General features: G+C 59.9%; 53 protein-coding genes and 1 tRNA gene (2 of these 54 cut by a window edge). 19 read left to right on the top strand and 35 right to left on the bottom strand.

All coding sequences use genetic code 11. The features are described from left to right. From P3M64_RS04780 to ychF, 5 genes are all read left to right on the top strand, one after another. Positions 1 to 904: the 3' portion of a hypothetical protein gene (locus P3M64_RS04780; RefSeq protein ID WP_132939728.1), read on the top strand. Its footprint begins 74 nt before the window's first position; the window shows 904 of its 978 coding nt (coding positions 75–978); its start codon lies off the left edge, out of view; the stop codon is at positions 902 to 904. A gap of 342 nt (positions 905 to 1,246) precedes the next feature. Next, positions 1,247 to 2,179, top strand: a complete 933-nt coding sequence (locus P3M64_RS04775; RefSeq protein ID WP_132939729.1) for a ribose-phosphate pyrophosphokinase — start codon at positions 1,247 to 1,249, stop codon at positions 2,177 to 2,179. Positions 2,180 to 2,290: 111 nt separating this feature from the next. Continuing rightward, on the top strand, positions 2,291 to 2,923 hold the full coding sequence (locus P3M64_RS04770; RefSeq protein ID WP_132939730.1) for a 50S ribosomal protein L25/general stress protein Ctc: 633 nt from the start codon (positions 2,291 to 2,293) through the stop codon (positions 2,921 to 2,923). Positions 2,924 to 2,950: 27 nt separating this feature from the next. Next, positions 2,951 to 3,607, top strand: a complete 657-nt coding sequence (gene pth, locus P3M64_RS04765) for an aminoacyl-tRNA hydrolase (protein WP_243644813.1) — start codon at positions 2,951 to 2,953, stop codon at positions 3,605 to 3,607. Next, positions 3,597 to 4,697: a redox-regulated ATPase YchF gene (gene ychF, locus P3M64_RS04760; protein WP_132939831.1), complete on the top strand. Its 1,101-nt coding sequence runs from the start codon at positions 3,597 to 3,599 to the stop codon at positions 4,695 to 4,697. The genes pth and ychF overlap by 11 nt, the downstream gene beginning before the upstream one ends. 23 nt (positions 4,698 to 4,720) lie before the next feature. On the opposite strand, the gene P3M64_RS04755 is transcribed toward ychF, so the two are convergent. Beyond that, complete coding sequence (locus P3M64_RS04755; protein ID WP_132939731.1) at positions 4,721 to 5,860, bottom strand: M14 family metallopeptidase; 1,140 nt, start codon at positions 5,858 to 5,860, stop codon at positions 4,721 to 4,723. A 279-nt stretch (positions 5,861 to 6,139) separates the two neighbouring features. Between P3M64_RS04755 and P3M64_RS04750 the strand changes: the two genes are divergently transcribed. Further along, the gene (locus P3M64_RS04750; protein ID WP_132939732.1) at positions 6,140 to 7,291 is read left to right on the top strand and encodes a type III PLP-dependent enzyme; all 1,152 of its coding nucleotides are present in this window, start codon (positions 6,140 to 6,142) and stop codon (positions 7,289 to 7,291) included. Between the two features lie 142 nt (positions 7,292 to 7,433). On the opposite strand, the gene traT is transcribed toward P3M64_RS04750, so the two are convergent. Both traT and P3M64_RS04740 read right to left on the bottom strand, forming a co-directional pair. Next, positions 7,434 to 8,216 (bottom strand): complement resistance protein TraT, encoded by a 783-nt coding sequence (gene traT / locus P3M64_RS04745; RefSeq protein WP_132939733.1) that lies wholly within the window; start codon positions 8,214 to 8,216, stop codon positions 7,434 to 7,436. Positions 8,217 to 8,233: 17 nt separating this feature from the next. Then, the gene (locus P3M64_RS04740; RefSeq protein ID WP_132939734.1) at positions 8,234 to 10,510 is read right to left on the bottom strand and encodes a S1C family serine protease; all 2,277 of its coding nucleotides are present in this window, start codon (positions 10,508 to 10,510) and stop codon (positions 8,234 to 8,236) included. A 383-nt stretch (positions 10,511 to 10,893) separates the two neighbouring features. Between P3M64_RS04740 and P3M64_RS04735 the strand changes: the two genes are divergently transcribed. From P3M64_RS04735 to P3M64_RS04725, 3 genes are read left to right on the top strand one after another with little or no spacing between them, the layout of a single operon-like run. Then, positions 10,894 to 11,778, top strand: coding sequence for an S-methyl-5'-thioadenosine phosphorylase (locus P3M64_RS04735; RefSeq protein WP_132939735.1), 885 nt, complete (start codon positions 10,894 to 10,896; stop codon positions 11,776 to 11,778). 26 nt (positions 11,779 to 11,804) lie between these two features. Next, positions 11,805 to 12,917: an S-methyl-5-thioribose-1-phosphate isomerase gene (gene mtnA, locus P3M64_RS04730; protein WP_132939736.1), complete on the top strand. Its 1,113-nt coding sequence runs from the start codon at positions 11,805 to 11,807 to the stop codon at positions 12,915 to 12,917. Then, the gene (locus P3M64_RS04725) at positions 12,914 to 13,558 is read left to right on the top strand and encodes a class II aldolase/adducin family protein (protein WP_132939737.1); all 645 of its coding nucleotides are present in this window, start codon (positions 12,914 to 12,916) and stop codon (positions 13,556 to 13,558) included. Before mtnA ends, P3M64_RS04725 begins: the two co-directional genes overlap by 4 nt. A 181-nt stretch (positions 13,559 to 13,739) precedes the next feature. Here P3M64_RS04725 and P3M64_RS04720 read toward each other — a convergent pair whose 3' ends face one another. The 4 genes from P3M64_RS04720 to petA (P3M64_RS04705) all read right to left on the bottom strand — a co-directional run bounded on the left by P3M64_RS04720 (position 13,740) and on the right by petA (P3M64_RS04705) (position 17,356). Next, entirely contained in the window at positions 13,740 to 14,546 is an 807-nt protein-coding gene (locus tag P3M64_RS04720; protein WP_165886375.1) for a cytochrome c1, read from the bottom strand. Between the two features lie 3 nt (positions 14,547 to 14,549). Continuing rightward, the gene (locus P3M64_RS04715) at positions 14,550 to 15,800 is read right to left on the bottom strand and encodes a cytochrome b (RefSeq protein WP_165886376.1); all 1,251 of its coding nucleotides are present in this window, start codon (positions 15,798 to 15,800) and stop codon (positions 14,550 to 14,552) included. 12 nt (positions 15,801 to 15,812) lie between these two features. Next, entirely contained in the window at positions 15,813 to 16,370 is a 558-nt protein-coding gene (petA, locus tag P3M64_RS04710) for a ubiquinol-cytochrome c reductase iron-sulfur subunit (RefSeq protein ID WP_132939738.1), read from the bottom strand. Between the two features lie 428 nt (positions 16,371 to 16,798). After that, a complete protein-coding gene (petA, locus tag P3M64_RS04705; protein WP_132939739.1) occupies positions 16,799 to 17,356 on the bottom strand; it encodes a ubiquinol-cytochrome c reductase iron-sulfur subunit in 558 nt (185 codons plus the stop codon). Positions 17,357 to 17,672: 316 nt separating this feature from the next. Between petA (P3M64_RS04705) and P3M64_RS04700 the strand changes: the two genes are divergently transcribed. The 4 genes from P3M64_RS04700 (at position 17,673) to P3M64_RS04685 (ending at position 22,806) form a co-directional block, all read left to right on the top strand. Further along, on the top strand, positions 17,673 to 17,807 hold the full coding sequence (locus P3M64_RS04700) for a hypothetical protein (RefSeq protein WP_276157063.1): 135 nt from the start codon (positions 17,673 to 17,675) through the stop codon (positions 17,805 to 17,807). Between the two features lie 203 nt (positions 17,808 to 18,010). Continuing rightward, entirely contained in the window at positions 18,011 to 18,505 is a 495-nt protein-coding gene (locus P3M64_RS04695; protein WP_132939740.1) for a tRNA (cytidine(34)-2'-O)-methyltransferase, read from the top strand. 365 nt (positions 18,506 to 18,870) lie between these two features. After that, complete coding sequence (locus P3M64_RS04690) at positions 18,871 to 20,556, top strand: Hint domain-containing protein (RefSeq protein WP_132939741.1); 1,686 nt, start codon at positions 18,871 to 18,873, stop codon at positions 20,554 to 20,556. A gap of 333 nt (positions 20,557 to 20,889) precedes the next feature. Then, positions 20,890 to 22,806 (top strand): PI-PLC domain-containing protein, encoded by a 1,917-nt coding sequence (locus tag P3M64_RS04685; RefSeq protein ID WP_132939742.1) that lies wholly within the window; start codon positions 20,890 to 20,892, stop codon positions 22,804 to 22,806. A gap of 185 nt (positions 22,807 to 22,991) precedes the next feature. Here P3M64_RS04685 and P3M64_RS04680 read toward each other — a convergent pair whose 3' ends face one another. The 13 genes from P3M64_RS04680 to P3M64_RS04620 all read right to left on the bottom strand — a co-directional run bounded on the left by P3M64_RS04680 (position 22,992) and on the right by P3M64_RS04620 (position 35,557). Further along, the gene (locus tag P3M64_RS04680; protein ID WP_132939743.1) at positions 22,992 to 24,032 is read right to left on the bottom strand and encodes a hypothetical protein; all 1,041 of its coding nucleotides are present in this window, start codon (positions 24,030 to 24,032) and stop codon (positions 22,992 to 22,994) included. 71 nt (positions 24,033 to 24,103) lie between these two features. Then, complete coding sequence (locus P3M64_RS04675) at positions 24,104 to 24,703, bottom strand: c-type cytochrome (protein WP_132939744.1); 600 nt, start codon at positions 24,701 to 24,703, stop codon at positions 24,104 to 24,106. Beyond that, entirely contained in the window at positions 24,700 to 25,233 is a 534-nt protein-coding gene (locus P3M64_RS04670) for a quinol:electron acceptor oxidoreductase subunit ActD (RefSeq protein ID WP_165886377.1), read from the bottom strand. The genes P3M64_RS04675 and P3M64_RS04670 overlap by 4 nt, the downstream gene beginning before the upstream one ends. 2 nt (positions 25,234 to 25,235) lie before the next feature. Then, the gene (nrfD, locus tag P3M64_RS04665) at positions 25,236 to 26,675 is read right to left on the bottom strand and encodes an NrfD/PsrC family molybdoenzyme membrane anchor subunit (RefSeq protein ID WP_132939746.1); all 1,440 of its coding nucleotides are present in this window, start codon (positions 26,673 to 26,675) and stop codon (positions 25,236 to 25,238) included. Between the two features lie 26 nt (positions 26,676 to 26,701). After that, entirely contained in the window at positions 26,702 to 27,559 is an 858-nt protein-coding gene (locus P3M64_RS04660) for a 4Fe-4S dicluster domain-containing protein (RefSeq protein ID WP_207893197.1), read from the bottom strand. Positions 27,560 to 27,561: 2 nt separating this feature from the next. Next, positions 27,562 to 29,790, bottom strand: coding sequence for a molybdopterin dinucleotide binding domain-containing protein (locus P3M64_RS04655; protein WP_165886378.1), 2,229 nt, complete (start codon positions 29,788 to 29,790; stop codon positions 27,562 to 27,564). A gap of 40 nt (positions 29,791 to 29,830) precedes the next feature. Beyond that, entirely contained in the window at positions 29,831 to 30,472 is a 642-nt protein-coding gene (locus tag P3M64_RS04650) for a cytochrome c3 family protein (RefSeq protein WP_132939748.1), read from the bottom strand. 767 nt (positions 30,473 to 31,239) lie between these two features. Next, complete coding sequence (locus tag P3M64_RS04645; protein WP_132939749.1) at positions 31,240 to 31,635, bottom strand: hypothetical protein; 396 nt, start codon at positions 31,633 to 31,635, stop codon at positions 31,240 to 31,242. Between the two features lie 92 nt (positions 31,636 to 31,727). Then, positions 31,728 to 31,997 (bottom strand): flagellar motor switch protein FliN, encoded by a 270-nt coding sequence (gene fliN, locus P3M64_RS04640; RefSeq protein WP_132939750.1) that lies wholly within the window; start codon positions 31,995 to 31,997, stop codon positions 31,728 to 31,730. Between the two features lie 54 nt (positions 31,998 to 32,051). Beyond that, the gene (locus P3M64_RS04635) at positions 32,052 to 32,732 is read right to left on the bottom strand and encodes a class I SAM-dependent methyltransferase (protein ID WP_132939751.1); all 681 of its coding nucleotides are present in this window, start codon (positions 32,730 to 32,732) and stop codon (positions 32,052 to 32,054) included. Between the two features lie 235 nt (positions 32,733 to 32,967). Further along, positions 32,968 to 33,951, bottom strand: a complete 984-nt coding sequence (locus P3M64_RS04630; protein WP_132939752.1) for a lysozyme family protein — start codon at positions 33,949 to 33,951, stop codon at positions 32,968 to 32,970. 114 nt (positions 33,952 to 34,065) lie between these two features. After that, positions 34,066 to 34,599 carry a GNAT family N-acetyltransferase gene (locus P3M64_RS04625; RefSeq protein WP_132939753.1) on the bottom strand — a complete coding sequence of 178 codons (534 nt, stop codon included), beginning with the start codon at positions 34,597 to 34,599 and terminating at the stop codon, positions 34,066 to 34,068. Between the two features lie 43 nt (positions 34,600 to 34,642). Further along, positions 34,643 to 35,557 (bottom strand): N-formylglutamate amidohydrolase, encoded by a 915-nt coding sequence (locus P3M64_RS04620; protein WP_132939754.1) that lies wholly within the window; start codon positions 35,555 to 35,557, stop codon positions 34,643 to 34,645. Between the two features lie 234 nt (positions 35,558 to 35,791). Between P3M64_RS04620 and P3M64_RS04615 the strand changes: the two genes are divergently transcribed. Further along, positions 35,792 to 35,866 (top strand) — tRNA-Val (locus P3M64_RS04615). A 284-nt stretch (positions 35,867 to 36,150) separates the two neighbouring features. On the opposite strand, the gene P3M64_RS04610 is transcribed toward P3M64_RS04615, so the two are convergent. The 12 genes from P3M64_RS04610 to P3M64_RS04555 all read right to left on the bottom strand — a co-directional run bounded on the left by P3M64_RS04610 (position 36,151) and on the right by P3M64_RS04555 (position 48,100). Further along, positions 36,151 to 36,978 carry a phosphodiesterase gene (locus P3M64_RS04610; RefSeq protein WP_132939755.1) on the bottom strand — a complete coding sequence of 276 codons (828 nt, stop codon included), beginning with the start codon at positions 36,976 to 36,978 and terminating at the stop codon, positions 36,151 to 36,153. Continuing rightward, positions 36,975 to 38,075: an ABC transporter ATP-binding protein gene (locus P3M64_RS04605; protein WP_132939756.1), complete on the bottom strand. Its 1,101-nt coding sequence runs from the start codon at positions 38,073 to 38,075 to the stop codon at positions 36,975 to 36,977. The genes P3M64_RS04610 and P3M64_RS04605 overlap by 4 nt, the downstream gene beginning before the upstream one ends. Continuing rightward, the gene (locus P3M64_RS04600) at positions 38,072 to 38,899 is read right to left on the bottom strand and encodes an ABC transporter permease (RefSeq protein WP_132939757.1); all 828 of its coding nucleotides are present in this window, start codon (positions 38,897 to 38,899) and stop codon (positions 38,072 to 38,074) included. Before P3M64_RS04600 ends, P3M64_RS04605 begins: the two co-directional genes overlap by 4 nt. An 11-nt stretch (positions 38,900 to 38,910) precedes the next feature. Beyond that, complete coding sequence (locus tag P3M64_RS04595) at positions 38,911 to 39,732, bottom strand: ABC transporter permease (protein WP_132939758.1); 822 nt, start codon at positions 39,730 to 39,732, stop codon at positions 38,911 to 38,913. 70 nt (positions 39,733 to 39,802) lie between these two features. After that, positions 39,803 to 40,834, bottom strand: coding sequence for an ABC transporter substrate-binding protein (locus P3M64_RS04590; protein WP_132939759.1), 1,032 nt, complete (start codon positions 40,832 to 40,834; stop codon positions 39,803 to 39,805). Then, complete coding sequence (locus tag P3M64_RS04585; protein ID WP_132939760.1) at positions 40,831 to 41,895, bottom strand: LacI family DNA-binding transcriptional regulator; 1,065 nt, start codon at positions 41,893 to 41,895, stop codon at positions 40,831 to 40,833. Before P3M64_RS04585 ends, P3M64_RS04590 begins: the two co-directional genes overlap by 4 nt. A 171-nt stretch (positions 41,896 to 42,066) precedes the next feature. Beyond that, positions 42,067 to 42,960 (bottom strand): aldose 1-epimerase, encoded by an 894-nt coding sequence (locus tag P3M64_RS04580; protein ID WP_132939761.1) that lies wholly within the window; start codon positions 42,958 to 42,960, stop codon positions 42,067 to 42,069. A 10-nt stretch (positions 42,961 to 42,970) separates the two neighbouring features. Further along, positions 42,971 to 43,870: an SMP-30/gluconolactonase/LRE family protein gene (locus P3M64_RS04575; RefSeq protein ID WP_132939762.1), complete on the bottom strand. Its 900-nt coding sequence runs from the start codon at positions 43,868 to 43,870 to the stop codon at positions 42,971 to 42,973. Positions 43,871 to 43,883: 13 nt separating this feature from the next. Continuing rightward, positions 43,884 to 44,504 (bottom strand): bifunctional 4-hydroxy-2-oxoglutarate aldolase/2-dehydro-3-deoxy-phosphogluconate aldolase, encoded by a 621-nt coding sequence (gene eda / locus P3M64_RS04570; RefSeq protein WP_132939763.1) that lies wholly within the window; start codon positions 44,502 to 44,504, stop codon positions 43,884 to 43,886. 47 nt (positions 44,505 to 44,551) lie between these two features. After that, on the bottom strand, positions 44,552 to 45,481 hold the full coding sequence (locus P3M64_RS04565) for a sugar kinase (protein ID WP_132939764.1): 930 nt from the start codon (positions 45,479 to 45,481) through the stop codon (positions 44,552 to 44,554). Positions 45,482 to 45,510: 29 nt separating this feature from the next. Further along, positions 45,511 to 47,283, bottom strand: coding sequence for an IlvD/Edd family dehydratase (locus P3M64_RS04560; protein WP_132939765.1), 1,773 nt, complete (start codon positions 47,281 to 47,283; stop codon positions 45,511 to 45,513). Between the two features lie 16 nt (positions 47,284 to 47,299). Then, complete coding sequence (locus P3M64_RS04555; RefSeq protein WP_207893198.1) at positions 47,300 to 48,100, bottom strand: oxidoreductase; 801 nt, start codon at positions 48,098 to 48,100, stop codon at positions 47,300 to 47,302. A gap of 361 nt (positions 48,101 to 48,461) precedes the next feature. Here P3M64_RS04555 and P3M64_RS04550 point away from each other — a divergent pair, with 361 nt between their 5' ends. The 5 genes from P3M64_RS04550 (at position 48,462) to P3M64_RS04530 (ending at position 54,387) form a co-directional block, all read left to right on the top strand. Beyond that, positions 48,462 to 49,730, top strand: a complete 1,269-nt coding sequence (locus P3M64_RS04550; RefSeq protein WP_132939766.1) for an ABC transporter substrate-binding protein — start codon at positions 48,462 to 48,464, stop codon at positions 49,728 to 49,730. Positions 49,731 to 50,001: 271 nt separating this feature from the next. After that, positions 50,002 to 51,270 carry an ABC transporter substrate-binding protein gene (locus P3M64_RS04545; RefSeq protein WP_132939767.1) on the top strand — a complete coding sequence of 423 codons (1,269 nt, stop codon included), beginning with the start codon at positions 50,002 to 50,004 and terminating at the stop codon, positions 51,268 to 51,270. A 148-nt stretch (positions 51,271 to 51,418) separates the two neighbouring features. Then, on the top strand, positions 51,419 to 52,387 hold the full coding sequence (locus tag P3M64_RS04540) for a carbohydrate ABC transporter permease (RefSeq protein ID WP_165886380.1): 969 nt from the start codon (positions 51,419 to 51,421) through the stop codon (positions 52,385 to 52,387). Next, on the top strand, positions 52,380 to 53,267 hold the full coding sequence (locus P3M64_RS04535) for a carbohydrate ABC transporter permease (RefSeq protein WP_132939768.1): 888 nt from the start codon (positions 52,380 to 52,382) through the stop codon (positions 53,265 to 53,267). Before P3M64_RS04540 ends, P3M64_RS04535 begins: the two co-directional genes overlap by 8 nt. A 4-nt stretch (positions 53,268 to 53,271) precedes the next feature. Beyond that, complete coding sequence (locus P3M64_RS04530; protein WP_132939769.1) at positions 53,272 to 54,387, top strand: ABC transporter ATP-binding protein; 1,116 nt, start codon at positions 53,272 to 53,274, stop codon at positions 54,385 to 54,387. A 43-nt stretch (positions 54,388 to 54,430) separates the two neighbouring features. On the opposite strand, the gene P3M64_RS04525 is transcribed toward P3M64_RS04530, so the two are convergent. The 3 genes in view from P3M64_RS04525 to P3M64_RS04515 are tightly spaced (at most 34 nt apart) and all read right to left on the bottom strand, a layout consistent with a single transcriptional unit that may run on beyond the window. Then, the gene (locus P3M64_RS04525; protein WP_132939770.1) at positions 54,431 to 54,814 is read right to left on the bottom strand and encodes a VOC family protein; all 384 of its coding nucleotides are present in this window, start codon (positions 54,812 to 54,814) and stop codon (positions 54,431 to 54,433) included. Positions 54,815 to 54,848: 34 nt separating this feature from the next. Beyond that, positions 54,849 to 56,366 carry a sensor histidine kinase gene (locus P3M64_RS04520; protein ID WP_243644814.1) on the bottom strand — a complete coding sequence of 506 codons (1,518 nt, stop codon included), beginning with the start codon at positions 56,364 to 56,366 and terminating at the stop codon, positions 54,849 to 54,851. Further along, positions 56,363 to 57,065 carry the 3' portion of a response regulator gene (locus tag P3M64_RS04515; RefSeq protein ID WP_132939771.1) on the bottom strand. The gene runs 17 nt beyond the window's last position, so the window shows 703 of its 720 coding nt (coding positions 18–720); its start codon lies off the right edge, out of view; the stop codon is at positions 56,363 to 56,365. The genes P3M64_RS04520 and P3M64_RS04515 overlap by 4 nt, the downstream gene beginning before the upstream one ends.

Raw genomic sequence — 57,065 nt, 5'->3', positions numbered from 1 at the left:
TGGTCCCGGCGCCGTGAAATATCAGGGCGCCGGGTATGAAAGCCGCGTCGAACGGGGACGGAACGTCGCCGTCGCGGTGGCGCCGCCGGACGGCCCGGCGTTGCCGATGGCGCGGCTTCTGGCCGAGGCGGCGGCCCGTTCTTTAACGAAGCGCGGCATACCGGCCCATGCCCTGAAAAATGCCGAAAACCCGCCGGGCGATGCGGTGTATCTGTTGCATGGGCATGTCGTGCGCAATCTCGACGACGCGCGGGTGCGCTATACGGTGCTGATCCATTGGACTTTAAGCGACCGCAAGGGCGTCGTCGTCGGCCGCACCGTGCAGGGCGTGGCGACGCCATGGCGGCAATGGGAATACGGTGACCCAAGGGTGATCCGTTTCGTCGGACGCGGTATCGTTCAGCCCGTCGCGGCGATGATCGACGCGCGCCGCAAGGCAAGGTTGCCGAGCGAACCGCTCGGCGAAGGGTTCATTTTCTCCGGCGTCGATGGCGCCCCCGGCGATGGGAACAGGACCTTGTCGCAAGCCATGATCGCGGCGCTGCGCGCGCGTGATATTTTGATTACGTCGGACCCCCGCCAAGCCGTATTTTCCATCCATGGTCAGGTTCGCGTCGTGCGTCAAGGCGCGCGTGACCGTGTCACCATCGTGTGGCGGGTGCGCACCGTGTCGGGTCGAGGCGTCGGTCAGGCGGTGCAGGACAATACAATTGCGCCGGGCGCCCTGGATGGCGCTTGGAGGGGCAAGGCGGACATGATCGCCAAGGCGGGCGCACGCGGAATCGTTCGTATTTTCAATGCCGACAGTCCCACCATCGGCCCCACCATCGGCGACGATCGTGGCGCGCCACCGGCGATCCACTTATCTCCGGTGCCCGGTCGCGCCCCGCCACCACCCGAATAATGCGAGTTGTTTTTTGTAAAAACATCGTGGGGTTGTGCGTCTCTCCGAGGTCGAGGCAGGTATTGAACAAATGTGACATTAACGCGTTTACAGCGGCGGCTGAGGTTGATACATTCCGCCGCATCTTAAGGTGCGCGCATTGGAAATTTGGGCCGTTGGCCTTTCCGCGCTGGCTTGGCGGTCGGACTCGTGGGCCGCAAGGGACGTTTCGACAGGCGTCGCGCCGTGTATGTCGATGAGGGCGGTATCGGTTGGGGCGTGCCGATAGGCGTCTGGGCGGCGGTGTCCCCCGAGAGGCATCGCGAACGGTGGAGAAAAAAGCCCTCGACGGAGTTTAGGTGAATGAAAATCCTGTCGTGCAACAGTAACCGCCCTTTGGCGGAAGCGATTGCCGCATATCTGAATCAAAAGCTGACCAAGGCCAATATCCGCCGTTTTTCGGATATGGAGGTTTTTGTCGAAATTCAGGAAAATGTCCGCGGCGAGGACGTCTTCGTCATCCAATCGACATCCTATCCGGCCAACGATAACCTGATGGAATTGCTGGTGGTGATCGACGCCTTGCGCCGGGGATCGGCGCGGCGGATCACGGCGGTCTTGCCTTATTTCGGTTATGCCCGCCAGGACCGCAAATCGGGCCCGCGCACGCCGATTTCGGCGAAGCTGGTGGCCAACCTGATCACCACGGCGGGCGCCGACCGCGTTTTGACGATGGATTTGCACGCCGGTCAGATTCAGGGCTTTTTCGATATTCCGGTGGATAATCTCTATGCCGCGCCGGTCTTCACCAAGGATATCCAGGCGCGCATGAACGGCGACAACCTGACGGTGGTCTCGCCCGATGTCGGCGGCGTGGTTCGCGCCCGGGCGTTGGCGAAAAGGATCAATGCGGATCTTGCGATCATCGATAAACGTCGCGAGCGCGCCGGCGTTTCGGAGGTCATGCACATTATCGGCGATGTCGAAAACTGCCGTTGTATCTTGATCGACGACATCGTTGATTCCGCGGGCACGTTGTGCAACGCCGCCGTCGCCTTAATGGAACAGGGCGCGCAATCGGTGTCGGCCTATGTCACCCATGGCGTTTTGTCGGGCGGCGCGGTGGCGCGGGTCGCCGCCTCGCCGCTGGAAATGTTGGTGTCCACCGACAGCATCCTGGAGACCGAGGCGATGCGTACGGCGGAAAACATGGCGCAGTTAACGATTGCGCCGTTGATGGCCGAGGCCATTCGGCGTATTAGTGAGGAAACATCGGTTTCGACCCTGTTCGATTGATATCGCAGGGCCGTCCGTGTTGGATGCCGCACGGGACCGGTAGAGGTCCCGACGCGGTTTTGGCCGTGCCGACACCCCTGGAGGTCGGCACACTTTTTGAAGGAGTACTCTATGTCTGACGCCATCGTTTTTAACGCCGAGACGCGTGAGCGGGCCGGTAAGGGGGCAGCCCGCGCAACGCGTCGCTCGGGGCGTGTGCCCGCCGTCATTTACGGCGACAAGAAAGAACCCGTGCTGATTTCGTTGGAGCCGGTTCAGTTGAACAAAGAAATGAACCGCCGCGGCTTCTTTTCCCACCTATACGACGTCAAGGTAGGCAAGGATACGCATAAGGTCCTGGTGCGCGACCTGCAACTTGATCCGGTAACGGATATCCCCCTGCACGTGGATTTCATGCGTCCCAGCAAGGGCGAGAAGATTACGGTCGAAGTAACGATCAACTTCATCAATGAAGAAGATTCGCCGGGCCTCAAGTACGGCGGCGTTCTCAACGTCGTGCGTCACGCCGTGGAATTGAGCTGCGTGCCGACGGCGATTCCCGAAAGCATCGAGATCGATCTCGCCGGCTTGGAAGTGGGCGACAGCATCCACATCAGTTCCGTGAAACTGCCCGAAGGGGCCGAGCCGACGATTACCGATCGCGATTTCACCATCGCTACGATCGCGGCGCCGACCGTCTCCAAGGCGGCCGATACGGAAGAAGAGGTCACCGAAGGTGAGGAAGGCGAGGAAGAGGCGGATTAATTTTCCGGCGCTTCTCGAAGCACGTGCATGATACGTTTGGTGGTTGGCCTGGGCAATCCTGGCGCTAAGTACGAAAACAACCGCCACAACGTCGGCTTTATGGCGGTGGACGCGATCGTCCACCGCCATCGATTCGCCCCGTTTCGTTCGAAATTTCAAGGCGACCTCGCCGAAGGCGACGTCGGTGGATGTAAGGTGCTCGTGCTCAAGCCGCGCACCTATATGAACGAGTCGGGCCGCGCCGTCGGCGCGGCTGCGCGATTTTTCAAAATTCCACCCCAGGACGTTCTCGTCATCTACGATGAGTTGGATCTGGCCGCCGGAAAAATTAGAGTCAAACTGGGCGGCGGACTTGCCGGACATAACGGACTGCGTTCGATCGCCGCGGCGATCGGGCCGGAGTATCACCGCCTACGCATCGGCATCGGCCATCCCGGAGACAAGGCGCTGGTGACGTCCCATGTTCTGGGTGATTTTTCCAAGGCCGATAAAGCGTGGCGCGATCCTTTGCTCGAAGCGATCGCCGAACGGTTCGAGATGCTTCTTGAGGGCGACGGCAACCGCTTCATGACCTTCGTCGCCCGGGACACCGCGCCGCCCAAGGCGAAGACACAACCCACCCGCGACGATGGCGAGGCCTCGGCGGGAAATAATGAAAAAGGATCATCACGCCATGGGGTTTAAATGCGGCATCGTCGGCCTGCCCAACGTTGGAAAATCCACCTTGTTCAACGCCCTGACGGCGACCGCGTCGGCCGAGGCCGCCAACTTTCCCTTTTGCACGATCGAACCCAACACCGGGCGGGTCGGCGTGCCCGATCCGCGCCTGGAGACCATCGCCAAAATTGCGAAGTCGGCGAAAATCATCCCCACCCAGTTGGAATTTGTCGATATCGCGGGGCTGGTGCGCGGGGCGTCGAAGGGCGAGGGGCTGGGCAATCAATTTTTGGGTAATATCCGCGAGGTTGACGCCATCGTTCATGTGCTGCGCTGCTTCGAGGATGAAAACGTGACCCACGTCGAAGGCGGCATCGATCCTATCCGCGACGCCGAAACGGTCGAAACCGAATTGATGCTGGCCGACATGGAAAGCCTGGAAAAGCGCCAACAACCCCTGATCAAGAAGGCGCGCGGCAAGGATAAAGAGGCCGAACGGACACTGGCGCTGATCGAACGCGTCTTGCCGGTGCTGCGCGAGGGCCGCCCGGCGCGGACGATGGCGGTCGATCCCGACGATGCAAAAGCCTTCCGCCTATTGCAGTTGCTGACCGCCAAGCCGGTCCTGTATGTGTGCAATGTCGAGGAGGCAGCCGCCGCCGAAGGCAACGCTATCTCGGCGCGGGTCGAGGCGATGGCCGAGGCGGCGGGGGCGCGGACGGTGGTGATTTCGGCGAAGATCGAAGAAGAAGTCGCCCAACTGGACGACGAGGAAGAAAAGAAGGATTTCCTGGAAAGCCTGGGCCTTAAGGAAACCGGCCTGGCGCGGGTCATTCACGCCGGCTACCGATTGCTCGATCTGATCACCTATTTTACCGTCGGGCCGAAGGAAGCGCGGGCCTGGACCGTGCGCCGCGGCGCCAAGGGGCCGGAGGCGGCGGGCGTCATCCATAGCGATTTCGAACGCGGCTTCATTCGCGCCGAAACCATCGCCTGCGACGATTTTGTCGCCTGTGGCGGCGAGCAAGGTGCGAAAGATGCCGGGAAAATGCGCCAGGAAGGACGCGATTACACGGTCGCCGACGGCGACATCATGCACTTCAAGTTTAATGTCTGATATCGGCCTTTCGTAGGGGGCTGTCAGGCGCCCTCGTCGTGCAGCCGGTTGATCACCGCATACAGCGCGTCAAGGCAGGACGCGCCCAATTTTCGGCTACGTTCGGGAGACCAGCCTTCCTCGGGATTGGGCGTGATGGCGCTGTCCTTAAAGGGCATTTCCAGGGTCATCGCCAAGCACCGGAAGGTCTCGGCGACCCAATTGGTGCACAGCGTCATGTTGGCCTTTCCGGGGGCGTCGCGTTCATAGCCGATACGGGTTTGAAAATCCGGGTTGACCCGCCGCAGGGCGTCTTTGTAGCCCTGCAACAGAAGATCGCGGCGGTCGTCCCATGCCGGGGTGCCTTCGGGACCGGCGATGAAATTATAGGGCAAGGTTTCGTCGCCGTGCACGTCGAGACAAAAATCAACCCCGGTTTCCTGCATTTTTTGACGAACCAAAAGGACTTCCGGGCTGCGTTCGGCGGTCGGATCTTGCCATTCCCGGTTCAGGTTGGCGCCGCAGGCGTTGGTGCGCAGATGGCCGCGACGGGCGCCGTCCGGGTTCATGTTGGGCACGACATAAAAAACGGCCCGGTCCACGACGGCCCGTGCGATGGCGTCGTCCGCGTCCAACAGGCGCGAGAGGAAACCCTCCATCCACCATTCGGCCATGGTTTCGCCGGGGTGCTGGCGGGCGATGACCCAACAGACTTTTTTCCCCGGTCCCGCCGTTCCGATCTTTAAAAGATCGATATCCTGTCCGTCTAGGGTTTCCCCTAGAACGTAGTCCTGCGTCAGGGGAGACATTTGCGCATCGGCGATAAGATCCCCATGACGAGACATTGGATACGGTGCGAAATAGGCGTAATAAACGCTGTCGAAGGTCGGGGTGTGACGGAGCGTCAGCGTTTCGCCGTCGAAACGGGTCGGCACCCGAAACCAGTGCTCGCGATCGTACGAGGCCGCCGCCTGATAATTTTCCCAGCCCTTAGGGTACGCCGCCCCGCCCGCGTTGGCGATCTTCATCACGCACGTCGTGTTTTGTGCGCCGCTGAGCCGGAAGTAAAACCACTGATAAAAATCAGAACCGTTGTCGCGGTTGATTTCGAGTTGTATATCGGAAGGGTCCGTACAGTGAAGGCAATGGATGTTGCCCCCGTCGAAAGCGCTGGAAATGTGCATGGGGTAATTTCTCGTGCTGTTGATAAGCGGACGCTATCGTACCGCATGACAAAAGGCTAGGGTGAAAACAAGGCCAGGGTGAAAACGGGGCCAGAGTGAAAACAAAAAGAGGCGAAACCGTTCAGGAAAAAATCCCGCAGGGGAGATAAAATTGCGCGATCGCCACAAAAACGTCGCGCCCGGGCGGCATTCCTTTTGGGTGTCGTTACCGTAAACATATCCATCGCCGCGCCACCAAAAGAGGAAGGGGGTCGGCGAGTAGTGAGGAAAATTCCGACAATGCCCAAGGAAGCCCTGTTCCCCAGCGTGCGCGCGGTGGTCGAAACGCTGAAGCCGAGTTATCCGGTCTATTGCTTGCGTCCCAAGGAAATTCGGCGATGCGCCCGCCTGTTTTTGGATCAATTTCCGGGGCGCGTGCTATACGCCACAAAATGCAATCCCCACCCCATCGTTCTGAACGCCTTGTACAAGGAAGGCATTCGTCATTTTGACACCGCATCGCTGACCGAGGTCGCCCTCATCCGCGAATCTTTCCCCGACGTCGATGCCTATTTCATGCACCCGGTGAAGGTTCGCGCCTCGATCCAGGCCGCCCATGACATTTACCGGGTCGATCATTGGGTGATCGATCATGAAAACGAACTGCGCAAAATTGTTGAGGTTTGCGGCGGCGGCGACGGCCAGGTGATGTTGGTGCGTCTCGCCACCAAGGCCTTTGGCGCGGCGTTCGAATTGTCCAACAAGTTCGGGGCGAGCGCCGAGGCGGCGGTCGATTTGCTCCGCATGTCGGCGCGCGAGGGATTTCAATGTGGTCTGGCGTTTCACGTCGGCTCGCAGTGCCGCAACCCGGAGGCTTTTCGCGACGCCTTTCGCATCGTGAAAGGCGTGCTCGAAGCGTCGGGGGTTCATATTCACTACCTCGACGTCGGCGGTGGATTCCCGGTACCGTACGTCGATGACAATCCGCCCCCGCTCGAGGATTTCGTTGGCGCGATCAAGGAAGGTCTGGCGTTGCTGCGGGTGCGTGGAGATTGCGTGCTGATGTGCGAGCCGGGGCGTTCCCTGGTCGCCAGCGGCAGTTCGTTGTTAACGCAAATTCAATTACGCAAGGAGAACGCCCTTTATATTAATGACGGCATCTATCACAGCCTTTCGGAAACCGTCGCCGCGCATATTCGTCACCCCGCACGCCTGATTCGCGCCATCGGAACGCCGTCGGAGACTATGCGCCCCTACACCATTTTCGGGCCGACCTGCGACAGCATGGACGTCTTGCCTTACACCATCGACCTGCCGGAGGACGCCCGGGAAGGCGATTGGATCGAATTCGGTCAAGCGGGCGCCTACACCAACGCCACGCGAACCAACTTTAACGGGTTTTATCCCGAAACATTCGTCACCGTGGACGACGGCCCGTTGTTGCCGGCGTAATCTCCACCCCCGATTCCGCGCCTACCCCCGATTCCGCGCCGTCTGCGCCCCTCCGATTCCGCGCTAGGCCCGATTTCGCGCCGTCCGCGCCGGGACGGCAAGGCAAGGCAAGGCAAGGCAAGGCAAGGCAAGGCAAGGGCGGTCAGATGATATCGCGCGCAATGCGGATGATTCGCCGACGCACCTCGGCGGCGATTTGGCGCTGGCCGACGTTGGTTCCCCCGCCATAGACCGCGATCTCGATGGTTTTTGTTTCGCGCCATCGTCCGAATCCGGTTTCTTCGTCGCTCACGGTCTTGGGGCTGCGATCGAAGGTGATCACCTTCTTGTGCTTGGCGTGCGGTTCGCGCACGCCGACATGGACGGAGGCGACGACGATATAGGTATCCTGGGTGATGAACGAGCCGATAATCGCCCCCAGGGTGGCGCCGCCTACGGTGCCCATCGCCGCGCCGTACGAGGCCTGCGACCGCGCCCCTTGGATGCCTCCCGCGGCGGCGCCCAGGAAGGCGAATTGCTGTTGCATGTTTTCTTGAATGTGGCCGCTGTAGCGAACGTTGACGTCGATCTTCAGACCAAAATCGGAGGGGCCGGATTCGCTATAGCCTTTGGCGTCGTAAGCTTCGGTCAGGTCGTGGCGGAACCCGGCAAGATCGAAGGCCTGATCGCCCGAGGTGTTGCGGATGGTGATTTTCATCTTTTTATTGGGAAAGAACGCCGGATCGGTAAACAGGCTTCCACTGACGGTGGAGCCGTACAAATTGCCGTCGGCGGCGCGCACCATGTTCAGGCGGGACTGTTCCATGCCGGCGCATCCGGCCAATGACAAGATGAGAACAACGGCGGTGGCGCGCACGGGATGCACGGCCCACTGGCCGCGAGACGCGCACGATCGCCGAATAGAGGGGAGGAGGGGGTGTCTCATGGGTCGGTCGGCCCTTCTTAAAATTTCATGTTGGGGAAGGTGTCGCGCAGAAAGGTTTCAATTTCCGAATAGTGAATGGAAAAATTAAGCCCCTCGCTGATGTTTTTGCCGACGCCCCAGGTGTTGACGCCGATCACCCGATCTCCCAGGAACAAGGGGCCGCCAGAGTTTCCGTGGTTGATCGGGGCGTCGGTCTGGATATATAGGACGTCCTTGCCGCCACCGCCCGGCAGGTTGATGCTGGCGTGTTCGCGCAGCGAACTGATGATGCCCCGGGTGATGGAGAACGCGAGTCCCTCGGGGTGACCGATGACCTCTACCGGCGATCCCAGCTCTAACGTCTTGCCATGGAAGAAGCGCACCGGTTTACCCCGGTCCTGGACCCGGATCGCCGCCAGGTCGAGGCGGACGTCTTTGTTGACGACCTTGCCGAACGTTTCGCGCCCCTGATACGTTTTCATTTCGACGAACTTGTGATTTTCGACGACGTGCCAATTGGTCAATACGATATCGGGTGCGATGTAGAACCCGCTGCCCAAAGTGCCCGATCCGGTAAACACTTCGACCACGGAATCGAAGCGCGCGTCCGCGGTGACGTGGGATTTGACGTCGCCGCCCTTGGCCCGGGCGAGCGCCGTGTTGCGATCCTTGGTAATGGCGCGGCGTAGCGCGGTCTCCGACGGTAGGGGGCGGCTCTCGGCTTCGTGTTTGCGGTAATCGGCGATCAAATCGGAAAGGGCGACGGTGATCGGGCTGTCTTCCCAATCGGTGACGGTTTTCTCCACGTCGTTATTGCTAAGCACGCTTTTTTTCTGCGGATCGGCGTCGTTGACGTTGTAGGCGATGTGAAAGGTTCGGTTTTCGCTGACGTCGAAGGTCGATTTGAAATAGCGTTTGTCCAGCCGATCGATGATGTAATAGCGCACCGTCATGATTTTTTGCGCATCGACACGGGCGATTTCGTACTGGTACTTGGAATAGATCGGCGTGTCGATGAAGCGGGGGGTCTCCTTTAGGGTTTTCTGGGCGGTCTTGAGCGCCTTGTCCTGGACAACCGTCGAGACGAGTCCGGCAAGGCTGTTAAGAAAGATACTCGCCGAGGACTGATAGCCCGAACTGTAGGAATTCGCGGTCGTCTGATTGCGTGTGGCGTTAAGGTTGGACTGCGCCTCGATCACCTTGAAGCGCGCATCCTCCCACGCCGGGTTGGGGTCATGGGTCTTGCCGGACAGAAACGTCGAGGATCGTTTTTTTAGCCCGCGAACCTTGCGTCGCGCCTTGGCCTGGGCGACGTTGAAGATGATCAGAAGGTCGCTTTTGTCGCCCAGAGCCTTTTCGACATTGGTCTTGGCGGTGTTGAAGGGTAAGTCGATTTTGACCTCCGCCGAGAAATCGATCTGGCCGTTTTTCAATAGAGTGGGGCTGGTTACCTCCGCGAAATCGATTTTAACGTCGGGAACCGACGAAATGGTGAAACCCGCTTTCTTGGCGTTGTCCAACGCCGCGAGGAGATGGTCGAGCGTGGGTTTACCACGCCCAAGCTTTCCGTGCAGATAGGTCATTCCCAGCCAGGTCCATTGCGCCGGAGTAAAGTCGTCGCGCGCGAAGGCGTCGGCAACGCTTAGAACGTCTTCGGGAGAGGCTTTGGACAGCTTCGTTTTGAGCGCATCCGGGGCGCCTTCGAAAAAGTCCCGAGCGCTGGTTTTAAGGGGATAGTTCTGGAACAAGGACGCCAGACGGACGATCGGACGCGCGGCGAAGCGCGCGGCGAAATCCGCCTTCAAGGCCGCGCGCAGGGCGTCCGTGCGGGCCTGTAAGCGATCCGTCTGGGGATCGCGATAGGCGGCGCGCTTAAGCAGCGGATTGGCGTTATAGGTCTTCAGGAGGTCGGCGCTGTCGCGAAGCGCCTTGCCGAAGGCCGGCCACTGCGCTTCGGGGGCGGGCCAATGGAGGGTGGCGAGGGCGTTAAGGTCGTGCGTGAGGCGAGGTTTGAAGGTGGCGTTAAAATGATCGCCAAGGGCCTGAAGCGCGGCCTTGTCCCGATCTGAAGGCGTGGCGAAATGGGCTTTTTGTTCGACGTAAAGGCGCAAGGCGTCAGCGAACTTGCCCTCTTTTTCGAGGCTGAGCATCTGATCCGCCCGCGTATAAAAGGGCGTGTAAAAGGAAAGGGATATCTTTTTCTCGGGGGCCTTTTGGGTCGCCGTCGTCCGTGCGGCGGTTTGCGTTTCGCGCCCCGGATTTGCGTTCAGGCCCTGATTGGGGGATATGGTCTGGCAGGCGCTTAGTATCGCCACGAGACCTATGACGGCGAGGCGGGTCGAGTTCGCTTTAAAATGGGCGTGTCGGTTAAAACGGGTGTGTCGGGGATGGGTGGAATTATGGGGCGAACAAGTCTTCCCGGGGTGCGTCCCATGTCCGCCCTGGTCGTGTAAATACGCCACGCTCCTCCTCCCCTCTCGATTTCCCCATCGATTTCCCCGTCGAGCGCCCACGGCGATTTTGCTTGTGCAATAACGCCAACACAACGACACCAACAAAAAGAGAATACTTTTAACCAAAAATCAACCAAAAAGCGCTATCTGCAAAGAGGTGTGCGCATTTTGGGGAACCATGTATACTGCGCGCCATGGGAGTGTATATCCATTTGTTCTTAGATGATTACAAGGAAAATGAAGACATGACTGAAGCGGGAACGCCCCCTGTCATCGGTGTTATCGGCGGCAGCGGTGTTTACGACATCGACGGACTACAAAATGCGCGTTGGGAAAGCGTTTCTTCGCCCTTCGGCGCGCCCTCCGACGACCTGCTGATGGGGGAACTCGACGGCCAGAAAATGGTTTTCCTGCCGCGCCACGGTCGAGGCCACCGGATCCCGCCGTCAGAGGTCAATTTTCGCGCCAATATCGACGCCCTGAAGCGCGTCGGCGTTACGGAAATTTTGTCGATGTCGGCCTGTGGATCGTTGAAGGAAGAGCTGCCTCCCGGCACCTTTGTCATCGCCGATCAGTTCATCGACCGCACCTTCGCCCGCGAGAAAAGCTTTTTCGGCACGGGGCTGGTCGCTCATGTCGCGCTGGGACACCCGGTCTGCGCACGCCTGGGCGACGCCCTGGAAAACGCGGCGAAGGACTTGGCTATCCCTGCGGTGCGTGGCGGCACCTATTTGACGATGGAGGGTCCCCAGTTTTCGACCCAAGCGGAATCCAACTTGTATCGAAGCTGGGGCTGCGACGTTATCGGTATGACCAATATGCCCGAAGCCAAGCTCGCCCGCGAAGCCGAGATATGCTACGCCACCGTGGCCATGGTTACCGATTACGACTGCTGGCATCCCGACCACGATCACGTCACCGTCGAATCGATCATCAAAATGTTGACGAGCAACGCCGAAAAGGGGCGCAGTCTGGTTCGCCGGGTCACGGCTCAATTGCAGGGGCGCGATCGGGCCTGTCCATGCGGCTGTCACACGGCGCTTGAAAACGCCCTGATCACCGCGCCCGAGGCGCGCGACCCGGAGATGATCGCCAAGCTCGACGCCGTCGCCGGGCGGGTATTGAAATAAAAACCAAGAGTTGAGGGGGGCTAACAATGGATATAGATGCAGATACATTGCGCACGATCTGGCTGGCCGAGGACGGCGGCGGGGTCGATATCATCGATCAGACCCGGCTCCCCTTCGAATATAGTGTCGTGCGTCTGGAAACCATGCTCGAAGCGGCGCACGCCATCGCCGATATGTTGGTGCGCGGCGCGCCTCTGATCGGGGCGACGGCGGCCTACGGGATCGCCTTGGCGATGCGTGAGGATACCTCCGACGCGCACCTGGACAGCGCCTACCGCGCCTTGTTGGATGCGCGCCCGACGGCGGTCAACTTGCGTTGGGCGCTGGATGACATGCGCGCGCTTCTGCGGCCGCTTCCCACCACGAAAAGACTTGCGGCGGCCTATGTGCGCGCCCGGGAAATTTGCGAGGAGGATATCGCCATTTGCTCGGCGATCGGCGATCATGGTCTGGAGATTATCGAGGCGATCTGGGAGAAAAAAGATCGTCAAGGGCCCGTTAACATCCTAACGCATTGCAATGCGGGGTGGCTTGCGACCGTGAAGTGGGGCACCGCGACGGCGCCCATTTACAAAGCGCATCAGGCGGGTATACCGGTCCATGTCTGGGTCGATGAAACCCGTCCACGCAATCAGGGGGCGGGGCTGACCGCTTGGGAATTGGGGCGCCACAACGTGCCGCATACCCTAATCGTGGACAACGCCGGCGGACATGTGATGCAGCACGGCATGGTCGATTTATGTATCGTCGGCACCGATCGCACCACGCGCAGCGGCGATGTCTGCAACAAAATCGGCACCTACCTTAAGGCGCTCGCGGCGCGCGATAACGAGGTGCCGTTCTATGTCGCCCTGCCCAGTCCGACGATAGATTGGACGATATCCGACGGGGTTAGGGATATTCCCATCGAGCGGCGCGATAGCGCCGAGGTGACTCACGTTATCGGGCGCGATCCTCAAGGCGCGGTGGTTCAGGTGCGGATTACGCCCGACGCCACGGATGGCGCCAACTACGCCTTTGACGTCACGCCGGCGCATTTGGTCAGCGGATTAATTACCGAAAAAGGCGTTAGCGAGGCGTCGGCGCAAGGCCTGCAAGCCCTGTTCCCCGGACGAGGCGGAAGCCTGGAGGCGTCATGATGGAGCAATCCCTGCGCGCCGATGTAATCAAGATCGCCTTGGACATGTTGTCCACGGGACTGAACAAGGGAAAAACGGGTAATGTCAGCGCGCGCGTCGACGGCGGTTTCCTAATTACACCCTCGGGTGTCGATTACGCGGCGCTGGGCCCGGCGGACATCGCCCTAATGAACATGAACGGTGACAGCGTCGGTCCCTTGAAGCCGTCCAGCGAATGGCGTTTTCATCGCGACATTTATCTTAACCGGGCGGATGTCGGCGCCGTGGTGCACGCCCACTCTCCGTTTTGCACCGCCCTGGCTTGTGTCGCAATGGCGATACCCGCCTTTCACTACATGGTGGCGGTGGCGGGCGGGCGCGATATTCGCTGCGCGCCCTATGCAACCTTTGGTACACAGGCATTGTCGGATCGGGCCGTTATCGCCCTGGATGGGCGCAAGGCCTGTCTTCTCGCCAACCACGGGATGATCGCCGTGGGTGGAACCTTGGCGCAGGCCCTGGCGGTGGCCAGCGAGGTCGAAAGCCTAGCCGAGCAGTATTGGCGCGCACTGCAGATCGGCCGACCGATCATTCTGGAGGACGATGAAATGGATCTGGTGTTGGAGAAATTTAAGTCCTACGGCGAGTCTGCGCAGAAATAAACCACGAAAACACACACGAGGACATCTGGCGAGAACGTCTCGTGGATTGACACCGACTTCTCGAACCCGAAACGTCACGCCGCTCCACGAGGATGGTGGCGATCGTCGATTCGATATCGTCAGCACGCAAAAAAGGCCCCACCGGCGATCCGGTGGGGCCTTTTTTCTCGGTAGTTTGGTTTTAGGCCGGCGGATTTTCCTGGTCCGATCCGTCCAGGCAGACCCGTTTCCATATGCGTTTTTTCAGCACGTACAGCATCGATGTGAGAACGAAAAGATAGATCATCACCTTGATGCCGAGGCGCTTGCGCGCTTCGAGTTCCGGCTCTGCGGCCCACGCCAGGAAGGTCGTCACATCGCGCGATTCCTGTTCCAAGGTCGCCTTGGTGCCGTCGGCGTATTCGACGCTGTCGGCGTCGAGCGGCGGCGGCATGCCGATCTGATGGCCGGGGAAGTACAGGTTATACTGCATACCGTCCTTCAATTTGAAATCGGCCGGCGGATCGCGGAAGCCGGTGAGCAGGGCGTGAATGTAATCGACGCCGCCCTTGCGCGCCTTGACGATCACCGAGAGGTCGGGCGGGAAGGCGCCGTTGTTCGCCGCGCGCGCCGCCTTTTCATTGGCGAACGGAGCCACGAACTTATCGGACGGACGCGCCGGGCGGGTATACATATCGCCTTCGTCGTTGGGTCCGTCTTGGACGTCGAAGCCTGCGGCGATTTTCTTCACCTCGGCCTTGGAAAATCCGATTTGCTCCAGGTTGCGGTAGGACAGCAACGACAGAGAGTGGCAATTTGAGCAAACCTCGAGATAAACCTGGGCGCCGCGGCGCAACGCCGGACGATCGAATTTTCCGAAGATACCCTTGAACGACCAGTTCTCTTGAGGGAAATCCACGCCGCCTTCACTGGCGAGGGCGGTCCCGGAGGCGAAGCCCCCGGAGGCGATGGCCATCGCGGCCACCGCGCCGAATATTAACTTACGCATGGATCAATCCTCCTTCGCGCGGCAAGCTTTGATCACTTCTTCGTTGATGCTGTTGGGCAACGGTTTCGGCTTTTCCAACTTGCCGACGAGCGGCATCAGCACCAAGAAATGGAAGAAGTAATAAATCGTAGCGGCACGGCCGACAAGGACGCCCTTGATCAGGCCGAAGAATGCGTAATCGGGCGGCTTGGAACCGACGATCCCGAGAAGGATGCAGTCGAGGACGAAGATCCAGAACAACTGTTTGTAGATCGGCCGGAAAGTGGCGCTGCGCACCTTGGAGGTATCGAGCCAGGGTAAAACGAACAGGATCAGGACGCCCGAGAACATCACGATGACGCCGCCCAATTTATCCGGAACCGCGCGCAAGATGGCGTAGAAGGGCAGGAAGTACCATTCCGGAACGATGTGCGGCGGGGTGACCATCGGGTTGGCGGGAATGTAGTTGTCCGGTTCCCCGAAAAAGTTGGGGTAGAAGAACACGAAGAACAGAAAAACCATCATGAAGACGCCAAGACCAACCAGGTCCTTGATCGTGTAATACGGATGAAACGGCATGACATCGTCTTTGCTTTTGATGTCGATGCCCAAGGGATTGTTGGACTTGTGCACGTGCAGCGCCCACAAGTGGACGACCACGAACATAAACAGGATCATCGGCAACAGATAATGCCAGACGAAGAAGCGGTTCAACGTCGGCAAATCAACGGAGAAACCGCCCCAGATCCAGTTGACGATGTGGGTGCCGATCACCGGGATCGCCGAGAATAGGTTGGTGATCACGGTGGCGCCCCAGAAGCTCATCTGCCCCCAGGGTAGGACATATCCCATGAACGCGGTCGCCATCATGGTGACGTAAATGACCACGCCGATCATCCACAGCAATTCGCGCGGCGCCTTGTACGAACCGTAATAAAGCCCTCGGAACATATGTATATAGACCAGGACGAAGAACATCGAGGCCCCGTTCATATGGATATAGCGTAGCAGCCAGCCGTAGTTGACGTCACGCACGATGCGTTCGACGCTTTGAAAGGCGATGGCGGTGTTCGGCTGATAGTTCATCGCCAGGAAGACGCCGCTCGCGATCATGATGACCAGGACGATCCCGGCCAGCGAGCCGAAGTTCCACATCCAATTGAGGTTCTTCGGCGTCGGATAGCTGATCACGTTATGGTCGGTGTAGCTGAAAATCGGCAGACGATAATCGATCCACTCGACCAGCTTGTTTCTCTTCGTTTGGTTCTCTTGCATGAACAGGTCCCCTTACCCGATACGAACTTTGGTGTCTTCGACGAACGCGTACTTCGGGACGAGCAAATTTTTAGGCGCGGGTCCCCGGCGGATGCGCCCGGACGTATCATATTCCGAACCGTGGCAAGGGCAATACCAACCGCCATAGTCGCCACGAGGATCGCTCGGCTTCTGTCCCAAGGGGATACACCCTAAGTGGGTGCAAATTCCGACGACGATTAGCCATTGGGCCTTTTGCACGCGATCCTTGTCGGCTTGCGGGTCGGGGAGATCGGCGAGTTTGACGTCTTCAGCCGCCTTAATTTCGGCTTCGGTGCGGTAGCGGATGAAAACGGGTTTGCCGCGCCAGATGGCGGTGATCGCTTGGCCGACCTGCATCGCGCTGAGGTCAACCTCAGTGGAGGCCAGCGCACGGACATCCGCCGCGGGACTAATGGAATCAATGAACGGCCATGCCGAGATGACAAGGCCCGCCGCGCCAAGAACGGAGGTTGAGATCAGTAAAAAATCGCGGCGGGAACTCCCCCCTTCGCCTGGAGCGCCGATAGTATTCGCTGTGGTCTCTGTCATTATGTCGCCTTCTTCAGCTCTGTGGCCCCCAACCTATTGAGAGCACCCCTTTTGCGTACACAAAACGAGACGACCACTCACCGAGGTCGGGAAAGACCAAGGAGAACACGGTCGTCAATTGGATCAACAGTCATACGGTGTATAACCGGACAGAGCCACCATATAATTGAAAAAGGGCGGCTTGGGAAGGGAAGAATATATAATTAATCTAATGTTATGAAATGAGAAAGATTATAACCGATCCGTCAACTAGGGGATTTTTTTAGTATTTTGTGGTTTTTTTTAAATGTAAATTTCGCCATTTTTCGGCCAAAAAATATCCCCCGGTTGAGGGGGCGTCTCCTCACGGCGGCCTTGCCTCATACGCTTTCAGGTCGGGTAGGCGTTTTCGGCGCCTCCTAATTTGGGGACGGTTCTCTTGCGCCGCGTCAGCCGATACGAATTTTTGTATTGTCGAGAAATTTGTATGGGGGAAGGTACAGATTTTTCGGGGCCGGGCCGCGGCGGACGCGGCCCGAAGTGTCGTATTCCGAACCATGGCAGGGGCAATACCAGCCACCGTAGTCTCCGCGAGGATCGGTCGGTTTTTGCCCCAAGGGAATACAGCCCAAGTGGGTGCAGATGCCGATTACGACGATCCATTGCGCTTTTTGCACCCGATCCTTGTCCGCCTGAGGGTCGATCAACTGACTAAGGGGGACATCCCGCGCTTCTTTGATTTCTTTCGCGGTGCGATAACGGATGAAAATAGGTTTGCCGCGCCACTTGACGGTAATCGCCTGACCAACCTGCATCGCGCCGAGATCGACGTCGGTGGATGACAGCGCGAGAATATCGGCGGCCGGTCCGATGGAATCGATGAACGGCCAGGCCGAGGCGACGAGGCCCGCGAGTCCGAGCACCGATGTCGAAATCAGTAAAAAATCTCGCCGTGATGAGGGGCTGTCGGCGCCATGGAGTATTTTATCGGCGGGGGTGTCTGTCATTGAGAAAACTCCTTTGCTTTATTGCGACGCGTCGATACCTCCTCGACCGCGCGTTGTGGTCCGCGATACAAAGTGCCCCCCCATTCACCCGCCGAAACATAGACGGCGATCTTGTCTTAAGTGTGGCGCGACCGCGCTCATACGCCCGAGGGCCACTCTTAAGGCGTCCCGCAACGTGAAGGTCAACGTTCTTATGGAAAAGGAAACGTGTGGATTATCAGCCGCTGTTTTTCTGAAAATGTGACGGTTTTCACACCCCTTACGGATGTGCCTCCACGACACGGATCGCCTCATAACTTTTTCAGGAGAGCGCGCGATGTTTTTGCGTGACGTTGTGAAGACTGTCATCATCGCGGTTGTCGTGATCGCCGGCCAGGCGGGCATCGCCGCCGGCGGCGAGAGCGAAAAGCACAAAAACCCGGGGCAAGTCATACGGATGTCCGGGGGTTAAAAAATGGTCGCCCAATTGATACGCCAAGCGGCAACAAGGACCGGCGAATAACGACGCGGTATTTTTTTTTGACCGTTCCTCCGTATCGCCGAGTTCGATGCGTTTCGTCGGGTTGGCTACATGGCTCTGGCCATTTGCACGGGGAGGATTTAGTGTCGCACCCGGTCATCCAACATGGACATATTTAGGCCCCGTTGCAGAGCATGCGTATCGCCCTTTATCAGCCGGATATCCCTCAAAATACCGGGGCGCTGTTGCGTCTGGGCGCGTGTCTGGGGGTTGGCGTCGATGTGATCGAGCCGTGCGGGTTTATCTTCAGTACGCGCAAGATGGCGCGCGCGGGAATGGATTACATCGATCACGTCGAGCTGCGCCGTCATGCCTCATGGCAGGCGTTTTGCGCATCGCGCGGCGAAGAACCGAGACGCCGTGAAGGGACCGGTCGCTTGATTCTTCTAAGCACCCGCGCCGCCGTGCCTTACACGGATTTCGAATTTGCGCCGACCGACACGTTGTTGCTGGGTCGCGAAAGCGCGGGGGTCCCCGACGCCGTACATGACGCCGTCGATAGCGCGATCTTGATCCCGATGCGTCCGGGCATGCGTTCGATCAATGTCGCTCAATCGTGCGCCATGGTGCTGGGCGAGGCATTGCGCCAAACCCGTTCCTTCCCTGCCGCCGACGGCGCTCGACCCTAGGCTTCGGGGCAGGCGGTGCGGCCATGAGGGTCAGCGGTAAAATCCAGAGTTAGGTTTCCTGATTTCACGGCGAGGTGGGGAATGCTCACGCGTCGTGGCGACAACGTGTATTAAATTTATTAAAATTCCCCAAAAAAGTGTTTCCATGTAAAAAAATAGTCGCATAGAGTGCGTTAGTCTCAAGGTTCATAAAGTGAGATCATACGCGATATAAGCTGTTCTCTGTCGATATCTTGTGGCTTGTTTTGAGATAAAAAATACTTCCAACGTACTGCTATAAAAAAATTTTCCATAAAAAAACCTGAAAACTTGACGAGCCGCTCGAAAGAGGACGTGAAACAGAACGCATAGCGAAAGAGGATGGAATGAACATTACGGCGGAACAAAAAGAACTTTTTGCTTATATGGACGCCTTGATTCCAGAGAATGGGTGCCTGACCTATGATTTTCGCGATCCTCGACAACATGCTTTCGCGACGATGATGACGGCGTTGGCCGACGATAGCGACAGATATCCCGGACGCCTGCAAACCCTGGAGCGGATCAGGCAGGCGCAGAACCGCAACGGACTGTCCACGGCGGAGCCGTCCACCTCCGAAAAAGGGTGGCAAAACATGTTCGTGATCCCGGGTCTGGGGCTGTCTAAGTCGAACGCCAAGGTGGCCTCCAACGGGTTCGGTACGATTGTCGGGGGCTATTCGAGCATGAACCTGACCCTGATCGTGCAGGACAACACGACGCACGATATTGTCGCTCACGGCTTTAGCAACGACTTTGCACAAGCCTTTCTGCCCGTCGAGACGGCGCCGCCGACCTCTGGAGGCGCCGACTTGGATGTGACCGCGTACCTGCATTACGCCTATACGGGAAAGACCGGGGCCGGCGATTCCGAGGGGTTCGAAGGTTCCAGCGGGGTCGTGAAAAGGGCGGCGTCCGACGGCCCGACCGGCGACCCCACCCTTAAGGCGCCGATCAGGACGACGACCGCGCCCCTGAACCCCAAGGCGATCAACATCGGCTTGGGGCGGGCCTGGACCGACCAGGGGGGAAGTTCCCAATTCGACTATGCCTGGAACGAACCCGTCCAGGATCACCCGATCGGTAAAATTCCCTTCCACGGCAGCGTCACCTTCGGTTCGAAAATCAAGGCGCCGCTGAAAGCGAAAAGCGGGCTTTACCTGGACATCTATGTCGCCGATAAAACCGGCGGCGGCGGGGCGGAACTGTCGCCCACGGACATGGACACCGTCTATAGCGCGTTCTCGATCGACGCCGCCAACCCGAACAAGTTGAAATGGAAGCTTCCCGCCGGGGTCAGCACCAGCGATCCCGGGAACCCGATCAAGTTCGGCCATGTAACCTGGAGCTCGGACATGCTGGCCTACTTTTACTGCGGCATGACGGTGGTCATGGACAACGGCGACCTATCCTTCGCCGCGGTGCAGAGCAAGGATACGCCCGACGAGGACCCCCTGGACGGCACCTTGGAAATCATGCCGATCGAATTCGTCTGGCACTGCGTCGCCGGCGCCGCCGCGGTGACCATGGCCGACGGGACGACAAAACCCATCGAGAAAATCATCGCGGGCGACCGGGTGGCGACGGATGATGGCGTGGCGACGGTGCGTTGGACCAACAAGGGCATCCATAAAGGAATCGCGCTTACGGTGCGCTCCGATGCGGATCACGAAATCACGACCTCGGGCAATCATGTCTTCATGACCGCCGACGGACCCAAGCAGGCCGAAGATTTGTGTGTCGGCGATCTTCTGAGGGTCGAAGGCGGGGCCCTTGTCGCTATCGCCCATATCGAACCCAAACCGTTTTACGACGGCCTGATGTACAATCTGGCGACCCGCGATTTTCAGGACGCAAATGCTCCGGGTGATGCGATCGCCACCTTTATCGCCAACGGTTTCATCATCGGCGACGTGAACGCCCAAAGGACGCGCGCCCATCGGCTCGGCCGCGATATCGCCTATGTCAAAAGCCGGGTGCCGGCCTACTTGCACCCGGATGTCGATGCCTTCTTCGAGGATCGTAAAGCCTAGTCGCCTGGAACTGAAATACGGTGCACATATGACGCACGGAAAAAGGCTTCGGCTAGGAAGGGTCCGCGCCATAATGCGGGAACATCATAAGCGGGCCATGACGACGTCCGAGGCCTTTTTTCCGTGTGCCCAAACGATCATAGAGGCAAAGCGGGTCCTCCATACGGCGCGCCCGCTGCGTCAAGGACGCTCGCCGATGAACCGCATCGCCTTCACGCCCTCTCCTATCGGGCGCGCCGTATGGAGGATCATATACGAACCGTATTTCAGTTCCAGGCGACTGGGATGCGCGCCGCACGCAATCACATTTCAAACGGTCAGGGGAAAGATATCGTGGAAAAATTGAATATCATCTACAGGGGCGCCCATTCCAACCCATTGTATACGGCGAATTTCGACGGCGTGACGTGGCACGGCAATACCAAGATCAGCGCGCAGCCGGGCGGCGTCTCGGCGTCGTCCCCGTACAATCCCAGCGCCGCCGTCTTAAACGGCTGGCTCTATATCGTTTACAAAAGCGCGAGCAGCGCGGATATCTGCTGCGCCTGGTTCGACGGGTCGAAGTGGCACGGCGGGGTCAAGATCAAGACCCTGCCGGGCGGGATCAGTCCGCAATCCAATCATACCCCGAATATCGCGGTCTATAAGGGGCTGTTGTTCATGGTCTACCTGGACCCGGGCTCGCACGACGTGTACACCGCCTGGTTCGACGGCACCACGTGGTACGGGAATACGAAAATTTCCGATCAAAGCGGCGGCATCACGCCGCAATCGGCGCTAAACCCCGCGATCGCCGCCTACGAGGACGATCTTTACATCGTTTATCTCGGTAAGTGGCAAAACTGGCTTTATTCCGCCAGTTTTAACGGAATTACCTGGGACGGAAACGTAAAAATCAGCGACCAGCCGGGGGGTATCAGCCCGCGCACCGCCACCACGCCCGGCATGTGCGTGTACGATGGGAAATTGTATCTCGCTTACGGTGGGATCATGACCAACAAGTTTTATACCGCCACGTTCGATGGCGCGACGTGGGCGGGCAATACCGAGATCAGCGTCCAACCCGGCGACATCGATCCGGCGTCGTCGGACAACCCGGGCATGATCGCCTTCACCCCCAAGGGCGCGCGCTTTGGCGAGGAATTGTATCTGATCTACAAGGGGGCGTGGTTCACCGATCTTTATAGCTGCAAAAAAAAGGCCTCGGAGTGGTACGGCAATACCGAAATCAGCGATCAGCCGGGGGGGATTTCACCGGCGTCGGGGTATCGCCCGGCGGTCTGCGTGCTCGCCGGAAATCCCGGCACCCAGGCCAATTGGATGTCCAAACTGCCCGATGCGACGCTGTTGGGGGCGATCAACATTCCGGGCAGCCATGATTCGGCGGCCATCAATACCTCTCGTCACACCCCGTACGCCTGTCATAACCGCTCCATAACGGATCAACTGGAGTTCGGCATTCGTCTGCTCGACATCCGCCTTCAGGTGGTCAAGAACGACGACAACACCTATACCTTCAATACGTGTCACGGCCCCATCGGTTCGACGGGGGGCTTCAATACGTATCAGACGTTCTCGTCCCTGATGGACGAATGCAAGACGTTTCTGACCACCAACGACAAGGAAACGATCCTCGCCCTTCTTCGGGTCGATGACTGGTATAACGTGCCGAAAAACGATCCCGGGGCGTATACCGCCCTGCAGGCGGACTTGGCCGCCTATCCCGTGGTTCATCCGAAGGCGATGCCGACACTGGGCGGCGTGCGCGGCAAAATCGTCCTATACAACGGCATGAACGGCACGACCGGCCTTGGCATTCCACTCAGCTGGGAGGACGGCACCGAGGGGAAGAACGCCAACTCATCCGACGACCGTTCTTACGAGGTCTATGTTCAAGATAAGTACGACGGCCTTCCTCTGACCGGCTCGGTCGCGGCCAAGCTGAAACTGGTGACCGACGCCTTCGGTCATATTTCGGCGGGAAACGCCGTTTGGAATTTCGCCAGCGCGGTATGGTACGGCCTGTTCGGCGTTTACATCATGTCGGGCCTGCTGTCGTATTTCGGTGAAAAGACGGGGGCCAACAGGCCGGCGACCTTCGGCTGGACGCTGTTCGACTACCCGTTCAACCAGTACAACACGGACACCTACGGAGCGATGAGCATCGTCTCGCTGATCTTGGATTCAAACTTTGGATATGCGAATTACCCCAATAAGTTCAATATGCTGAGCGAACATGACGAGCTGTGAAGATGGCGCGGTCTTGATTCCGGTGCGTCCGGGCATGCCGGCGCTTAACGCCGCCTAGTGGATCGACTCCGACGTTTCGCTCCCGCGAACCATCGGGCCGACCACTATCTATCTTTTTGTTGCAGTTTGATTTCTTCACACATTTGTGTCCAATTGCATCGGACTCAAATGTTAAACCCAAACCACTAGGTTCCGGGACGAATCAGCCACCAATGTCGCAGCGCCCAGCCCACCGCCAACCATGACGAGGTGACGACCGCCACTGTGACGGCGATATCGAAGGTGCTGGAAAAAGGAATGTGGTAATATTTGCTGGCGACCGATCCTGAAATCCAGACGTAGCGTTCGATCCAGGTGCCCAAGATGACGGCGAAGCCGACCAACATGACGATGGTGGGATCATGGCGCGCGCGGGTGAAGATGAAGACGCAAAAAGGCAGGATGAACTTGAGCGTCAAAAACACGACGCCGAGCGGGAGATATCCCCGGTCGATCATGCGGAGGTAGCGGCCCATGTCTTCGGGCAGACGGCCATACCAAAAAATTAGGAATTGGGTGAAATAGAGGTATACCCACAAGATGCTCATGGCGAGAATGAATTGCGCCATGTAGTTGTATATTTTTTCCTCGAACGGGCGCGTCAGGCGTCCCGAATGATCGAGAAAATATAGAAGGATGACGAAAAACCCCAAAAAGCCGTGAAAGGCGCTTTGGAATTGATAGACCCCGTACGCTGCGCTGTGCCAGCCCGGCTGCAAGGTCATTTCGAAATCCCAGGCGACCATGGTGCCATAAGTGACGTAGACGAAAGGCATGACCATCGCGATGACATGAAAACGCATCGTGAGGTGGCGCCGGGGATCGCTTTCCGATAGGTATTGGCACCGCGTCGCCGCGATCGACAGACCGGCGACGATCACGAAGCCGACGATTTCCCGGGCGACCAGGAACGGATAATATAGCCAACCCGAGAGATTTTCGAGTTCGCCCGCGCGCACGGCGGCCAGCCAGGGGAAAGTTTTTTCGCCGTTCAAGAGTAAAATCAATAACAGTACGAAAGCGATCGGGAACAACGCCGTGCAGGCCCCCGACAAGAAGCGAATCTGAAATCGCCAGCGTCCATTCGCCAAGTGAAGGATGACCGGTAAAATCGCTCCGCCCAACGCCACGTATAAAATGACGAGAAAATTTGTCGTTAGGATCGACCAGCTTCCGAAATGTTCCATCTGCAAAAATCCTCGCTTACAACGCTTCGGTAAAATTGCGGGGTGCGATCAGGCCTCTTGGCGGGGTTCTCTCAGTCGCCCGCATTTTGCGCCCGTGCCGAGACCTGTCCCGCCTTTTGGGCGTCGCGGACCAACCGGTGGCGCACGTAATTGACGACGTCCCACCGTTCATGAACGTTCAGATCGTTGGATCCTCGATCGTTCTGGGGGACCCCGTAGGCAGGCATGATCGCGCCACCAAACGTGATGGTGCCGAAAATCCAGCCCGGCGTGATATCCTTTTGTATTCGCGGGTCGGTCAGGTCGGGCGCGCCGATCAGGTCGCTAACCGGGGATTCCGCCCGTCCGGTCAGGCCATGACACGCCGCGCAGTAAATTTTAAAAAGGGTGCGTCCGGTGGCGATGGATTTGGCGTCGGCGGGCACCGGATCGACCAGTTTTTCGGTGGCGTCGCGGTCGGGATAAGGCGTGGCGACGCCGGTGATGGGCACGGAACGGCGGGGAAACGGCGTCATCACGCCTTCCTGGGGCTTGATCGAGGGCTGGTTGGTCATGTCTTTTGACCATGGCCAAGCATGAGCGGAGGGCGGATTGAGTGCGGTCGCGATTAAGCCGAAAAAGACGCCGCGTAATATCTTTTTAATTGGGGCGGCGATCGGAGAGAAGATCATGTGATTTCCTCCTCTAGAATGTCCAATACGCCGTGACTGTGAAAAAGCGCCCTGGTTGTCTGAAGGGTGTCCGCGTTCAGGTCCTCGATCAAGATGCCGATTTGATCGACGCTGATGGCGGTGTCGTAAAGCGCGCCCTTCTTGCGCATCAGGCGAGCGCCGACGACGAACCCGGCGAGGGTGAACAACACGCCGAATAAGATCAGCATTTCGTAAGACAGCACGATATTCGTCGCCACCGTGATGATCGCCTTGCCGCCGCGATACTGAGCGAGAAAATTGGCCTGCGCCCCGGCGAAAAAGACGAAGCTGCCGATCAGCCCGAAGGTCGCCCCGATAAACGCCCACCCGCGGATGTGCACCGGACGCTCGCCGAGAACTTCTTCGATCTCGGGGTGTTCGATCGGCGATTTCAGGGTGACGTTGTCGATTTTCACCCCCGGCGCCTTAAAACGGCGGATGTCGGCGATGGCTGCAAAAGCGCCGTCGAAATCGGCGAATAGGCCCAAGATGCGAAATTGAGAATGCATGATCACGGTCTCCCTAAATCGGGTGTTTGCGCTGCGCCGCGCGCCTTGGGATCGACGATCGGGTAAAGCTTGGCGATTTCGGCCTCGACATCGTCGAAGACGACGTGTTTTCGGTGGTAGACCATCTCCTTGACCTCGTACATCGAGACCGAGGGAAAGACCTTCACGAAGATCAAGAACAGAAGCCCGAACCAGCCGAAACTGCCCAGTTCGATCCCCCATTCGACCCATCCCGGCCACATGGTGTTCCAGGCGAAGGGGTGAAACCCCAGCGACAGGGTCGGGGTGACGATCATCCACCGTTCCAACCACATGCCGGTGTTGAGCAGCAGCGAAATCACGAACAACAAAAGCAAGGATCGGCGAATTTTTTTGGATAAAAGAGAGAACGGCAAGACCATGCCGAATGCGATCATCCCCCAGAAGAACGGAGAATACGGCCCGCTCGCCTTGGCGATCAGCACTTCCTTGGCGGGGATGTCGTGGCCGTACCAGACCGAGGCGAACTCGATCAGGTTGAGGTACGACCACACCATGGCGATTACGAAGGTCAGCTTGCAGACCTTATCGAGGATGGGAAAGGTCATGTATTCTTCGAACTTCATCAGGTAGCGCAACAGCAAAAATAGACTGATGATCGCGGCGCATCCCGAATACAGCGCTCCGGCGACGAAATAGGGCGGAAACGTCGTGACGTGCCATCCCGGCATGATCGACATCGAAAAATCCATCGCCACGATCGAATGGACGGAAACCGCCAGCGGGATCAAGAAGCAGGCGATGACCAGATACGTGACGCGAAAATTGCGCCACTGCCGGTCGTCGCCGCGCCAACCCAGCGCCAAGAATGTGTACAGCCGCAAGCGCCAGCCCGAGGCGGCGTTGTCGCGGCAAATCGCCAGATCGGGGATCATGCCGACGAACAGGAACAAAGCCGAGGAGATCAGATAGGTCGTGATGGCGAAGGCGTCCCACATCAGCGGCGAGGTGAAATTTGGCCAAATCCCGCGATCGGAAAAATAGGGCACGACCCAATGCATGTTCCACACCCGGCCCAGGTGAAGGATCGGAAACAGCCCCGCCGTCAGCAGGGAAAAGGTGGTCATCGCCTCGGCGAAACGATAGATCGGCTTGCGCCAATCGGCGTGGACGATATGCAAAATCGCCGACAGCAAGGTGCCCGAATGGCTCATCCCGATCCAAAAAACGAACGAGGAAATATACAAATCCCACATGTGCGACGTGTTCAGGCCCGCCGGTCCCATGCCGACATTGTACTGATACACTTCGCCGGCCACCCCGACGCTAAGCGCGGCGATGCTGACCGCGATGGCGATCCAGTACCCCAACCGGGGGTTTTTCATCGAGCGCAGGACGTCGGCATTGATTTTTGCCCACGCGATGTCTTCGTTGATATCCTTAACGTGAACGGGGTCTGACATGGTTTGGGTGGCTCCGTTGATAAGGGTTAGACGTCGGTGTCGCGCACCCGTTCGAGGTAGATGACGCAGCTTTCCGTGTTCAGCTCCTCGAACACGCGGTAGCCGCGCAGGGCGGGGTTCGTCTTTTTTTGTTCCGTCGTCCCCAACCTGACCTGATGGGCGTCCCATGCCTTGCGCACCCGGCTTTCGGGGTCTTGCAGATCGCCGAAAACGATGGCCTGGGTCGGGCAGGTTTGCTGACACGCGGTCGTGACGTCGCCGTCGCGTAGCGCGCGTCCTTCGCGCGCGGCGTCGTCCTTGGCGGCGCGGATGCGCTGGATACAGAAGGTGCATTTTTCCATCACCCCCTTGTCGCGTACGCTGATATCGGGATTGAGTTGCCTATTCAAAGGGGCGGGCCAAGCATCCTTGTCATAGGAATAGAAATTGAAATAACGCACTCGGTAGGGGCAATTGTTGGCGCAATAGCGCGAACCGATGCAGCGGTTGTAAATTTGCGCGTTAAGGCCGCCCTCGTTGTTGTAGGTCGCGCCGACGGGGCACACCGGTTCGCATGGCGCGGCGTTGCACTGTTGGCACATCATCGGCAGGAACGATCCGCCGCGCTCCTGGCTGTCGGGGTCGCTTGCGCCCAGCGACGGCTCGTCCCAATAGCGCTCGACGCGCATCCAGCCCATCGACTGGCGGGCGAGAAAACGGTCCTCGCCCACCGTGGCCAGGTTATTCTCGGCGTAACACGCCGTCGAACAGGCGTTGCACCCGATGCAACTGCCCAGATCGATGGCCATCGCCCACATGTTTTCGTAATCGCGATAGCCGGGGTCTTCGATCGATTTGCGGTAGCGGTCCCAGTTGGCGAAAAAATTTCCGAACAGCGATGACATGATTATCCCCTTCCTTCGGTCTTGCGCACCTCGGCTGCGCTTTTGCTGGCCACCAGCTTGCGCCCATACTGGCTTTCGACGCCGCCCAGCTTGGCCAGGGTCTTGCGTTTTCCCGTTTTGGTGACGTGGACGTGGGTCGCGCACAGCGCCAGTTCTCCGCTCGCGCCGTCGAAGCGCGGTTCGAGAATATGCAGCGGGTTAACGCCCCGGCCCTGGGCGTAGCGGCCATAGGCGGCGTGTCCCTGCCCCAGGGGGATGGCGATGACGCCGGGATGCACCCCCTTGTAGACGTAGACCGGCGCTTCAAGAGCCCCCGCCGCGCTTTCGACACGGACATAATCGCCTTCGACGACGCCGATCGCGCGGGCGGTTCGCGGGTGCAGTTCGGCCCAACTGTCCCAAACCACTTTGCTGATCTGGTCGGGAGCCTCTTGCAGCCACGAAAGATTGGCGTGGCGGCCATCCCAGAGGCCTTGGCGAAGGGTGGGAACAAGGCTCAGGGTTTGTCCCTCCGGCTCGGGCGTGTCGATGGTTCGCTCGGGGATCGTGGTGGTAAGGGGGTGGCGGACGGCGGGCAATGTTACGGTGGCGCTTTGCCTGGCCCTATCCCAGAACGCCGTGCGCCGGGCGCTTTTTGGCGCCGCGGCGGGAGACAGCGCGCCGATGGCGGCGGCGAGATAACCGTAATAATCGGTGAAGGGCGCGTAGGTCTTTTTATCGTGGGATTTGACGAGATCGAGGAGGATATCGCCAAATCCTTTCGTTTCGGGATGCAGTGATTCCATTAAGGGCTGTTGCAGCGCCATCACGCTATCCGCCCCGGATTGTGGGGGAATGTGGGTCCCCCAGTCTTCCAGGTCCGAACGCAGGGGCAAGACCAGATCGGCGCGTTCGCCGGTTTCGTCGGGGAATCGCGAAAGAACGACCTTAAAGGGGATCGCGTCGAAGGCGGCGTCCAGTTCCAAAGACGTGGGGGCCAGATACAGCGGATTGGCTTCATAGACGAAAACGGCGTCGAAGCTCTTCTCTTTGGCCTTTTTGGCGAAGGTCGCCAAATCGGCGGAATTTCCGTCTCGGGACTGCAATTGCGGATAGGGGAAGGTGGCCGCGGCCTCGATCGTGCTCGTCGGGGCGTCGCCGACGGCGCCCAGGATCACGTTTAAAACCATCGCCGCGATGGCCTGATCGTATCCGTTTTTGACTCCCAGGGCAGGGCCGCCCGCCAGCACCAAGGCAGGCCCCCGAGTGGCCAGGGCGCGGGCGATGCGCTGTATTTTCGCGGCGGGAACGGAGGTGATCTGCGCCGCCGTGTCGGGGGAATGGTTATCGATGTTTCGACGTATTGCGGGGGGCAACATCGACACCCCGATACCATGGTCGCGACGCAGTGCGTGGGCGACGGCGTAGGCCAGCGCGCCCTCCGCTCCCGGACGGATGGCCAACCAGAGGTCGGCATTGGCCCCACTGAGCGACATCGCCGGTTCGGCTTGGATGAGCGCCCCGCGCGGCGCGGCCCTGAAGGTGGCGTATTGGCGGGCGAAGTGAAGCGGCGAAATCCACGTGCCGAGGAAATCCGCGCCCAGCGACAAGATGACGCCGGCCTTGTCGATGCGTATCCGAGGGTCGGCCTGCCCCAGGACGTCCCGGCAGGCCTTTCGCCAGGGCGCGGCGGCGGTGACTTCGACGGCGAAATGATGCGCCCCACCCAGCGCGCCGCGATGGGCGTCGATCAGTGCGCGTTGATGGCCGCCGACGGTGGCGGTGAGCCAGGCGGCGCGCGTGCCCCTAAGTCCTGAATCCGGGCCCGTCTTGGCCGCGATCAGGGCCATCGCCGCGGCCCAGGAAGTGGGTTCCAATTTACCCTTTTTGCGTATCAGGGGGTGGGTGATGCGATCGGGGTTGTAATGGCTCTGCAATCCGGCTTGGCCCATCTGACATAGCGTGCCGCGGTTGACGGGGCTGTCCGTGTGGCCTTCGAGTTTAAGCACGCGCCCTTCGCGCAATCGGCCCTTGACGCCGCAAGCCGCCGGGCATTGTCGGCACGTCGAGGCGTACCACACGCTTCGCCCGGGAATCGCCATTTCTTCCGGAACGAGGTACGAGACGACGTTTTCGCGGCCCTGTTCGAGCGTCACATACGACGGCGCGTCGCACCCGGCGAGGGCGGCGCCGACCCCGCCCAGGCCGAGCGTCTTCAAGAAAGCCCTGCGGTTAAAATTTGCGTCGGTCATGCTTTCTCTCCTATCGGGGATTGCGCGGCTTCGCATCCCATCATTTGTGACACGCGGTGCATGAGGACGGCCCCTTGTTGGCTTCGTGGCAGCGGGTGCAAAAGCCCATGGTCAAGGGCTTGGACTTGACATCCACCGTCATGTTTTTGACGTCGCCATGACACATGGCGCAAACTTGATCCGCCCGTTCGACGGGTTGCCCGGCGTTGTCGAAGAGAAACCGCCGGAGGTGCTTTTCGTGGCTGAAATGAACGAAATCCGGCAGATCGTTGATTTTTTTCCACAACGGCGGGGTGCGGTTTTCCCACATCTTCGTGAGTTTGATGATTTCCGGTTTGTCGGTGGCGATGACGGTGTGGCACCCCATGCACTTGGACGTCGGCGGGATACCCGCGACTTTCGAGCGCCGGGCGTAGGTGTGGCAGTACAGGCAATTGATGCCGTTGTCTTTCGCGTGAATTTTGTGGGAAAATGCGATCGGCTGGACGATTAAATCGCCCTTGAAAGTGTCGGTCGGCGTTATTGCGCCGGCCACGTTTGCGCCCTTTGCCCGTGGCGCCGCATCGCGCAGTCCCCGGTCGGTGTATTGCGCCCCAATGACGAGCACCGCGCCAATAGCGCCGAGGACCATGATGATCGGCAACCAGGGAATTTTTTTTCTGCGCATGGTCGGTGGGGGCATAGGGTCCTCCGGCAAGTTTCAATCCTTGGGCGTTTGAAAAAAGACGTCAACGAGACCTCGTGGATCGACTCCGACTTTTCGATCCCGAAACATCGGGCCGCTCCACGGGATTGTTTTTTCGATGTGGTTTGATTTTCTTCGACAAAACACCCCGCCTGTCGGCGGACTCTTTTGTCTCCGTCAAACTCCTAGGGACGATGCGCCGCCCGGCGGACGGGATGGAAAACCAGCCCTCGGTTTTCCTTTGCGCGTTCTTTGTCGCGTCCTGTCCTCGTCGTATCCCGGTATTCATAAAAACACCTCCTCGAAAACATTCTTCAAACGTGTAAAAATGAAAAAATATTAGAGTATTTTAATATATTAATTAAGTAATGTTATTAATTATGCATATTCTAATAAATATTCATTTTAATTTATCAATTTATTATAAATACAATATTTCAGTACTGTTTATCTACTGCGTAATTGGATGGGTCTATACTACCCAAAATGGCAGGTAATATTTTGAGTGGATTTTGCGATTTATATTTAAAATTATTAATTATCAATGTGTTGAGGAAAGGCGGGGAAACCCAAGCCGTTCATGGGGCCTAGGCAAGGTCAGGGAGGGTGTGGAAGGTTGGGTGGGGAGATCGCCTTTCGGGGGCGTGCGCGAAGGGCGTTTTATTCGGTCAAAAGGGGGGAAAGCACAGTGAGGCCGGTCGCCTTCCTCGAAAAAGAGAGCGCCGCTTGTCTCGGTTCAGGCCGTTTGCATCTAACCGGTCCGCTTATTCGGATTTTTCCGACCTGTCTTGGGCGGATGTTTCCGAGGTGGAGTCGTCCGGATGAGACGACGCCGTCGCGTCTGGGGTGGGGTGTTTTTTGTCCACGCGCCCAGGCGGCGTGAAGAACATCGAATGGATGGCGACCCAAAAGGCGAGGGATGCGCCGGTGACGATCAGGGCGCCCGGCCAGTTGAAGGCATGGTAAACGGCGCCGAGGATCGTCAGGAAAAGAATTGCGCCGCCCAGCGCGCTGACAATCGACAACGCTCCCCGCCGCCAGCCCCGCCGGGGGTCCCCGCCGCGCGCCACCCAGGTGCGTTGAAAGTGGCGGACCGAGTTATATGTGCCGACCGCCATCATGAGGACAAGCAAGGCGATGAAAATAAATTCGGAAATCACGACGCAGGGGGTTCTCTGACAGCGGAACGAGATAATAAAGCGTCACGTCCGGCGCGCGGGGAGCGATTCTTAGGCCCCCCGCGACGGCGCGGCTATTTACTGTGGTTTTTGATGATTTTCGTCAGGGAGATCGCAAGGTGATCCTCGACGACGACGACTTCGCCGCGGGCGACCAGGTTGTTGTTGGCTTTGATGTCGATATCTTCACCGACGCCGCGCTCCAGCTGAACGACGGCGCCGCGGCCCATCTTCAAGAGCTGGCTGACCTTCATGGTAGAAGTGCCCAGCACCGCCGTCACCTCCAACGGAACGTCAAGGAGGGCGCGTTCTTCATCTTCGGAGATATCGGGTGGGTTCGCCATGGCGCTTCCTTCGCTAACGGTGCGCCAGTATAGCGCCGTTTTATGACGGCGGCACTAGTCCTTTTTCAGCAGGTTGACCCGCATCGGTTGGTCGAACGTCCAACCGGCGTCGGTCTTTACGCCAAGACGTTCAAACGATTTTTTAAGGTCAGCCGCCATATTCGTAAAATCATCCGCCTTGTGCGGGTTAATGCGTAATATTCTTTCGCGAAATTGTTCAAAATCCGCATAAGTTACGATATTGACGTAAGTGATTTCCTGCTGTTCGGAGAACCCCTGACGCGGGGCGGCTTTAATTGCTTCGAGGGCATGAGCGCGGACGACGGTTTCGTCGTGCACGGGTTGCATCATCTCGAAATGCGTTCCTTCGGCGACGGGTTCGCAGATATAAGCGATGCCACCGGCTTTAAGAACACGGGCGGCTTCGCCGAGCGCCTTGTCCTGTTGATCGATATCCACATGGTGCAGGCTGTTGAACAGAACGACGATATCCAAGGAGGCGTCGGAAAAAGGAAGTTTCTCTGCGACGCCTTCGAAATATTCCTCCGTGCCGGCGGGGGTCGCCTCGCGTGCTTTTCTAAGTTGTTCAGGGTTGCACTCGATACCAAAAACCTTGGCGCCATGACGGGTCATCAGGCGTGCGATTGCGCCGTCGCCGCTGCCGATGTCGGCGACCTTTTGATCTTTCAACTCGATCAATTCCGGCAGAATTTCAGCATTTTGGCGTTTTTTCATGGGAGATGCTATCCAAGACTAATGAGTACGCAAGGAGGCTCCTTTTACGGAACGCACCTGGATAAGGCAAGATGAACCTTCAAACCACGGCGAATGCCCGGCAAATTCGTGATGAATGCCGAACGTCTAATATAGCATGGCTCCACGGGAATTTAGTTTCTAAAATTTAGCCGCGGGCGAGATCTTTTTTTCGATCGCACGCGCGCAATCGAACACCTCTTGAAAAACCCCGAGGCTAGAGCTTTTCGCGCCATTTGCGTAACTGTTCGCGGCGACGCTCGGCGAAAACGTCCTTGCGCGGGGCGGCGGTTTCGCCGCGCAAAATACCCAGTTCGCGTTGTTCGCGGCGCACTCGGTTCATCAGGGCTTGATGTTCGGCGGCGATGGCGCGCACCTTGGACTGCCGCCAGGCGTCGAGCTCGCGGCGATGTTCGGCGGCGCGGTTTAACAGGGCGTCGCCGGTATTATTGCGATCGCGAAACGCAGCGTTCAGGGCGCGGGTGCGGTCTATTGGCGACGCGGCGGCGTCGGCCTGCATGGCGCTTGGGGGCAAGATGCCGGGTTCGCCGGGGGCCATGCCTTCGCCGGCAGGACGGCGCGGCGTGGACTTCTTTCCTTCCGCGGACATCTTTCCTACCGCGCGCGCGCGAATGTCATTCCACAATCGGGCGACCTTGATTTTGTACTTGTGGTTGAACGCGCGCGTGGTGGAATGGTAATTTCCTGCCGCCTGCAACCACGATGTGGTGTTCTTTTGGCGCCGAACGAGAAGTTTGGCGGCGTAGGCGGCGTTGGCGTCGGGGGTGAAGGCGGCGCCGAGGGACGCGAAGGCGTCCGGATGATACATCAAGTTGACCTGCATGCAGCCGACGTCGATATTCCGCACGCCTTGTTTTTGCAATTCCTCGACGAAGGCGACGGCCTCGGCCTTGGTGGTGAAAAAGGCGCCTTTTCCCCCGGCGGTGACGGTCCATGGCCAGGCAATATTTTCCCCCTTGCGGTCATCCCACCGTCCGGACTCCGCAAGCGCCATGGCTTGTAGGAGATAACCGGGGATGGCCCGCAAGCGTTCTTGCTTTTGCGCCGCGCGAAAACATATAGAGCCAACTTTATCAGTGGGTTGTAGGGCGTCCGTGGGGGTCGCCGCCGCCTCGATCGAGGGCATTTCCATCATTGTGATGAGAAGAAGAAAAAGACCGAGGCGAAAAGAAAGGTTCATTGGGGCGCTCCATGTACCCCTGAAGCTCTGCAACCCTTATGCCAGAAATTCGCAATACGCCCGGTAAAAATCGCCCGAAAACGGTAAGGCGCAACGCATCGGAAAAAATCACGTTTACGGTTTGGCGCCGTCGCCCTCGCCCAGTTGGCGCTGCATGATCACGGCATCGACCCATCGGTCAAACTTAAAGCCCACTGACTTCAACAGGCCGACCCTCTCGAAGCCGAACTTGCCGTGCAGCCGGATCGAGGCCTGGTTGTCGGAATCGCCGATCACCGCAAGCATCTGGCGGCACCCTTGAGTCTGACAGCGCCCGATCAAAACCTTGAGAAGGGCCTTGCCAAGACCTTTTCCGGTCGCATTCGGGGAGACATAAATTGAATTTTCAAGAGTATAGCGATAGGCGCTACGCGCACGAAACGGCCCGGCGTAGGCGTATCCGGCGACGCGGCCATCGACTTCGGCGACGATGAACGGGTTGCCGACATTTTCGATGGCGCACCGTCGGCGCGTCATTTCCTCCAACGTGGGCACGGTTTCCTCGAAGGTGGCCAGGCTGTGACGGACATAGTGGGCGTAAATCGCCTGGACGGCGTCGTCGTCTTCTGGGCGGCAGTCGCGCAAGGTCAGGGCGGCGGGGGATGTCATGGTCATATTCTTTATTTTCAAAACACAAGGGAATGGTTGAAAGTTAGGGTTCCTGAAGGACTTTCGGCCCGATGGCGACGATCGCCTCGATTAAACGGGAGATGTCGGTCTGTAACGTCGTGAAAGTATCGTTCTTGGTGATGGCGTCCTCGTTCATGTAAAGGGCGCGGTTGACTTCGATTTGCAGGGCGTGGCGGTGGCGTTTGGGTTGTCCGTAATGGCGGGTGGTGAAGCCGCCGGCGTAGGGATTGTTATGCAGTACCCGATATCCCAGATTCTTGAGGGCAACTTTTACCCGGTTGGTGATACGCGGCGTACAGGCCAGGCCGTGGGCGTCGCCGAGCACCATGTCTACCCGGTTTAGGCCCGGGTCGCGGTCCATCGGCCCACCGATCGAGGGCATCGAGTGGCAATCGATCAGCAGCACACAGCCGAAACGCGCGTAGGTGGCGTCAAGCAGACCCTTCAATGCCGCGTGATAGGGCCGGTAGTAGGTTTCGATACGCCACAACGCCTCTTCGACGGATAATTTTCCGGCGTAGATATTCTCGCCGTTGGTGACCACCTTGGCGATTGTGCCCAGACCGGCGGCGATGCGCGGTGACGTCGTGTTGGCGGTATCGGGTAACGCGCCGGTGAACATTTCGGGGTCGAGTTCCCAGGCCTCGCGGTTGGGATCGACATAAGCACGGGGAAAGCGGGCGCGGATAAGCGGCGCGCCAAGGTCGGGGGCGCTTTTGTAAAGCTCGTCCATGAAGGCGTCTTCGGAACGGCGCAGGGCGGTGGGATCGAGCCTGGAGGCGGCGCGAAAGCTCGCCGGATAGTAATCGCCGCTATGTGGCGAGGCGAAGACGACCGGCACGGTCTGGCGGGCGGGCGCCAAGACGTCGAAAGCCGGGCTGACGATGTCGTCGGCCCAGGTCGGGCGACCGAAAGGCGCGGGGCGCGGGGCGGTCATCGGCGCGGCCCTTTTGCTGTGCGACGAAACGGCAAGAAATTCCCCTGTAAAAGAATGTGTTCCCCTAAGGTGGTAGCGTCCTCGGAAGGCGGGCGCAACTCGAAATTGGCTTTACCGTGACGGCGACGACGAAAAAAGCGCCCATGGGGGCTTGCCAAGCGCGGATGTTCGGATTAAAAACCAGCCTCCGAAGCGCACACGCCCCCCGGACGGGGAAGGCGGCGTCGCGCGACCGGGCGCGTAGCTCAGCGGGAGAGCACTACGTTGACATCGTAGGGGTCACAGGTTCAATCCCTGTCGCGCCCACCATCGAAACCCCAAGGGAAACCTTGGGGTTTTGTCGTTTGTGGGCTCGATGAGGGGAGATAAAAGCGGGGATGCCTTTGTATTTTACCGAGGCGGATTCCGGCGAGACCAGCGGCATTGGCGGCATTGGCGGCGAAGGCGACAATCGTGGTGTAAAGCGGGGGAGAACTCAGCGACTACCCCATGTCGTTTCACGCTCTATATCTCTTTCCCGAGGCGGGCCGGCGTGAACCGGCGGTCGATATTTATTGACCTTTGACGTCGGCTTGACCCTTGGCGCGCCCGCTCTAATCGATGAGATCTCCATCGCCGTCGTAAAACGGAAACGGGCCGTCATGACTGCCGAGATAACTGAGGTGGCTGGTGATATTGGCGTCGTCGTCGATGTGGAACAAACGCAGCGCCGGAGGTTCCATGGTGAACGAGGGGGCGTCGCCGGGGGCCCGGTCCAGGTCCAGGGTGACGCTATGGGCGCCGTTGGGCGCAATGCTGACGCCGACGCCCGCCCGTGTTGTTTCCGCCGCCCGATGGGCGTGGCCGGTGGCGATGTGGCGCACCTGGGGATGGCGGCCTAACAGCGCGAACAGGGCATCGCCGTTCATCAAGTTTTGGACATCCATGTGCGCGATACCGATGGAAAACGGCGGGTGATGCATGAACAGCATCGTCGGGCGTTCGGGCGCCGCGTCCAGGGTACGCTCCAACCATGACAGGCGCTCGGGGCACAGGTAGCCGTGGGATTCTCCGGGCACGGTGGAATCCAGGGCGATCAGGCGCAGGGGAAAGTCCTCGACGGCGTAGTGGATGAACGCTCCGCCCGCGCGTAAGTACGAGAGATCGGCAAAGGCGGCGCGAAGGTTTTCACGGTTGTCGTGATTTCCGGGAACCATGAAAAAAGGGACCGCCAGCGACGAAATCAGCTCGCGGAAGGTGGCGCACTCATCGGCGCCGCCCTCGTCGGTCAAATCGCCGCTGACGATCACCGCGTCGATCGTGGGCGTGAACGCGTTGATATGGTCGATCGCCTTCTTAAGGGCGGCCTTGGTGTCTACCAGGCGGTAGGCGGGGCGACCCCCGGATTTGATGTGGGTGTCGGTAATTTGGGCTAGGATCATGATGGCGCCTTGCTTTCTCCAGAGGTGTGTGCGGCGAGGTTTTTTTTCTCGGTGGGCACGCGCATCAGGCTTTCCGGGCGGATGCGAATGGGAATTTCAGCGCCGATCTCAAGCGAATGACGCGGGCGGCAATCGATGACGAGAAGCTCGTCGCCGACTCCCTCCAGCATCAACCGGGTGCGATCGCCGAGAAACGACGAGGCGTGGACGCGGGCGATGAAATGAGCGTCCTCGCGGGGGACGATATCGGCATCCTCGGGACGGAATAGGAAATCGGATGGGCCGGAAGGCTCGCCGGGGGGGAGAGATGCCCTCTCGGCATCCCGAGCGTCCGCGCAGTGTGCGAGCAAGTGCGCCGGCAGGCGGTTCACCGTCCCGGCGAAATCGGCGACGAAGGCGCTCGCGGGGCGATGGTAGATGTCCCGCGGCGCGCCCACCTGGGCGATGCGTCCTCGGTTCATGACGACGATGCGATCGCCTAGGGCCATCGCCTCGCTTCGGTCGTGCGTGACATAGATCGCCGTGATCCCGAGGCCGCGCAGCAGGCCGTTTATTTCTCCGCGCAGGCGCTCGCGCAGGAGGGCGTCCAACGCGGTGAGTGGCTCATCCAAAAGCAGGACCCGGGGGCGCACGGCGATGGCGCGCGCCAGGGCGACGCGTTGACGTTGCCCGCCGGACAACTGATCGACCCGGCGATGTCCCAATTCGTCGATATGCATCATCTCCAACATGTGATCGACCCGGCGCCGGACCTCGCGGGCGGCGGTGCGCCGGACCTTCAGTCCATAGGCGACGTTTTCGCGCACCGTCATGTTGGGGAACAGGGCGTAGGATTGAAACACCATGCCGACGTTGCGCCGTTCGATGGCGAGACGGGTGACGTCCTCGCCGTCATAAAGGATGCGTCCGCCCGGGTCGGGGACTTCGAGACCGGCGATCAGGCGCAGCAAGGTGGTCTTGCCGCATCCCGACGGTCCCAGTAGGGCGATGGTTTCGCCGGCCTCGATCTGCAAATCGATCGGATCGAGGGCGCGTGTGCCGTCCGCGAAGGTCTTGGCGCATGCGTGTACACTGACGGGTATCGACTGGGCGCTCATACGGAAATCCTTTTGTCGTCGTCGGGGGTGACCACCCGGCGTCGCCTTGCCGATTGGCGGGCCACCAGTTGCATGGCGACCAGCAGGGGGACGATCATGATGAAAAAAACCAGGGTATAGGCGCTGGCGACCTCCAGGCGCATCGAGGCGTAACTGTCGGCCAGCCCCACGGGGAGGGTTTTCGTCATCGGGGTGTGCAGCATCCAGGTTAGATTGAATTCGCCGATGGAAAGAGTGACGACCATCAACGCGCCGGCGACGATGCCGGGTTTCGTATTGGGCAGGACGACGGTGAAGAAACGCCGCCAAAAGGTCGCGCCTAGGCTGGCGGCGCCTTCTTCGAGCTGACGGAAGTTCATGCTGGACAGGACCGCGAGCACGCTGCGGATCATGAAGGGCAGCGTATAAAGGACGTGTCCGCTTAGGATGAACAGCCAACTGGTGCGAAAGTCGGGCACGCCGCCGTAGGTCGTGATCAAGGCCAGCGCGATGGCCAATCCGGGCACCGCGATCGGCAGGACGATGATTTCTTCGAGCGCGCGCGCGACCCGGGGGCGCATGCGCGCCAGCACGTAGGCGCCGGGAACGCCGACCACCAGCGTGATCGCCAGACACGACAGGGCGATCAGCATCGACAGGTAGATGGTATCGGCGTAAAGGCCCCAAACCTGTCCGATCCAGCGCAGCGTCAGTCCGCTTTTGACGCCGATGAAGAAATTATCGGTGACCCCCGCCAGGACGGACAAGATGACGGGAACGATGATGAAGGCGCAAACCCCAAGGGTGAAGATAAGTTGCGTCCAAAACAGCCAACGTCGGGACATGGTGCGATCTCCTATCCCGACACGGCGACGGCGCCGCCGGACAGGCCGCGCGCGGCGAACAGCGCCGCCCAGGTGATCAGTCCGAGGACGATGGACAGGCTGGCGGCGCCCGCGATATTGGCGTTGAGGGTGAACTCGGTATAGATCGTCATCGCCAGAACGTCGATGTTGGTGGCCAGCGTGAACGCCGTACCGAACGCGCCCATGGCGGTGGCGAAACAAATCGCGCCCGAGGCGATCAAGCCGGGCCTCAGTCCCGGCAGCACGATGTCGCGAATGACGCGCCACGGCGGCGCGCCCAGGGAGCGGGCGGCTTCTTCGTGACTGCGGTCGAGCTTTTCGGCCGTCGCCATCACGGTCAGGATGACACGGGGAATGGAAAAATACAGATAGCCCACGAACAGCCCGGTCATCGAGTAGGCGAAGACGATTTTGTCGCCGCTCAGCATCTTCGAGACCTCGCCGACGACACCCTGACGCCCGCCCAGCATGATGACGAAAAAACCGATGACGACGCCGGGAAAGGCCAGCGGCAAGGTCAGGACGGAAACCAGGGCGTCGCGGCCCCAAAAACGGTGACGCACCAAGAACAGGCCCGCGGTGGTGGATATGGCCAGCGCGGTAAAGGTTACCGCGATGGATATCGTCAGTGTCGCGAGCAGACTTTCAAGGTAGCGCGGCGTGGTGATGATCGCCGCGTAGGAGGCCAATCCACCCGCGCCGCCCGCCCCGATAAAAAACAGCCGCACCATGGGGAAAATGAAAAAGCTCAAGAACACGATGGCCCCGGGGAGGCCCAGGAGAACGAGGTTAGAATAGCCGTGCCGGTCCATTGGATGGGTCCTGTCGAGCGCCTTGGGGGTGGGCCGTGCGGCCACCCCCAAGGCGGATTAAAGGTGCGGATCAGTGCACTTCGTTCAAATAACGTTTCGTAAAGGTGGCCTGCACGGCCGCCATTTTTCCGTAATCGACGGGCCGCGAGCGGGCGTAATCGGCGGCGGGAAGGAACTTCGCCGCCGCTTCTTTGGTCATCGCCGAGGCGCGGACCGGCCGTAGGTATGCGTTGGCCCAGACTTTTTGGCCCGTATCGGACAGGATGAAGTCGAGAATTTTCTTCGCTTTTTCGGGGTGGGGCGCGCCTTTCACTAGGCTCATTACGTAGGGCACGACGATCGTGCCTTCCTTGGGGATGACGAAGGCGACGTGGGCCTTGTCTTTGTATTTCGCCCGGTAGGCGTTGAAATCGTAATCGAGCAGGATCGGAATTTCGCCGGAAAGGACGCGGGCGTAGGACGTTTGCTTGGGCACGATCGGGTCGTTCTTGGCCAAGGCCTTGAAGTAGGAAATCGCCGGGCCGAAATCGTCCAGGCTGCCGCCCATGGCGCGATTGACCGCCACCGCGCCGGCATACCCGACGAACGCCGACGTCGGGTCGAGATACCCCACCATGCCCTTATATTCGGGCTTCAGCAGGTCGGCCCAGGAGGTCGGCACGGGACGCCCGTCGAGGGCGTCGATGTTGACGAAAAAGCCCAGGGTTCCCGAATGAATGGTGAACCATTTCCCGTTGGGGTCCTTCAAGCCGGCGGGAATTTCGTCGAAGTGTTTGGGCTTGTAGGCGGCGACGACGCCCTTTTCGGCGGCCTTGATGCCGAACGACACGCCGTAGTAGGCGACGTCGGCGACCGGATTGTCCTTTTCCGCCAGAAGCTGGGATAGGGTCTGCCCGGAATTCTTATTATCAAAAGGGATGTCGTAACCGAGGTGTTGTTTGATACTCTTCAACTCGGACGCCCAGTCGGCCCATTGCGGCGGGCAGTTGTAGCACACGGCATCGGCCGCTTGTGCTTGGGGCGCGCCTACGCTACCCATAAAGGCCAAGGCAACGGCAAAAACCGGTGCTGCGGCAAGTTGTTTCAGGGACTTTCCAATCATTGTGCGGTTCTCCTTTGCACGGTTTGGTCTGGTTCCTGAAGAGCGGCGGGGTCGGGCTTGCCGGCTGGCCCCGCCGATTCTCCAAGACGCAGGATATGGGGCAGAACCGCGCCCGTGGGCGCGTTCCCCCCGTTTAGGCAGTCCAGCAGTTGCCGGGCCGCGGTTTGTCCCATCTCGCGCGAGGGTTGGACCACCGTCGTGAGCGTGGGATGCTGATGGGAGCCCACGGCTATGCCATCGAATCCGATCACCGAAACGTCGTCGGGAACGCGCACGCCCCTGCGCCTTAGGGCGCCGATGAGCGAAATCGCCAATAAATCGTTGGAACAGAACAGGGCGCTGGGGGCGCGGCTGCGATCCTTGAAGACATCGTCGAGGATGGCGTCCACGTTCATGGTAAGGAAATCGACCTCGCGTACGACCGGCTCGGCGAGGGCGGCGTCGCGGGCCGCGCGGACGAAGCCGTCGCGCCGCGCCCGCGCCCGGTCCGAGGCGCCGAACGATCCCGAAATCATGCCCAGGCGGCGGTGGCCCAGACCGATCAGGGCCTCGGCGGCGTCGTGACCGGCGGCGACGTTATCGACGGTCACGCTTGGCCGCGCCGCCAGGGAAAACTGGTTATAAATCAGGATGTACGGCGTTCCGGTCCGTTCCAACAGATCGAGGACGGGACTTTCCCCGGGATCGCTCACCGTTAAAATCAGGCCGTCGATCCGATAATCCAACAGGGCGCCGACCGTTTGCGTTTCGGCGTCCCGGTCGTAATCGGTGGCCATGAACATGAGGTTGTAGCCTTCGGCGCGGGCGGTCTGGCCGATTCCCGAAACGGCATCGGCGAAAACCGGATTGGACAAGGAGGGAATGACGACGCCCAACGAACGGGTCGTCGCCGTTTTCAGGCTGCGCCCGACGACGTTGGGGCGAAATCCCAATTCCGCGATCGCCTGACGTATGCGCCCCGCGGTTTGCGCGCGAACGTTCCCCGATCGGTTGACGTAGCGCGACACGGTGGCGACCGACACGCCGGCATGCTTTGCGACGTCGCGAAGTGTGGAAACCATGGTCTGTTTTGCCCCTGCGCGTGCACCGGTCCGGTGCGTTCGTTCGGATATTCGCCGCCGTCATCCTACGCGGAGCGATGAAATGTAAACGTTTACATTTTGTGAATTTTTGATGACCGGCACGGGCCGCGCGGCGTTCGCCGGTGCGATCGCGGCGCGATTGCGGGCGCGTTATGACGATGCCGGCGTGGGGGTGAAGGCGACCGTCGCTTCCAGGGTTTCTCCGGGGGCGATTTCGACGAGGCCGGCGGCAAGGGCGGTATCGGCGTCGGCGGCGAAGGCGCCGGTCAGGTGCGAGACCGGCTCGGCGCAGAAAAAGGGCGCGTTTTTCGGCGTGTAAATGACAAGGTGGCGCAGCAAGGAGGTCGCGCCCATGGACAGGGCGCGCCCGATGTCGTCTTGGTGAACGGTGAGCGAACCCCGCCAGTCCTGAAAGGCGTTGTCCAACCCCTCGGGCACGCCGTCGCTCGCCCCAAGGGCGGCGATGGTCGGGTGCGCGCGGTCGAGCGTGGGGGGCATCCGCCCGGGACCACTGGTTTGCATGGCGCGCACGTCGGCCCGCAGACGAGTGTGGTCGTTGCGCGGGAAGAAGGGATGCAGGCCGAGGCCGCCGGGCATCGCCTCGGCGGCACGGTTTTCAAGGCTTAGCGTAATCCTCAACGCTTGCGGGCTCAGGGCGACGGTCTGGCGCACCGTGAACGGCCACGGCCATGGTTCGGCGTCGTGGCGTAAGGCGAGGACGGCGCGGGCGGGCGTGCATTCGACTACGCGCCACGGACGTTGCCAAGCCAAGCCGTGGATGGCGTGGGGCTCGGGCGGGAAATTGGCGGGCAGGGATACGGCGCGCCCGCGCCAGGAAAAGCGCCCGTTTGCGATCCGGTTGGAAAAGGGCACCAGCGGATAACAAGCGCTTTTAAGAACATCCGCGCAATCGGGCGGGGCAGGACGCAGCCAATCGACGAGCCCGGACGGCGTCTCCTCGCGAAAGGCGGCGAGCGCCCCCCCCAGGCTGGGGGCGAGGATGGCCGTCAGGTTCCCGGCATGGAGGGTGAGCAGGGAAGCCATTGCGCCGTCCTCACGCCCCTGCGGCGATGCGAAACGGTGTTTGTCGCGTTCCCCGCACGTCGGTCTTAAGGGCGAACACGGCCCCGGCGTGGGGCTGCTTGGCGAGCGCCGCCGGGGATTGGCCCTTGCGCGCCGAGGTGATGAACAGGGTCGTCATGTCGGGCCCGCCGAAGGCGCACGAGGTCGGGCAGGCGACGGGCATATCGACGATACGGTCGATCGCGCCGTCGGGGGCGTAACGCACGACGCGCCAGCCGCCCCACTGGGCGTTCCACAGGTAGCCGTCTTCGTCGATCGCCGAGCCGTCGGGCACGGCGCCGTCGATATCCACCGTGACGAACGGGCGTTTGTTTGCAATCGCGCCGTCGGCGGGGGTGTAGTCGTAAGCCCAGATTGTGCGCGTCGGTGAATCGGCGCAATAAAAGGTGCGCCGGTCGGGACTCCACGCCAGGGTATTGGGAATTTCAAGGCCGCCCACGACCGCCTCGATCGCAAGGTCCGCTCCGATGCGATACAGGGCGCCGCTGGCGCATTGTTCGGCGTCGTCCATTGAGCCGACCCAGAACCGGCCCTCGGGATCGCACTTGCCGTCGTTGGGACGGTTGGTGGGGATATCGTCTTCGAAGGGCGCGATCACGGCGGCCGTGCCGCTGTCGGGATCGAAGCGCATCAACGCCCCCGGGCAAGCCATTATAAGATGATCGCCGCCGGCGATGCAGGCGATCGCGCTGGCCGGACGGGGCAGATTCCAGCGCGAGAGTCCGGCGTCGGCGCGATGCAGACGGAACAATTGGGAACGTTTGATGTCGGACCACCACAGGGTGTCGTGGCGGTGGTCCCACAACGGTGTTTCGCCCAATTCGTTGGCGACATCGGCGATGACGGTAAGCGGGCTTTGGGATGACTCCATCGGATGCGTCCGTTCAAAGGCCGGCGGCGTGGCGGGCGCGCTTGGCGATTTCGGGCCAATTCTGGGTGTTGACCAGTTCGGGTGGGGCGATCCAGGTGCCGCCGACGCAGGCGACGTTGGGCAGGGCTAGGTAATCGGCGACATTCTCGGCGGTGATCCCGCCGGTCGGGCAAAATGCGATATCGGGCAGCACCGAGGCCAAGGTCTTTAACATTCCGGGACCGCCGATGCGCGCGGCCGGGAAAAATTTCAGCAATTTGAGGCCACGTTCGCCAAGCGCCATGATTTCCGATACCGTTTGCGCCCCGGCGAGATAGGGGAGCTCGGCGGCCTCGGCGGCATTGAGCAAGGTTTCGGTGTGTCCGGGGCTGACGCCGAAGCAGGCGCCGGCCTTTTTGACCGCGTCCCATTGCGCCGTGTGTAGGATCGTTCCCGCGCCGATGCGCGCCTCGGGCGCGGCGCGCGTCATGGCGGCGATGGCATCCGTGGCGCAGGGCGTGCGCAAGGTAACTTCGAGCGTGCCGAGACCCGCGCCGAACAGGGTTTCGGCCAAGGGGGCGGCGTCTTCCAGGCGATCGACGATGAGCACCGGAATGACGCGCACGCCATCGAGCAGAGTATTCCAATCGGTCATTTCATCTTCCTTTCTCGCTCAACGGGGCCGCCCGTTCGCGGCCCGTTTTAAAAAATGGCGGGCATGGCCTCTATCGGAATGATCGCTCCGCGATGGCCGATCACGGCGCCGGCCAGGGCGTGGGCGGGGGCGACGGCGTCTATGGGCGCACGGCCCACAATGCGCGCCGCGAGGTACCCGGCGTTGAAACTATCGCCCGCCGCGGTGGTGTCCAGCGGGTGGGCGATTTTGCCCAGGGCGACCCGTCGCCACATACCGTCGGCGAAAACATCGACCGCGTCGCCGCCGTGTTTGAGGACGATCTCGGGGATATCGAACGTATTGAGGAAATCCGCCCAATCGGAGACGGCGTCACCGAACAGCCCCGCCAGATCCTCGGCGGAAGGCAGGGCGACGGTGGCCGCGCGAAGGGCCGCCGCGTTGGCGGCGCGGGCATCGTCGTCCTCCCACAGGCGGGCGCGGTAATTGGTGTCGAAGGCGACCGTGCGCCCCTTCGCGGCCATCGCGCCGGCCAAGTCCAAAAGACGTCCCCGCCCTTGGCGGCGTAGGATCGCCAGCGTGATACCAGAAAAGAAAATGCCGTCAAAATCGTTCAGGCGGGCGATCAATCCCGCGCCGTCGGCGCCCTCGAACATTTCGCGCACCGGGGCCTGGGCGCGCCAATAGCTGAAGCGCCGCTCGCCATTGTCGTCCAAATGCACGGCGTAGAGGCCGGGAACGCGGCCTTTCTCACGGGCGATGAGATCGCACTTTACGCCTTGCGCGCGCCAGCTTTCAAGCATCGACGCGCTGTAGGGATCGTCGCCCAGGCGGGTGATATAGGCGGCCGAGTGATCGCCGTCGGCGCAGGCCAGCAGCCGCGCCAGATAAAGCGCCGTGTTCAAGGTGTCGCCGCCGTAGCCCAGGTGCGCCAGGGTCGGGTTGCCCGCGACCTCGGCAATTTCGATCATGCCTTCTCCGATGCAGGCGATGCGCATGTTCTGGCTCGATTTTTCCGAAGGTTGGCTCAGTGCGAATGGCGCGGTGGGCGGGGACCGACCGTGGCGAAACCGAATTTTGTCGTCATCACGCCGCCGTCGTCAAGTTGGCCGACGCTATCGCGATAAACCGCTTGCCATGGGGTTTGCGACGGCGGCACGAAGACGTTGGGTTCGCGCTTGTCCCAAATCTCCGGGGCGACCAGGGCGTCGGCGCGCCGGGTGTTCAAGTCGATGCGGATACGATCGCCGGTGCGCAGCTTGGCGAGGCCGCCGCCCGCGGCGGCCTCCGGGCTGGCGTTGAGGATCGACGGCGCATAGGAGGTGCCCGATTGACGTCCGTCGCCGATCGTCGGAAGCTCCGTCAAGCCCGCTTTGACCAGGCGGTCGGGGGGGAGCATGTTGACCACCTCGGCGGAGCCGGGGTAGCCCACCGTGCCGCAGCCACGGATGACCAAAATCGACCGTGCATCGACGGCAAGGTCGGGATCGTTGATGCGGGCGTGGTAATCCTCCGGCCCGTCGAAGACCACGGCGACGCCCTCGAAGGCGTTCGGATCGTCGGGATCGGACAAGTAACGGGCGCGGAAGTCATCGCCCACCGCCGATATTTTCATCACCGCGCTATCGAACAGATTGCCCGACAGCACCATCAACCCGGCATTTTCGATCAGGGGGGCGGCGCAGGCGCGAATCACGCGGCGATCCTCGGTGAAGCTGTCGGCGTAGTTTTCCCCCGCCGTCCGCCCGTTGACGGTGCGCGCGGCGGGTTTGGCGAAACCGGCCTTCAGCAGTTCGGCCATCACGGCGGGCACACCCCCGGCATGGTGAAACTCCTCGCTCAGATATTCGCCGGTGGGCTGGCAGTTGACGATCAGGGGGATTTTTTGCCCGACGTCCTGCCAAGTGTTCATTGAAATATCGACGCCGGCGTGCCGCGCGATGGCGTTGATGTGGACCGGCGCGTTGGTCGATCCACCGATCGCCGAACACAGGGTGATGGCGTTGTGAAAGGCCTCCGCGGTCAAAATTTGCGACGGGCGCAAATCTTCCCACACCATTTCGACGATGCGTTTGCCGGTGAGGTACGAAATCTGGCCGCGTTCACGGTAGGGCGCGGGGATGGAGGCGCAGCCGGGCAGGCTCATGCCCAGGCCCTCGGCCAGACAATTCATGCTGAGCGCGGTGCCCATGGTGTTGCAGTGACCGATCGACGGCGCCGAGGAGGCGGCCATGTCCATGAAGGCGTCGGTGTCGATGATCCCTTCGGCCAGTTGCTGACGGGCTTCCCAGATCACCGTGCCCGAACCGACGCAACGACCATGGTAGCGCCCGTTGAGCATCGGCCCGCCGGACAGCACGATCGCCGGAATATCCACCGTGGCGGCGGCCATGATCTGCGACGGCGTGGTTTTGTCGCACCCGGTGGTCAGCACCACGCCGTCGATCGGATAGCCGTGTAAAATTTCGATCAGTCCCAGGGTCGCGAGGTTGCGGTCCAGCGCCGCGGTGGGCCGTCGCCCGGTTTCCTGGATCGGGTGAACGGGAAATTCAAGCGGGATGCCGCCGGCGTCGCGGATGCCTTCGCGGACCCGCTGGGCGAGGTCGATATGGTGGCGGTTGCACGGCGACAGGTCGGATCCCGATTGGGCGATGGCGATGATCGGCCGTCCCGATTGCAGTTCCTCGCGGGTCAGCCCGAAATTGAGGTAGCGTTCCAGATAGAGCGCCGTCATCCCCGGATCTTTGGGGTCGTCGAACCATTGACGGCTGCGGAGTCGGGCGGGGTCGCGCTTGGTCATTGTCAAAGTCCCTCGCTTATCCCTCGTTGATTTTGTTGCGGCCGATAACGGGGTACTGCTCGACCTCGTAGACTTGGCCGTTGATCGGCCACGATGCGTCGGACAGCCAGAACACCGCATGGGGTGCGATCTGTTCGGGACGCAGGATAGAGCCGGACGGGGCGAATACTTTCGGCACCTGTTCCAGCCAGTTTTCCGGGCGGCCCTCGGCCAGTTGCACCTTGTGTTCGGTGTCGGTGTAGGTCCACCCGACGTTCAATTGGTTGACGCGGATACCCTCCGCGCCCAGGGCGTCGCCGAGGTTGCGGGTCATTGTTTGCAGCGCGCCCTTGGACATCGAATAGGCGAGGATGTCGCTTTGTCCGCAGTGGGCGTTGATGGAGCCGATGTTGACAATCGACCCCGGCGATTTCTGTGCGCGGAACCGGGCCGCCGCGCCTTGACATAGGAACAATGGAGCGCGGGCGTTGACGGCGAAAATATGCTCGAAATCATCGACGGTGATGGAGGTCAGATTGTTGCGTGGAAAAATTCCGGCGTTGTTAACCAGCCCATCCAATCGGCCAAAGGTGTCAACGGCCTTGGCGATAATCCGCGCCGGCGCCTCGGGGTCGGCCAGATCGGCGGAAACCCAGTCCGCCCGTTTGCTCGTTTCGTCGGCGTCCAGTTCGCGAACCTTCTCGCGCAAGGCTTCCTCGCGCGTACCATGAAGAACGACCCGCGCCCCGCTGGCATGAACCTCGCGGGCGATCGCCCAACCGATTCCACCGGACGATCCCGTTATGATGATGACGCGGTCCGATAAGTCTATGTTCACTGCGGTGCTCCGTCCTTTGCTATCGCGCACGCTTGCTCCAGAGCGTGGCGCTCGATGTCCTCTATGCTCATGAATAAACGCCGATATGAGCCAAGATGCAATGCGCCAATCCGGTGGCGCGCGAGGAAGGCGCCGTGGCGCTCGAAAATGTCCCCCCGCGGTTTCCTCATCGTCTGTTTATTTCCGATTTCGTGGCCCTGTTGAAATTAAAGTGTGTAACGGTTTGTGTCGATTGCCGGATGTTGCAAACAACGGTTACAGTTTTATTGCGGCGTAAATTTTTAGCTTCCTTAAAATACCGGGCCATAATCGGTGCTTATAAATATATAGCACTTATAAGTATATAAAGGGAGGAAGACCAATGGGTTTCAAACGGACATTGCTTGCGGCCGGTGCGGCCGCGGGGATTTTGGCGGGCGGCGCCACCGGCGCGCTCGCCGATCAGCCGACCGTCGAAGTTTTGCACTATTGGACCTCGGGCGGTGAGGCGAAGGCCCTCAAGGCGTTGAAGGACGATTTCGTCGCCCATGGTGGTAAATGGATCGACAGCCCCGTCGCCGGGGGTGGCGGGTCTGCAGCGATGACCGTGCTGCGCGCCCGGGTTCTGGCGGGCGATCCGCCGACCGCGGTGCAGCTGAAGGGACCGGCGATCCAGGAATGGGCGGCCCAGGGCGTGGTCGCCAACCTCGACGACGTCGCCAAAAAAGAAGGCTGGGACAAAGTGATCCCGCCCATGCTTCAAAAACTCGTCAAATATGACGGGCACTACGTTGCCGTTCCGGTGAACATCCATCGCGTGAACTGGATTTGGGCGAACCCCAAGTTGCTCGCCGAGGTCGGCGCGAAAATTCCGACCACGTGGGCCGAGTTCAACACCGTCGCCGACAAGTTGAAGGCCAAGGGCATCACGCCGCTGGCCCATGGCGGACAGCCCTGGCAAGACGCCATTCTTTTCGAGAACGTGGTGCTGGGGATCGGTGGCGCGGACTTTTACCGCAAGGCCTTGGTTGAGCTGGACGACAACGCCTTGAAAAGCGACACCATGATCAAGGTGTTCGACCAAATGCGTAAAATTCGCGGCGACGTCGATGCCGATTTCTCGGGACGCGACTGGAATCTGGCGACCAACATGGTGATGAACGGCAAGGCCGCGATGCAGATCATGGGCGATTGGGCGAAGGGTGAATTTTTGGCCGCGGGTAAGGTTCCGGGCAAGGATTTCCTGTGCGCGCCGACGCCGACAAAGGGCGGCGCCTTCGATTTGAATAGCGACAGCATGATGATGTTCAAGGTCAAGGGCAAGGACAAGATCGAGGGCCAGAAGTTGCTGGCGAAGCTGATCTTGGGCAAGAAATTCCAGGAGACCTTCAATCTGTACAAGGGGTCGATTCCGGCGCGCCTCGACGTGCCGATGGGGAAATTCGACAGCTGCGCGTTGAAATCCCTGGCCGATCTGAAATCGGCGATGAAAAAGGGCGCCGTGGTGCCCTCGATGGCGGTCAACATGGCGTTGCCGGGTAATCTGACCGGGGCGATTACCGATGTCGTCGCCGCGCATTTCAATTCCAACATGTCGTCGAAAGAGGCGGTCAAACGTCTCGTCGCCGCACTTGATCTGGCCAGAAGCTGAGCATCCTTGGCGCGGCGACTTTCGGGCCGCCGCCGCGCAATTTCGGCGGGGATCGAGGACAGAGCGGGCCCTTCGCCCCGTCCTTGCCGATGGCGGCGTCCTTTCAATGGGGCACAAACCGTGTAACGGTTTGTATCTCCCCCGGAGGTTTGAAAACAACGGTTACAGTTTTATTGCGACGTAAGTTTTTTGCCCCCTTAAAATACCGGACCATAATCGGCGCCTCAATCTTAGGGTTCAATTTCAGGCTTAAATCTCAGGGAGAACAAAAATGGGTTTCAAACGGACATTGCTTGCGGCCGGTGCGGCCGTGGGGATTTTGGCGGGCGGCGCCACCGGCGCGCTCGCCGGGCAACCGACGGTCGAGGTTCTGCATTGGTGGACGTCGGGCGGCGAGGCGAAGGCCCTCAAGGCGTTGAAGGACGATTTTACCGCCCATGGCGGTAAATGGATCGACAGCCCCGTCGCCGGGGGTGGCGGGTCTGCAGCGATGACCGTGCTGCGCGCCCGGGTTCTGGCGGGCGATCCGCCGACCGCGGTGCAGCTGAAAGGACCGGCGATCCAGGAATGGGCGGCCCAGGGCGTGGTCGCCAACCTCGACGATGTCGCCAAAAAAGAAGGCTGGGACAAAGTGATCCCGCCGATGTTGCAAAAAATTGTCAAGTACAAGGGCGATTATGTCGCCGTTCCGGTGAACATTCATCGCGTGAACTGGATTTGGGCGAACCCCAAGTTGCTCGCCGAGGTCGGCGCGAAAATTCCGACCACGTGGGCCGAGTTCAACACCGTCGCCGACAAGCTGAAGGCCAAGGGCATCACGCCGCTGGCCCATGGCGGCCAGCCCTGGCAAGACGCCACCATCTTCGAAACCGTGGTGATGGGGATCGGTGGGGCCGATTTTTACCGCAAGGCCTTGGTTGAGCTGGACGACAACGCCTTGAAAAGCGACACCATGATCAAGGTGTTCGACCAGATGCGTAAAATTCGCGGCGACGTCGATGCCGATTTCTCGGGACGCGAGTGGAATCTGGCGACCAACATGGTGATGAACGGCAAGGCCGCGATGCAGATCATGGGCGATTGGGCGAAGGGTGAATTTTTGGCCGCGGGTAAGGTTCCGGGCAAGGATTTCCTGTGCGCGCCGACGCCGACCAAGGGCGGCGCCTTTATCCTCAACAGCGACAGTCTGGTGATGTTCAAAGTCAAGGGCAAGGACAAGATCGAAGGTCAGAAGTTGCTGGCGAAGCTGATCTTGGGCAAGAAATTCCAGGAGACCTTCAATCTGTACAAGGGGTCGATCCCGGCGCGCCTCGATGTGCCGATGGGGAAATTCGACAGCTGCGCGTTGAAATCCCTGGCCGACCTCAAGTCCGCTATGAAGAACAATACGTTGGTGCCGTCGATGGCCCACGGGATTGCGTTGCCGGGTAATCTTTCCGGTGCGATCATCGATGTCGTCACGGCGCATTTCAATTCCAACATGTCGTCGAAAGAGGCGGTCAAACGCCTTGCCGAGGCCGTCGATCTGGCTAAAAGCTAAGCGCGAAACGCCTACGGTTCGTACATCATAAAAAGCATAAAAAGAATGTGAAGAGCGCCGTCCCGAATAGATTTAAGGGACGGCGCATCGCACACCCCGGTGCGGCGGCTTTGAGGGCCGTCGTTTCCGAACAGTGGAGGAACAACGCGTGACGCATCCGCCGTCCCCCCCATCGCCCCCTTCGCCATCCGGCGTATCGGCGCTCTCGCCCCGGCACGGACGAATTCCCCGGCGCACCATCGGCGCGCGCATTCAGGCGCATTTATCGCAATTGGTCGTGGCGCCGTCCTTCGCCGTATCGTTGGTTTTCGTCTATGGTTTCATCCTGTGGACGGCGTATATTTCGTTCACCAACTCGCGCATGTTGCCCAGTTACGACTGGGCCGGGTTGCGCCAATACGTCCGCCTGTGGAGTATGCCGCGCTGGTACGTCTCGGTGGAAAATCTCTTTGTTTTCGGTGGGTTGTTTATCGGCGGGTGCCTGTTGATCGGGATCGTCCTCGCGATCTTGCTCGATCAGCGCATTCGCGCCGAGGGCACTTTGCGCACGATTTTCCTGTATCCCATGGCGCTCTCGTTCATCGTCACCGGCACCACTTGGAAATGGATTTTGAACCCCGGCTTAGGCTTGGAGAAGACCCTGCACGATATCGGTTTCGCGGGAGCCTCCTTCGATTGGTTGATTAATCCGAAAATGGCCATCTATACGGTGGTGATCGCCGGAATTTGGCAGTCGTCGGGTTTTGTCATGGCGTTGTTCCTGGCGGCGCTGCGCGGCGTCGATCAGGACATCATCAAGGCCGCCCACATGGACGGCGCCTCGATGACGCGTATTTATATGGGCATTATTTTACCTTCGATCCGCCCCGTATTCCTCAGCGCGATCGTGATCCTGGCCCATCTTGCGGTAAAAAGCTTCGATCTGGTGATCGCCTTAACGGGCGGGGGGCCGGGCTATGCCACCGACCTTCCGGCGACCTTCATGTACACCATGACCTTCAATCGCAACGAAATGGGATTGGGCGCCGCCAGCGCGATGATGATGCTGGCCACCGTGATGGCGATCATCGTGCCGTATCTATATTCCGAACTGAGGGGGGGGACGAAAAATGGTTGAAGCGGCTTTTCCTTCAAGCCCATCAAGGCTCAAAAGCGTGCTGCTGCGCGGCCTGCTGTACGGCGTCCTCATCCTCTTCGCATTGTATTATCTGGCGCCGCTTTTCGTGATGGTGACGACGTCGGTCAAATCGCTCAGCGAAATTCGCGAGGGCACGCTGATCTCATTGCCCCGCGTGGTGTCTTTGGACGCCTGGAGTCACGCTTGGGATCAGGCGTGCATCGGCGTGAATTGTCACGGCGTGCGGCCCTTTTTCTGGAATTCGGTTTTGATCGCGGTGCCGGGAGTCGTGATATCGACCGCCCTGGGGGCGATTAACGGCTACGCCCTGACCAAATGGCGGTTTAAGGGGGCCAACGTCATCTTTGCGATGATGCTGTTCGGCTGCTTCATTCCTTTTCAGGTGATTATTCTGCCGATGGCCCGGGTGCTTGGGATCATCGGCCTGTCGAACTCGATACCGGGCTTGATTTTGGTTCACGTGGTCTATGGGCTGGCGTTCACCACCTTGTTTTTCCGCAATTATTTCGTCGGCATTCCCGGCGAATTGGTGAAGGCGGCGACCATCGACGGGGCGGGGTTTTTCACCATTTTTTGGCGCATCATGGTGCCGATCGCCCTGCCGATCATCGTCGTCAGCGTGATTTGGCAGTTCACCCAGATCTGGAACGATTTTCTATTCGGCGCATCGTTTACCTCGGGCGCGTCGCAGCCGATGACGGTGGCCTTGAACAACCTGGTCAACACCACGACCGGTGTCAAACGCTACAACGTCGATATGGCGGCGGCGATCATGACCGGTCTGCCGACGCTGATCGTTTACATTTTCGCCGGAAAATATTTTGTCCGCGGTTTGACCGCCGGTTCCGTGAAAGGATAATTCCATGGCCTCTTTGACCATTTCCGACGTCAAGAAAAGCTTCGGCTCGGTTGAAATTCTTAAAAACATCAACATCGAGATCGAAGACGGGGAATTCCTGGTTCTGGTCGGCCCGTCCGGGTGCGGCAAATCGACCCTGCTCAATCTGGTGGCGGGACTCGAAGAACTCAGCGATGGCGCTATCCAGATCGGCGATCGCCAGGTTAACGACGTCGCCCCGAAGGATCGCAACATCGCGATGGTGTTTCAATCGTATGCCCTGTACCCCAATATGACGGTGCGTAAAAATATCACCTTCGGGATGGAAATTCGTAAAATTCCCGCCAATGAGCGGGAAAAGGCGGTGCACGCCGTCGCCGATCTGCTGCAGATCGAAGAACTGCTCGACCGCAAGCCGTCGCAACTGTCCGGCGGCCAACGCCAACGCGTGGCGATGGGCCGCGCCCTGGTGCGCAATCCCGACGTTTTCCTGTTCGACGAGCCGCTGTCCAACCTGGACGCCAAGCTGCGGGTCGAGATGCGCACGGAAATCAAGAAACTGCACCAGCGTCTGGGGGCGACGATCGTCTACGTCACCCACGATCAGATCGAGGCGATGACTCTGGCGACCCGGATCGCCGTGATGAAGGACGGTATCTTGCAGCAGTTCGCCGATCCGCAGACGATCTACGAAGAACCGGCGAACATCTTCGTCGCCGGTTTTATCGGCTCGCCGTCGATGAACTTCATCCCCGCGACGGTAGTTCAGGAGGGCGACCGTCTGGGGGTCAGTATCGCGATGAAGAACGGCGGCGCGATTTTCCTGCCCCTAGTCAATGCGCCCGAACGTACGGGCGATTGGCTGGGGCGGGACGTCGTCTTCGGCATTCGACCCGAATCGGTGACCCATTACCGTGAGGCGGATGTGAAGAACAGCGGTCACCACTTCGATTTCGAATGTGCGGTCGATGTCTTGGAGCCCACCGGGGCGGACACCATGACCTTCTTTTCCCTGGGCGGGGCCGAAGTGGTCGCCCGGGTGCGCCCGTCCCACGCCGTGGCCCCCGGACAAACCATGCGTTTCATGATCGACATGAACAAGGCCAACCTGTTCGACCCCGAAAGCGGCGCGCGGATTTAAAGGCGCTTGCCCCCTTGGCGGGGGCGCGCCGGCGGCGGTTTTGTTAGGCGCGATCCGAGGCGGTGAGTTCGACATACTCGGCGACCAAACCATCGGGATGTTTGACGCGCATGTTCACGCCGCTGGGAACCTCTTTCGGGGTGTCCAATATCGATGCTCCCGACGCCTCGTGATTGCGGAAAAATTTTTCAAAATCCTCCATCGAATCGACAAGGAAGGTCACGCGCGTGTTTTCGAAGGGTCTTACCCGATCGGCGGAGCCCGCAATCAATAAAAAGGTTCCAATGCGCGCCAGTTCCAATCCCTTTTCCGGGTATTCGAAGCGTAGTGCGCATTTTTCGCCAAGGAGGTCTTCGTAAAAAGAAACGGTTTCGTTTAGTCGCGAAGGCTCCAGGAATATTCTTGTCAAAACGCCGCGTACTTTCATTTTTCGTGCCTTTCGATGGCGGGAATGTTCCGCGTTACACCCTGCGTGGCAGGCGCACCGTAACCGTTAGTCCGCCTTCGGGCTTGTTTTCCAAGATGATGCGCCCATCGTGGGCGTCGATCACCGATTTGACGATCGCCAACCCCAGGCCGCTGCCGCCGGTCGCCCGCGCGCGTGAGCCTTCGACGCGGTAAAAGGGCAAGAAGACATTATCCCACTCGTCTTCGGGGATGCCCATCCCCTTGTCGGAGACGGTGACGATGATCTCGTCGGCGGTGGCGTCGATGGCGACCCGTGCCTCTCTGCCGTATTTAAGCGCGTTTTCGATCAGGTTGACGAAGGCCCGGCGCAAGCCCGCCGGGCGGCACAGGATGCGGATGTTGCGCTTGCCGTCGAAGGCGACGGCGTCCGACTGCCCGCCGAACACGGTATGCACCTGACGAAATGTCAGCGGCGGGGGGCCGTCAAGCGAAACCGGGCGGCCGAGATCGGCATAATCGGTGCAGACGGCGTCTAGGAGCGAAGTAAAATCGACGATCTTGCGTGTTTCGGAATGAACGTTGTCGCTAAGGAAATCGAGCGCCTCGTTCAATAATGCATCCATCTCGTCCAGGTCGCCGAGAACTTCGCCGCGCACCTCGTCGTCGTCGATAAATTCGGCGCGCAGCCGCAGGCGGGTGCCGGGCGTTCGCAAATCGTGGGAAATCGCCGCCAGCATGCGCGTGCGTTCGGCCATCATTTTGGAAATCCGCGCCCACAGGGCGTTATAGGCGGCGGCCATGGCGCGGGCCTCGATGGGGCCGCGGTGTTCATCCAGGGGGGTGTGGTCGTCGTCGTTGCGCGCAGCGATGGTGCGGGCCAGCCGAGTGAATGGGTGGGCGAGACGTTGGGTGACGCCGGCCAGAACGATCAGAGCCAAACCCACGGCGACGCCCAAAATGACAAACATTTCCGACGGGCGCATGCTGTCACGCCATAAATCGGGAGCGGAGAAAAGTAACGTGGAACCGTCGGAAAGCGTCACCTCGATGCGTGCATCGACGCCCAAGCGCGCGACCTCGCGCGACAACGTCCCCAGGTAAACGCCGAGGGCGGGAGATTGCGCCAGTACGGCGCGCTGACGATCGGACAATCTTCCCGCGCGAAGATGCACGCGTACCCCGTGGGGCAACGCCGGTTCGTATATCCCGGCGGGAAGGGCGAGATTTTGTGGTGGACGGGCGAAAATAAAGCCGCCCGGGTCGTGTTGGGCGCGCCACTGCACCTTCAGCCCCACTCGGGTGAAGGCTTCTTGTTGTAAATCGCGCACGGGGCGTCCCCGGCGGATATCCTCCTGCGCCAAGGCCATGGCGGCGCGCATTTCAAGGCCCAGGGAATGGGCGCGGTCGAGCCGGGAATTTATGTCGATGGCATAAAGCGTCGCGATCAGACATAGCCCGACAATGGCCAAACCACCGGCGATCATCAAGGCGTAGATCCGTCCACCCAGGGTTTTCGGCTTAAAAGCGCGTAGCCGTTCTCTGATGCGTATGATGGCGGGCGATCCGGTCACGAAAAATAAACCTTGGCGCAAAACTGATAGCCCGCTCCACGAATCGTTTTGATGAATTTTGGACTTTTGCTGTCCGGTTCGATCTTTTTGCGCAGTCGGCTGACCTGAATGTCGATACTGCGATCGAAGGGAATGCTGTTCTGACCCCGCGTGATATCGACGAGTTGTTCGCGGCTGAGGGTACGTTGGGCATGATTGAGAAAGGTCACGAGGAGGGCATATTCCCCGCTGCTTAAATGAATGGACACGCCGTCGCGGTCGCACAGCTCGCGCGCGCCCAGGTTTAAGGTCCAGTCGGCGAAATGGATCGTTTCATGATGGATCTGTTGCGTGCGTTCGCCGCCGTCATCGACGCGGCGCAGGATGGCGCGTACGCGGGCCAGCAGTTCGCGGGGGTTGAAAGGCTTGGAAAGGTAGTCGTCGGCGCCCAGTTCGAGCCCTAAGATGCGGTCCGTCTCTTCGCTAACCGCGGTCAGCATGATGATGGGAAGCTTGCTGTGGGTACGCATTTCTCGGCATAGGGCGAAACCGTCTTCGCCCGGCAACATAATGTCTAGAATGACCAGTTCGATGTTCCAATCATCCAGGGCCTTGCGCATCTCCCGACCATTAGCGGCGACCGTGACGCGAAAACCGTACTGGGATAGGAACTTCTTCAGAAGCCGTTGAATTTCGGGGTCATCGTCCACGAGGAGAAGG

The organism is Varunaivibrio sulfuroxidans (genome assembly GCF_029318635.1).
GTDB lineage: Bacteria > Pseudomonadota > Alphaproteobacteria > Rhodospirillales > Magnetovibrionaceae > Varunaivibrio > Varunaivibrio sulfuroxidans.
The sequence above is the reverse complement of the archived record's forward strand: the minus strand, read 5'-3'. Positions and strand labels throughout refer to the sequence as shown.

Bases quoted from the DNA above. Each gene is read 5' to 3' on its own strand.
- P3M64_RS04775 (WP_132939729.1), top strand. From the start codon at position 1,247: ATGAAAATCCTGTCGTGCAACAGTAACCGCCCTTTGGCGGAAGCGATT.
- P3M64_RS04770 (WP_132939730.1), top strand. From the start codon at position 2,291: ATGTCTGACGCCATCGTTTTTAACGCCGAGACGCGTGAGCGGGCCGGT.
- pth (WP_243644813.1), top strand. From the start codon at position 2,951: ATGATACGTTTGGTGGTTGGCCTGGGCAATCCTGGCGCTAAGTACGAA.
- ychF (WP_132939831.1), top strand. From the start codon at position 3,597: ATGGGGTTTAAATGCGGCATCGTCGGCCTGCCCAACGTTGGAAAATCC.
- P3M64_RS04755 (WP_132939731.1), bottom strand. From the start codon at position 5,860: ATGCACATTTCCAGCGCTTTCGACGGGGGCAACATCCATTGCCTTCAC.
- P3M64_RS04750 (WP_132939732.1), top strand. From the start codon at position 6,140: ATGCCCAAGGAAGCCCTGTTCCCCAGCGTGCGCGCGGTGGTCGAAACG.
- traT (WP_132939733.1), bottom strand. From the start codon at position 8,216: ATGAGACACCCCCTCCTCCCCTCTATTCGGCGATCGTGCGCGTCTCGC.
- P3M64_RS04735 (WP_132939735.1), top strand. From the start codon at position 10,894: ATGACTGAAGCGGGAACGCCCCCTGTCATCGGTGTTATCGGCGGCAGC.
- mtnA (WP_132939736.1), top strand. From the start codon at position 11,805: ATGGATATAGATGCAGATACATTGCGCACGATCTGGCTGGCCGAGGAC.
- P3M64_RS04725 (WP_132939737.1), top strand. From the start codon at position 12,914: ATGATGGAGCAATCCCTGCGCGCCGATGTAATCAAGATCGCCTTGGAC.
- P3M64_RS04720 (WP_165886375.1), bottom strand. From the start codon at position 14,546: ATGCGTAAGTTAATATTCGGCGCGGTGGCCGCGATGGCCATCGCCTCC.
- P3M64_RS04715 (WP_165886376.1), bottom strand. From the start codon at position 15,800: ATGCAAGAGAACCAAACGAAGAGAAACAAGCTGGTCGAGTGGATCGAT.
- petA (WP_132939738.1), bottom strand. From the start codon at position 16,370: ATGACAGAGACCACAGCGAATACTATCGGCGCTCCAGGCGAAGGGGGG.
- petA (WP_132939739.1), bottom strand. From the start codon at position 17,356: ATGACAGACACCCCCGCCGATAAAATACTCCATGGCGCCGACAGCCCC.
- P3M64_RS04700 (WP_276157063.1), top strand. From the start codon at position 17,673: ATGTTTTTGCGTGACGTTGTGAAGACTGTCATCATCGCGGTTGTCGTG.
- P3M64_RS04695 (WP_132939740.1), top strand. From the start codon at position 18,011: ATGCGTATCGCCCTTTATCAGCCGGATATCCCTCAAAATACCGGGGCG.
- P3M64_RS04690 (WP_132939741.1), top strand. From the start codon at position 18,871: ATGAACATTACGGCGGAACAAAAAGAACTTTTTGCTTATATGGACGCC.
- P3M64_RS04680 (WP_132939743.1), bottom strand. From the start codon at position 24,032: ATGGAACATTTCGGAAGCTGGTCGATCCTAACGACAAATTTTCTCGTC.
- P3M64_RS04675 (WP_132939744.1), bottom strand. From the start codon at position 24,703: ATGATCTTCTCTCCGATCGCCGCCCCAATTAAAAAGATATTACGCGGC.
- P3M64_RS04670 (WP_165886377.1), bottom strand. From the start codon at position 25,233: ATGCATTCTCAATTTCGCATCTTGGGCCTATTCGCCGATTTCGACGGC.
- nrfD (WP_132939746.1), bottom strand. From the start codon at position 26,675: ATGTCAGACCCCGTTCACGTTAAGGATATCAACGAAGACATCGCGTGG.
- P3M64_RS04660 (WP_207893197.1), bottom strand. From the start codon at position 27,559: ATGTCATCGCTGTTCGGAAATTTTTTCGCCAACTGGGACCGCTACCGC.
- P3M64_RS04655 (WP_165886378.1), bottom strand. From the start codon at position 29,790: ATGACCGACGCAAATTTTAACCGCAGGGCTTTCTTGAAGACGCTCGGC.
- P3M64_RS04650 (WP_132939748.1), bottom strand. From the start codon at position 30,472: ATGCCCCCACCGACCATGCGCAGAAAAAAAATTCCCTGGTTGCCGATC.
- fliN (WP_132939750.1), bottom strand. From the start codon at position 31,997: ATGGCGAACCCACCCGATATCTCCGAAGATGAAGAACGCGCCCTCCTT.
- P3M64_RS04635 (WP_132939751.1), bottom strand. From the start codon at position 32,732: ATGAAAAAACGCCAAAATGCTGAAATTCTGCCGGAATTGATCGAGTTG.
- P3M64_RS04630 (WP_132939752.1), bottom strand. From the start codon at position 33,951: ATGAACCTTTCTTTTCGCCTCGGTCTTTTTCTTCTTCTCATCACAATG.
- P3M64_RS04625 (WP_132939753.1), bottom strand. From the start codon at position 34,599: ATGACATCCCCCGCCGCCCTGACCTTGCGCGACTGCCGCCCAGAAGAC.
- P3M64_RS04620 (WP_132939754.1), bottom strand. From the start codon at position 35,557: ATGACCGCCCCGCGCCCCGCGCCTTTCGGTCGCCCGACCTGGGCCGAC.
- P3M64_RS04610 (WP_132939755.1), bottom strand. From the start codon at position 36,978: ATGATCCTAGCCCAAATTACCGACACCCACATCAAATCCGGGGGTCGC.
- P3M64_RS04605 (WP_132939756.1), bottom strand. From the start codon at position 38,075: ATGAGCGCCCAGTCGATACCCGTCAGTGTACACGCATGCGCCAAGACC.
- P3M64_RS04600 (WP_132939757.1), bottom strand. From the start codon at position 38,899: ATGTCCCGACGTTGGCTGTTTTGGACGCAACTTATCTTCACCCTTGGG.
- P3M64_RS04595 (WP_132939758.1), bottom strand. From the start codon at position 39,732: ATGGACCGGCACGGCTATTCTAACCTCGTTCTCCTGGGCCTCCCCGGG.
- P3M64_RS04590 (WP_132939759.1), bottom strand. From the start codon at position 40,834: ATGATTGGAAAGTCCCTGAAACAACTTGCCGCAGCACCGGTTTTTGCC.
- P3M64_RS04585 (WP_132939760.1), bottom strand. From the start codon at position 41,895: ATGGTTTCCACACTTCGCGACGTCGCAAAGCATGCCGGCGTGTCGGTC.
- P3M64_RS04580 (WP_132939761.1), bottom strand. From the start codon at position 42,960: ATGGCTTCCCTGCTCACCCTCCATGCCGGGAACCTGACGGCCATCCTC.
- P3M64_RS04575 (WP_132939762.1), bottom strand. From the start codon at position 43,870: ATGGAGTCATCCCAAAGCCCGCTTACCGTCATCGCCGATGTCGCCAAC.
- eda (WP_132939763.1), bottom strand. From the start codon at position 44,504: ATGACCGATTGGAATACTCTGCTCGATGGCGTGCGCGTCATTCCGGTG.
- P3M64_RS04565 (WP_132939764.1), bottom strand. From the start codon at position 45,481: ATGCGCATCGCCTGCATCGGAGAAGGCATGATCGAAATTGCCGAGGTC.
- P3M64_RS04560 (WP_132939765.1), bottom strand. From the start codon at position 47,283: ATGACCAAGCGCGACCCCGCCCGACTCCGCAGCCGTCAATGGTTCGAC.
- P3M64_RS04550 (WP_132939766.1), top strand. From the start codon at position 48,462: ATGGGTTTCAAACGGACATTGCTTGCGGCCGGTGCGGCCGCGGGGATT.
- P3M64_RS04545 (WP_132939767.1), top strand. From the start codon at position 50,002: ATGGGTTTCAAACGGACATTGCTTGCGGCCGGTGCGGCCGTGGGGATT.
- P3M64_RS04535 (WP_132939768.1), top strand. From the start codon at position 52,380: ATGGTTGAAGCGGCTTTTCCTTCAAGCCCATCAAGGCTCAAAAGCGTG.
- P3M64_RS04530 (WP_132939769.1), top strand. From the start codon at position 53,272: ATGGCCTCTTTGACCATTTCCGACGTCAAGAAAAGCTTCGGCTCGGTT.
- P3M64_RS04525 (WP_132939770.1), bottom strand. From the start codon at position 54,814: ATGAAAGTACGCGGCGTTTTGACAAGAATATTCCTGGAGCCTTCGCGA.